Genomic DNA, 54,935 nt, shown 5'->3' on the forward strand with positions numbered 1-54,935 from the left:
TGGCCGAAGGCCATCGCGAAGCGACGCGACGAAGGAGCGCCCTTGACGGCCCGGCACGACACGGAAGGACAGTGGACTGACGGGACGCCCCCGGAACCTCCCTGATGCCGGGTGTGGGAATCCCGCCCCCCGAAGCCACCGCCCCGCCCCACCCCGCCCCCACCCCCTAGCCTGACGCCATGACCCGTGAGATCCGCAAGGCCGAGATGGACCAGATCGGCGAGTTCCAGGACGTCCTGCACTCGCTGCGCGTGTGGGACGGGCCGCTTCCCGGCTTTGACGTCGGTGCCGCGCCTGCCGAACCGCTGGCCCTGTTCCGGGAGTGGTTCCTGCATGCGGCCGCGGCCGGGCAGGCCGAGCCGCACACGATGAGCCTGGCGACGGTGGACGGCGCGGGGCGCCCCGACGTGCGCACCCTCATGCTGCACGACGCCGACGGGCACGGCTGGCACTTCGCCTCGCACTCCACCAGCGCCAAGGGGCGGCAGCTGGCCGGGCACCCCGAGGCCGCGCTGGGGTTCTACTGGCCGGCGGTCGCCCGGCAGATCCGGATCCGCGGGCGGGTCACCCCGTGCGGGCCGGAGGAGAGCCGGGCGGACCTGGCGGTCCGCTCGCGGGGTGCGCTCGCGGCGGCGCTGACCGGGCGGCAGAGCGAGGTGCTGGGCTCCGTGCAGGAGCTGGCGGAGGCTTCGGCGGCCGCGTGGGAGCGGGCCGGTGCCGAGCCGGACGCTCCCGCTCCGACCTGGACGCGGTACGTGCTCGCCGCCGAGGAGGCCGAGTTCTTCCAGGGCGATGCGGCGCGCCGGCACATCCGGCTGCGGTACCGCCGGACCGAGGACGGCACCGGCTGGACCCGGGAGCTGCTCTGGCCGTGACCGACACGGCCCACCACGGCCGGAAGCCCCCCACCTCGCCACGTCGGGAAGGCCCGGAAGGCCCCCCTCACGCCGGCCGGAACACCGCCGCCCACACCCCCTCGGCCGCCTCCCGGAAGGTCACCCGCAGGGGCATGTCGATGCGGAGGTCCGTGGCGGCGCAGTCCACCACCTCGGTCATCATCCGCGGGCCCTCCGCCAGATCGACGACGGCCGCCGTGTACGGGACGCGGCTGCCGAACGGCGGGAGGTCGTTGCGGTGGATCACCGACCAGGTGTAGAGGGTGGCGCGGCCGCTCGCCGGTTCCCAGGCGACGCGGTCCTCCGCCGCCCAGCAGAACGGGCAGAACTCGCGCGGGTAGTGGTGTGCCCGTCCGCACGCGCCGCAGCGGCGCAGCAGGAGCCGGCCCTCGGCTGCCGCGTCCCAGTAGGGGCGGGTGAACTCGTCGGTCTCCGGCAGGTCGTACCGCACCGCGCTCACAGGAAGAGTCCGATCGCCGCGTCGAGGGACCAGGTCTGCCAGCTCATGGCGAGGAGGGCGACGAGCGAGATCAGCGCCATCATCGCGTTCTGGCCCTGCTCCGCCCAGTCGTGGATCATCAGCACCAGGTACAGCAGGTTCAGCAGCAGCCCGCCCGCAAGGGCGATCGGGGTCAGGAAGCCGAGGACCAGGCCGAGGCCGAGGGCGAGTTCCGCGTAGACGACGATGTACGCCATCAGGCGGGGGCGCGGCTGGACGACCTTCTCGAAGCCGCTCTTCACGAACGGCCAGCGGTGTATGCCCGCGACGTCGGCGGCCCAGGCGATGCCGGTGCCGCGTTCGAACCAGCCCTTCTTGTCCTTGTGCCGCCAGCTCTCCAGCCACCACAGGCCGAGGCCTGTCCGGAGCACGGCGAGCCACTCGGCCCCACTGAGCCAGATGGTCCGCATCGGCCCTCCCCTCTTCGATCTGACGGTACGTCAGTTCAGCGGATCGGGGCGGATCCCGCAAGGGTCCCGACCGGCCGGGCCGACGCCCACCGCGCCCCCCGGCCGCCGCTCCCCGCTCCCCCGGCCCCACACCCGTCGTGATCGATCCGCAACCGATTCCCTCCTTGTCCGAGACCCATGAACGCTGTGTGTCGATACGCTCACACCTCATGCCCGGAGTCCCCACAGCCCCTGACATGACCACCCAGCCCCGCCCCGTGTACGTGATCGGCGCCGGGCCCGGCGGTCTTGCCGCGGCCGCCGCGCTGCGCGCCCGCGGGGTCCGCGCGGTGGTGGTGGAGAAGTCCGACGCGGTCGGCTCCTCCTGGCGCGGCCATTACGACCGGCTCCACCTGCACACCACCCGCCGGCTCTCCGCGCTCCCCGGCCTGGCGATACCGCGCCGGTTCGGCCGGTGGGTCTCGCGGGACGACGTGGTGCGGTACCTGGAGAAGTACGCCGAGTTCCACGAGCTGGAGCTGGTCACCGGCGTGGAGGTGACCCGGATCGAGCGGGCCGCCGACGGGGAGGGCTGGCTGCTGCACGCCACCGGAGGGCGGACCCTGGCCGCCCGGGCGGTCGTGGTCGCCACCGGGTTCAACCACACACCGGCGCTTCCCGACTGGCCGGGCCGGGACGCGTACGGCGGGGAGTTGCTGCACGCCCGCGAGTACCGCAACGCCCGGCCGTACGAGGGCCGGGACGTCCTGGTCGTCGGCAGCGGCAACACCGGCGCCGAGATAGCCGTCGACCTGGTCGAGGGCGGGGCCTCCCGGGTGCGGCTCGCCGTGCGCACCGTCCCCCACATCGTGCGCCGCTCCACCGCGGGCTGGCCGGCCCAGCGCACCGGGATCCTGGTGCGGCGGCTGCCCGTACGGCTCGTGGACCGGCTCGGCGCGCTCACCGCCAAGGCGTCCGTACCGGACCTGGCGGCGTACGGGCTGCCCCGCCCCGCCACGGGCCTGTACAGCAGGGTCAGGGAGGGGGCGATCCCGGTCCAGGACGTCGGCCTGATCGACGCCGTGCGCAACGGCCGGGTCGAGCCGGTCGCCGCCGTCGCCTCCTTCGAGGGCGCCGAGGTGGTGCTCGCCGACGGCTCGCGGATCACCCCGGACGCGGTGATCGCGGCCACCGGATACCGCCGCGCCCTGGAGGGGCTGGTCGGGGATCTGGACGTACTGGACGAGCGCGGCCGGCCCCGCACGCACGGCGCCCGCACCCTCGCGCACGCTCCCGGCCTGTACTTCACCGGTTTCAGCAACCCCATCAGCGGCATGTTCCGGGAGATGGCCCTGGATGCCGAGAAGATCGCCAGGGCGGTGGCCCGGGGGCTCGGCATCCCGGCCCGGCGGCGGCCGGCCCCCGAGCCCGGTACCGGCCTGCCCCCGGTGGACCCGCTGGCCTGAAAGGCGCCCCGTCCACCCCTGTCCGAACCTCGGCCGAATCCGGTCCTGGACCGGTCCCGAAGGGATCTGCCACCGTTCCACACATCACCTCCACCAGCTTTCCTACGCAGCACTGTTCCTGACGTCGTGTCAGTTCAGTAATCTGACTACGCGTCAGTTATTGAGGTTCATCGAGCAGGAGCGGGCGAAGCGATGCTTGGATCTACTCACGGCACCCTCACCACCGACTTCCGCGCACGTGTCGAGGCCTGCGGGGAGACCCCCAGGACGGCCGTCCACTCCACGACGGCGTCCTCCGCCCGGGAAGCGGGCGCGCTGGACGTCAGCGGGCGGCCGCTGCACGCCGATGTGCCCGACCTGGACCGGTTCTTCCGGCCGGAGTCCGTGGCCGTCATCGGCGCCTCCGACGTCGAGGGCAGACCGAACACCGGCATCACCCGCCAGCTCATCGCCTGGGCGGAGCGCGTCGGCGCCCGGATCCACCCGGTGCACCCCACCCGCCCCACCGTCTTCGGACTGCCCTGTCACGCGTCGGTGGCCGACCTGCCCGAGCAGGTGGACCTCGCGGTGCTGCTGGTCGGCGATCCGCTGCCGGTGATCGAGGAACTGGCCGAGGCCAAGGTGAAGTTCGCCGTGGCCTTCGCCTCCGGCTTCGCCGAGACCGGCGACGCGGGCGCGGCCGCCCAGGCCCGGCTGGCCGGCGCGGTCCGGCGCTCGGGCCTTCGCCTCCTCGGCCCCAACACCAACCTCAACGCCTTCGAGGAGTTCCGCGACGACCTCGAAGGACCGGCGATCGCCCTGATCACCCAGTCCGGTCACCAGGGCCGCCCCGTCTACACCCTCCAGGAACTGGGCATCCGCCTGTCCCACTGGGCCCCCACGGGCAACGAGGCGGACCTGGAGACCGCCGACTTCATCTCCTACTTCTCCGAGCAGCCCGAGGTCGGCGCCATCGCCTGCTACGTGGAGGGCCTCAAGGACGGCCGCTCCTTCCTGCTGGCCGCCGACCGGGCCGCGCGCAACGGCATCCCGGTCGTCGCGGTCAAGGTCGGCCGCACCGAGACCGGCGCCCGCATGGCCGCCTCCCACACCGGCAAGCTGACCGGGGCCGACACCGTCGTGGACGCGGCGATGCGGCAGTTCGGCGTCATCCGCGTGGACGGGCTCGACGAGCTCCAGGACACCGCGGCCCTGCTGGCCCGCGCCCGCAGGCCCCGGGCCGAGGGGGTCGTCGTCTACTCCATCTCCGGCGGCACGGGCGCTCATTTCTCCGACCTCGCGACCGAGGCGGGACTGACGCTCCCCACCCTCTCCCCGGCCAAGCAGGACGAACTGCACCAGTGGATCCCGCCATACCTGAACGTCGCCAATCCCGTCGACAACGGCGGCCACCCCGTCGGGGACTGGCGCGGCCGCAAGATCATCGACGCGATCCTCGCCGACCCTGCCGTCGGCGTGCTGATCTGCCCGATCACGGGGCCCTTCCGGCCCATGAGCGACAAGCTCGCCCAGGACCTGGTGGACGCGGCCGAGCAGACGGACAAGCTGATCTGCGTGGTCTGGGGCTCCCCCGTCGGCACGGAGGAGGCCTACCGCACCACCCTGCTCGGCTCCTCCCGGGTGGCCACCTTCCGCACCTTCGGCAACTGCATCACCGCCGTCCGCGCCTACCTCGGCCACCACCGCTTCACCGCCGCCTACCGCTCCCCCTTCGAGGACGCCCCCCGGACCCCCTCGCCCTCCTACCGCAAGGCGCAGGCGCTGATGCGCCCGGGCCAGCAGCTCAGCGAGCACGCGGCGAAGCAACTCCTGCGGGCCTACGGGATACGGGTGCCGCGCGAGCAGCTGGTGACCAGTGCGGCGGCGGCGGTGCGGGCGGCCGGACTCGTGGGCTACCCGGTGGTGATGAAGGCCTCGGGACCGCAGCTCGGGCACAAGACGGAGCTGGGCCTGGTGAAGATCGGCCTGACCTCGGCGAGCCAGATCCGCGATGCGTACCGGGAGCTGACGGACATCGCGCGCTACGAGAACGTCCCGCTGGACGGCATCCTGGTCTGCCAGATGGTGGAGCGGGGCGTCGAGATGGTCGTCGGCGTCACCCAGGACGACCTCTTCGGCCCGACCGTGACGGTGGGGCTGGGCGGGGTCCTGGTGGAGGTGCTGCACGACGCGGCCGTACGGGTGCCGCCGTTCGGCGAGGACCAGGCCCGCGCGATGCTGACCGAGCTGCGCGGGCACGCCCTGCTGGAGGGGGTCCGGGGGGCGCCCCCCGCTGATGTCGACGCGCTGGTCGAGGTCGTCCTGCGGGTCCAGCGGATGGCGCTGGAGCTGGGCGACTCCCTCTCGGAGCTGGACATCAACCCGCTGATGGTGCTGCCGCGCGGCCAGGGCGCGGTGGCGCTGGACGCCCTGGCCATCTGCCGATGACGCTGCGGCTGCGGCTGCCGCTGCCGCCGGCCGGGACGACCGCGTGCCCCGGCCCGGCAGCCGGCGGCGCGGGGCACCGGCCCGGCGGCCCCTGCCCGTCGCGCGGCCCCCTACGGCGCCACGCCCCGTCCTCGTCCCTGACTGGAGCAGTGCCCCCATGACCGACTCCCCCCGTGTCGAACCAGCCCCCGATCCCCTCGCTCCCTTGGTGCTGCACCGCACCGACAACGGCGTCTCGTGGATCACCCTCAACCGCCCCGAGGCCATGAACGCCGTGACCTGGGACCAGCGGGAGCGGATCATCGCCCTGCTCGGTGAGGCCTCCGCCGACCCGGCCGTGCGGGCCGTCGTCCTCACCGCCACCGGCAAGGGCTTCTGTGCGGGCGCCGACCTGCGCGGGGGCCCCGCAGCCGGGGACCGGGTGGCGGGCGACGTCGCCCGCATGATCCGCCTCGGCGCGCAGCGTCTGATCACCGCGGTGCTGGACTGCGAGAAGCCGGTGGTGGCGGCCGTCAACGGAACGGCCGCGGGCATCGGGGCCCATCTCGCGCTCGCCTGCGACCTCGTCATCGCGGCGGCATCGGCCCGCTTCATCGAGGTGTTCGTACGCCGGGGCCTGGTGCCCGACGGCGGGGGCGCCTATCTGCTGCCGCGGCTGGTGGGCCCGCAGAAGGCCAAGGAGTTGATGTTCTTCGGCGACGCCGTCCCCGCGGCCGAGGCCGAGCGGCTGGGCCTGGTCAACCGGGTGGTCGCGGACGCGGAGCTGGAGGCGACGGCCCGGGAGTGGGCGGAGCGGCTGGCGCAGGGCCCGACCCGTGCCCTCGCCCTGACGAAGCAGCTGGTCAACGCCTCCCTGGACGGTGGCCGGGCGGCCGCACTGGCCGCCGAAGCCACCGCTCAGGAGATCAACATGACCACGGCGGACGCGAACGAGGGCGTGGCGAGCTTCGTGGAGCGGCGCACGCCCAAGTACCTCGGCCGCTGAGCCCGGTCCGGTCCCGGTCTCTGTCCCGGTCCCGGTCCGGTCCCGGGCCTGTCCCGGTCCTACATCTGCGGATTCGGCTTCAGCAGCGCGAACTGCGCCCCGAAGGGGTCGGCCAGCCACGCGATCCGCCCGACGTCCGGCACGTCCGCAGCCGGCATGAGCACCGACCCGCCCTTCCCCTGTGCGGACCCGACGGTGGCGTCGACGTCGGTGACGTGGAAGTACGGCACCCAGCGCGGCTTCTCGACACCGCCGCCCGCGCCCTCGCCCAGCGGGGCGACCCCGCCGAAGGAGCCCTGCTGCTGGTCGCCGTCCTTGGTGCTGAGGACGCGGTACGTCATGCCGGGCGCCTCCATCTCCTGGCTCCGCCAGCCGAACAGCTTCGCGTAGAAGGAGATGGCCGCGGCGGGGTCGGGCACGTGCAGTTCCACCCAGAGCAGCGAGTTCTCGGCCGAGGCCAGCTCCAGCCCGGCGGTCTTCCCGGGCATCCACACGGCGAACTGGGCGCCCTGCGGATCGGTGGCCTGCGCGAGCCAGCCTTCGCCCATGACGTCCATGGGCTCCATCCGGATGCTGCCGCCGCCGTCCCTGACGGCCTGGACGGTGGCCTGGATGTCCGGGCTCATGAAGTGCACCATCCAGGCGGACTGCGCGCCTTCCTCGGTGAGCGGCCCGAGCCCGGCGACGGTCTTGCCGTCGCGCTGGAACATCCCGTACCCGCCGGCCTCGGGTCCGGCCGAGACGAAGTCCCAGCCGAAGACGGTGCCGTAGAAATCGGTGGCGGCCGCGGTGTCGGGGCTGCCGAGATCGAGCCAGTTGGGTGATCCGATACGGAAGTCGGTGCCGAGCATGGGGATCCTCCTGGTGGACGGGGCCGGCGGCCGCAGGCCACGATGCCGATCCCGTCCGGGGCGGGGCCGCCGTGCGGGTCGGTGCGCGGCGCGGGTCCACCCGTACGGCCCAAAGCGGCGCGGAGGCCGGACCGCCCGCCCGGGCTGCGGCGGAAGGGGCGCGGGGGCGGCCGCACCCCTTCCCATCTGACGATCCGTCAGCTCTAATCGGATGCGTGATGGGACACGCAGGGATGGCGGCCACCGTCGTCCGGTACCTCAGGTCAGTCGGCTCCCCCACCTCCGCCGCGCCGGAGCCGGAGCCGGTCGAAGTCCTGCCGCGGCCCGACCTGCGGGCCGTCGGCGAGGACGAGCGCGCTCCGGTGAGTCCCGTGGAGTTCCGGGCGGTGCTCGGGAACTTCGCCAGCGGCGTCACGATCGTCACCGCGCCGCCCGGCGCGGATGAGGACGGGCCGGCCGGCTTCGCCTGCCAGTCCTTCGCCTCGCTGTCCCTGGACCCGCCGCTGGTCACCTTCATGGTGGCCCGTACGTCGACCACCTGGCCCCGCATCGCCCGCGCCGGGGTGTTCTGCGTGAACATCCTGGGCGCCGGGCAGGGCGAGCTGTGCCGGGCCTTCGCGGTCAGCGGCGCCGACAAGTTCGCCGGGGTCGCCCACCGGCCCGCCCCCGTGACGGGGTCCCCGCAGCTCGACGCCGTGCCCGCCTGGATCGACTGCCGCATCCACGCCGTGCACACGGGCGGCGACCACCTGATCGTCGTGGGCCGGGTCGAGGCCATGGGCGCCGCCGACGAGGGCGAGCCGCTGCTCTTCCACAAGGGCCGCTTCGGCCGCTTCGCCCCCTGAGAACCCTCGGCCGGCACCGGTCGGCGCACGCATGAGGGGCCCCGGCCGGTGCCGGGGCCCCTCGTAGGCGCGGCCGGGCGGGTCAGAAGGAGAGCACGCCCCGGGCCACCCGGCCGTGCTGCGCGTCGTCCACCGCCTTCGCGAAGTCCTCGACCGGGTAGGTCTCCGTCACCAGCTCGTCCAGCAGCAGCGTGCCCTGTCGGTAGAGCTGCGCGTAGAGGGCGATGTCCCGCTGCGGGCGCGAGGAGCCGTACCGGCAGCCCATGATCGTCTTGTCCAGGTAGAGGGACGAGACCTGGAAGGACGCCTCCTGCGTGAAGCCCGGCACCCCGAGCAGGACCGCCTGCCCGTGCCGGTCCAGCAGATCGACGGCCTGGCGGATCAGTCCGACGTTGCCCACGCACTCGAAGGCGTGGTCGGCGCCCGTCGGGAGGATCTCGCGGACCGCCGCCGAGGAGTCCGACACGGCCGAGGCGTCGATGAAGTGCGTGGCGCCGAACTGCCGGGCCACCGCCTCCTTCGCCGGGTTCGCGTCCACCGCGACGATGGCCGACGCGCCGGCGATCCGGGCCCCCTGGATCACGTTCAGCCCGATCCCGCCCGTGCCGATGACGACCACCGACTCGCCGTGGCCGACCCGCGCCCGGTTCAGCACCGCTCCGACCCCGGTCAGGACCCCGCAGCCGATCAGCGCCGCCGAGGTCATCGGCAGCTCGTCCGGGATCTTCACCGCCTGGACCGCCTTGACGACCGTCCGCTCGGCGAAGGCCGAGTTCGAGGCGAACTGGAACAGCGGCTTCCCGCCACGTGAGAACGGCTGTCCCGGCATTCCGATCGCCTTGCGGCACATGGTCGGCCGCCCCCGGTCGCAGTCCGCGCACGCCCCGCAGTTGGCCAGGGTGGACAGGGACACGTGGTCACCGGGCGCCACGTGCGTCACACCCGGCCCGATCGCCTCGACGATGCCCGCGCCTTCGTGCCCCAGCACCACCGGCGACGGGAACGGAATCGTCCCGTCGATCACCGACAGGTCGCTGTGGCACAGCCCGGCCGCCCGGATCCCGACCAGCACCTCCCCCGGACCGGGCTCGCGGATCTCCAGATCGTCGACCACCCGGACCTGCTCGCCGTCGAACACGACGCCCCTCATGTGAACCTCACCTGGATTCCTTGGGCAGGCCGAGCACGCGCTCGGCGATGATGTTCCGCTGGATCTCGTCCGAGCCGCCGTAGATGGTGTCGGCGCGGGTGAACAGGAACAGGCGCTGTGCCTCGTCGAGTCCGTTCTCGTACGGGGTCCCGGGCGCCCAGTCGGCCGGCCCGGCCGAGGCCGCCGCGCCGCGGACGGCCACCGCCAGCTCACCGAGCCTGCGGTGCCATCCGCCCCACAGGAGCTTGGCCACGCTCGGCGCCCCCGGGTCCGGCGAAGCACCCAGCGTGCGCAGGGCGTTCCAGCGCATCGTGCGCAGCTGCGCCCATTGCTGCACGAGCCGGTCGCGCAGTACGGCGTCCTCCGCTCCCGGGGCCGTGTGCGAAGCCGCGTACGAGGCCAGTACGCGCTCCAGTTCCGCCGCGAAGCCGATCTGCTGGACCAGCGTCGAGACGCCCCGTTCGAGGGCGAGCAGGCCCATGGCCACGGTCCAGCCGTTGCCTTCCCCGCCGACGACCTCCTCGGCCACGGCCCCGTCGAAGAACACCTCGTTGAACTCGCTGGTCCCCGACATCTGCCGGATCGGGCGCACCTCCACCCGGCCCGGCTGGTCCATCCGTACGAGCAGGAAGGACAGCCCGCGGTGGCGCCGGGAGCCGGCTTCGGTGCGGGCCAGGACGAAGCACCAGTCGGCCTCCCGGGCCAGCGAGGTCCAGATCTTCTGCCCGGTGACGCGCAGCAGCCCGGCCGCGCCCCCTCGGGGCTCCCGTACCGCCGCCGTACGCACCCCCGCGAGGTCCGATCCGGCGCCCGGCTCGCTGTACCCCTGGCACCACAGCTCCTCGCCGCGCGCGATGGCGGGCAGGAAGCGGTCCCGCTGCTCCGGTGAACCGTAGGCGATCAGGGTCGGGGCGAGGAGGTTCTCGCCGATGTGGCCGACCCGGGCGGGGGCGCGCAGCGCCGCGTACTCCTCGGCCCACACCACCTGCCCGGTCAGGGAGAGCCGCCGGTTGCCGTAGCCCTCGGCCTCCCAGCCCTGTCCGATCCAGCCGCCGCGGCCGAGCTCGCGCTCCCAGGCGCGGCGCGGGGCGACCGCCTCGTGCTCGCTGCCGGGGCCGCCGAGGCCGCGGATGTCCGCGTACGGGCCCGCCAGGTGCTCGGTGAGCCAGGCGCGGGCGCGGCCGCGCAGCTCCTCGTCCTCGGGGCCGAAGCCGAAGTCCACGTCGCTGCTCCTCAGGCGTTGGGGCGGTCCTTGGCGGCCGCCGCCTTGGCCATGGCCTCCAGCTGCGCGAGCATCGGCATCGGATCGGTGCCCACCGTCCCGGGCAGGAAGTCGGCGATCTTCTCGGGGGTCCAGGAGCCTTCGGCGTAGCCCGCGCGCAGTTCGCGGGGCTGCGCCCAGACGGCGATCTTGGGGCCGGCGATCGTGTAGACCTGGCCGGTGATCCTCTCGCCGCCGACGGCGACGGCCCGGTCGGAGAGCAGGTAGGTGACGAGGGCGGCCACGTCCTCGGGCTCGCCGATCTCCTTGAGCTCCATGGGCACGTTCGCGGACATGCGGGTGCGGGCCACCGGGGCGACGGCGTTGGCGGTGACCCCGTACTTGGCCAGGCCGAGTGCGGCGGACCGGACGAGCGAGATGATCCCGCCCTTGGCGGCGCTGTAGTTGGCCTGCGCCACGGATCCCTGGTGGTTTCCGCTGGTGAAGCCGATGAGGGTGCCGGAGCCCTGGCGGCGCATGACGGCGGAGGCGGCGCGGAAGACGGTGAAGGTGCCCTTGAGGTGGGTGGCGAGGACCGGGTCCCACTCCTGTTCGGACATGTTGAACAGCATCCGCTCGCGCAGGATGCCGGCGACGCAGACGACCCCGTCGATGCGCCCGTAGCGGGCGAGCGCCGTGTCGACGATGCGCTGGCCGCCCGCCATGGTGGAGATGTCGTCGGCGACGGCGACGGCCTCGCCGCCCGCCGCGGTGATCTCCTTCACCACGGCCGCGGCGACCTCGCTGGTGGGTTCGCCGCCCTCGATGCCGACCCCGTAGTCGTTGACGACGACCTTGGCGCCCTCGGCGGCGGCGGCGAGGGCCACGGCGCGTCCGATGCCCCGGCCTGCGCCGGTGACGGCCACGACCTTGCCTGCCAAGAAGTTCCCCACGCCGACCCCTTCCCGCGGTTTCTGACGGACCGTTAGATTCTATGGGCAGTCGGATGCGGCTGCACAAGCCCTCGTGCGCATCTCCAGGAGCTGATGAGGTCATGGGCCTGCCCGCCGAGTTCCACGACATCGCCAAACGCGTCAACAACTGGGGCCGCTGGGGCGCCGACGACGAGGCCGGCACCCTGAACCTGATCACCGACGAGGTCGTCAGGGCCGCCGTCGCCGAGGTCCGCACGGGCCGGCGGATCCCGCTCGCGCTGCCGCTCAAGGAGGACGGGGTGCAGGCGGGCCTGATCCCCGGCCGGATCAACCCGCTGCACACGATGGTGCAGATCAACCAGGAGCTCTTCGGGCCGGGCACCGTGGCGTGCAGCGACGACGCGGTGACGATGGGGCTCCAGGCGGGGACCCACTGGGACGCGCTCACGCACGTCTCGCACTCGGGGAAGATCTACAACGGCCGCCCGGCCGCCACCGTGACGGCCCACGGGCGCGCGCAGTTCAGCGGGATCGACAAGGCCGCACCGATCCTCTCGCGGGGCGTCCTGCTGGACGTGGCCCGGGCGAAGGGCCTGGACCGGCTGCCCGGCGGGCACGCGGTCACCCCCGAGGACCTGGCGCAGGCCGAGGAGTTCGGCCGGGTGAGCGTACGGGCGGGCGACATCGTGCTGGTGCGGACCGGCCAGATCCAGGTCTACCTGGCCGGCGACAAACACGGCTACGGTTTCCCGTCACCCGGGCTCTCGGTCCGTACGCCCGAGTGGTTCCACGCGCGGGACGTGGCGGCCGTGGCCAACGACACCCTGACCTTCGAGATCTTCCCGCCGGAGATCGACGGTCTGTGGCTGCCGGTGCACGCGCTGGACCTGGTCGAGATGGGCATGCACCAGGGCCAGAACTGGAACCTCGAAAGCCTGTCCACAGCCTGTGCAGAAGCGGGGCGCTACGGCTTCCTGCTCTCCGCCATGCCGGAACCCTTCGTCGGCGGGACGGGCACCCCGGTGGCCCCGGTGGCCGTGCTCTGACCGCGCCCGGCCCTCGCCTCCGCCTCCGACCGCGTCTGGTGACCGCGCCGGGGCGGCCGCCCGCACGGCGGCCGCCCCGGGCGTCAGGTCAGTGGTAGCGGGCGGCGGCCGCCGCGAAGGCGGTCGCGGCGGCCGGAGTGGCGGCGAGCAAGGAGACCCAGGACAGGTCCGCGAACTCGATGTCCATCCGGCCCTTCTGGAGCAGGCCCGTCGGGTTCGCGCGCACCGCGACGACCGCCTGGCGCGGCGCCTCCCAGTACTGCTTCATCACCGGCGTCGACTGCCACAGCGGCGACACGTCCGTCAGGCCGAACCAGCGCCGGTCCGTCACCACGAGGACGTCCGTCACCGAGCCCCGCGCGTTGGCGCGGCTGATCAGGAACTCCCCGGCCGCGCTCTGCCAGCCGCCCTCCATGCTCTTGCCGTGCATCAGCCGGGTGCCGAGATCGTCCACCACGTCGGGGAGCCGGTCGGCCGCGTCCGCGGCGGCGGCCGGCCGGGACCGGCGCGAGTCGTGCGTACGGGCCTTGAACAGGCCCTGGAGGGAGCGCGGGAGCTTCTCCTCGATCTTCTGGCCGAGTCCCGACGGCTCCGGCGGCGCGAGCAGGGATTCCGGTGGGCTCGGCACCCCCGGCCCCGGTTCACAGGCGCATACGGCGATCAACTGCTCGCCGGAATGCAGGAAGCTCTCGGCCTGACGACGCCTGTCCTGGTCCAACGTGGTGCTCCTACTGCTGAGTAACCTGTGGTGCGTTCCCGATTGTTCCTGAGGCGGATTCCTTCGTGATCACCGGGGGGCACACCGGCCCCCGGGATGCATCCCGCAGGCCGATGCCGGTGTCCGGTACGGTCGTTAGGGTCGCGCCATGGACACCACATCACGGCGATCGGCCGACGGGCGGACCCCACTCCGGTGGCAGACCGTCGGGCTGTGGGCCGGTGCCGGACTCGTGACCCTCGCGCTCTCCAACCTGGCGCTCCGCGTGCCCCTCGGCTTCGGTGACCGCATCTTCGAGGTGGGACCGCTCCTCGCGGTCCTGGGGCTGGCCCTCGCCGCCGCGCTGGTGCGGCGGGCGCCGCTGCTCACGCTGGGCCTGATGCTGCTCGGCATCCACCTCTTGCTCTTCCTGGCGAACGCGCCCGCGCTCACGCCCGCCCTGGTGCTGCCCGCCGCGGTCGCGCTCGGCCTGCTCGCCGCCGACCGCCCGCGGCGGACGGCCCTGACCGCCGTGGCCCTCACCGTGCTCGCGCTGCTCGTCGCCCAGTTCGCCCGGCCCGGCCCGGACACGGTCCCGGTGCTGATGCAGGCCCAGTTGCCGATCGTCGTCCTCGGGTGGCTGATCGGCGACTCGGTGCGGCGCGGCCGCGAGAGCGCCGCACAGGCGCACGCCCGTGCCACCGAGCAGGCCCTGACGGAGGAACGGCTGCGGATCGCCCGCGAACTGCACGACATGGTCGCCCACAGCATCGGGATCATCGCCATCCAGGCGGGCGTCGGCAGCCGGGTCATCGACACCCGGCCCGCACAGGCCCGCGAAGCGCTGCAGGCCATCGAGGCCACCAGCCGCGAGACCCTGTCCGGCCTGCGCCGGACCCTGGTGGCGCTGCGCCGCAGCGAGCCGGCCCCGCTCGCCCCCGCGCCCGGCCTCGACGGCCTCGACCGGCTCGCGTCCACCACTTCGGCCGACGCCGGGGTACGGGTGGAGCTGGTGTGGTCGGGGGACCGGCGGCCGCTGCCGCCCGACATCGAGCTCGCCGCCTTCCGGATCGTGCAGGAGGCGCTGACCAACGTGGTGCGGCATGCGCGGGCCGCGCACTGCCGGGTGGCCGTCGCGTACGGTCCGCAGGAGCTGTCGCTGGAGGTCACCGACGACGGCCGCGGGACGTCCGGCGGCGGGGGCGGCTTCGGGATCACCGGCATGCGGGAGCGCACCGCCCTGCTGCACGGCAGCTTCGAGGCCGGACCCGGGCCCGGGGGCGGCTTCCGGGTGGCGGCCGTCCTTCCGCTGGAACCGGATCAAGAGCGAGGGCCCGTGCAGGCCGTGCAGGCCGTGCAGCCCGGGCAGCCCGTGGTGTCCCCACAGGAGGAGAAGTGATGGACGGCGGCATCCGCGTCCTGCTCGCCGACGACCAGCCGCTGGTGCGCTCGGGGCTGCGCGTCCTGATGGCCGACACCCCGGACCTGCGGGTGGTGGGCGAGGCCGCGAACGGTGCGGAGGCGGTCCGGCTCGCCGCCGAGCTCGCGCCCGACGTGGTCGTGATGGACATCCGGATGCCGGAGATGGACGGAGTCGAGGCCACCCGCCGGATCACCTCGGCCGGTCCCGGCGCGGCCCGGGTGCTGATGCTGACCACCTTCGACGAGGACGACCTCGTGTACGGGGCGCTGCGCGCCGGTGCCGGCGGTTTCGCCGTCAAGGACATGGCGCTGGACGACATCCTCGCGGCGGTGCGCGTGGTCGCCGCCGGTGACGCGCTGATCGCGCCGGGGGTGACCCGTCGTCTGATCGCGGACTTCGTCGGCGGTTCGGCTCCCGTCCCCGAGCGGACACCGGTGATCACGGCGCGGGAGGAGGAGGTGCTGACGCTGGTGGGGCGCGGCCGGTCCAACAGCGAGATAGCGCAGGACCTCTTCATCACGGTGGCGACGACGAAATCGCACGTGGCGCGGCTGCTGACGAAGCTGGACGCCCGGGACCGGGTCCATCTGGTGATCAAGGCGTACGAGCTGGGGCTGGTCGCGCCGCCCCGGTGACGCACGCCGCCACACGCGGTGGCGGCGGCGCGGTCCAGCGGGTGGCGGCGTACGGTCGTGCACGCCCCGAGCGCGGCACGGCAGCCGCCACCCCACGACCCGCACTCGTCAAGGCCTGCCCTTGGCGTCCCCTCGCGACGAATCGTTGAACACAAGAGTGATCAACCGTTGACGGTCCGTCAACACCTCGTTAGAGGTACACGCGCGGTTCCCGGATCGGTCCGAGGTTTTCGTCGGCCCTGACGTGACCCCGGGCGAGTCCTCCGCCGGGGCCGTCCGCGGCGGCCTTCTCCTCGCGGTCGATCTCGCACCAGATCCGTTTGCCCGCGCCCTCGCGCTGCCAGCCCCAGCGGTCGGCCAGCCCGTCCACCAGCTCCAGCCCGCGCCCGCCGGTGTCGTCCCCGGCGGCCTGCCGCCGGGCCGGCGCCCGGTCGCTGGCGTCGGCGACCTCGACGCGCACGCCGGGACCGCCGAACAGCATCCGCAGCACGGCCGGAGCACCCGTGTGGACGACGGCGTTGGTGACCAGCTCGGAGATCAGCAGGATCAGCGTCTCGGCGAGCGGTTCGTCGTCCCCTATACCGGACCCGGCAAGCCGGGAACGCGCCCACCGGCGGGCCCGGCCGACCTCGGCGGGGTCCGGTCCTACCTCCAGCTGTACCTGAAGCACCTGCACCGCTCACACCATCCGAACCGGCGGACACTTCGCCTCGCGACAGGATGGGATCACCGACCGTGACCCCCTTGCGGAGCAGCATGGTTGACATACAGTCACCACAACAAGCGCTTCGGGCATATTCCAGCGCGAAGGAGTAGGCGTGGTGCATACTGTGCGACGCTCGCGCCGCTCAACCGCTCGCATTCCCGGGAGCGTACCGGAGCAGTCCCCCGAGTACGGGCCGCAATGAGCCGGGGCAAGGACACAAACCGATATCAACTCTCTGTAATCGGACATGCGTCCCGCGTCGTTCCTCCCGTGCCCCGTTCGGTGACAGCCCGCTACTCCGGATCCGCGGGCGCAGCCGCCGCCAGCAGCTCCCCCGCGAGCCGTTCCTCCGCCTCCGCCGCCCCCAGCCACTGCCGGGCCCGCAGCCAGGCCCGCTTGAGGTGCAGGTGCACATCCGCCTCCCACGTGAATCCCATTCCCCCGTACACCTGGAGGCAGTCCCGCGCATTGCGCACGGCCGCCTCGTCGGCCAGCAGCTTGGCTCCCGCGATCTCCCCCGCGTCGGCCGTGACGGCCGCCGCGTAGACCGCCGTACGGGCCACCTCCGCCCGGACCAGCATCTGCGCGCACAGGTGCTTGACCGCCTGGAAGGCGCCGATCGGCTGCCCGAACTGCTCGCGCTCCTTCGCGTAGCGCACCGCCAGCTCCACCGTCCGCAGCGCGCTGCCGAGCTGGAGCGCGGCCGTCAGCAGCGCCCCCTCGTCACGGTGGGCGCCCGTGTGCCCCGGGGCCGGGGCCGCCACCCGGTACAGCGGGGTCAGCGGATCCACCGAAGGCGCCGGCTCCCCGGCCGGGAGCTCCGCGGCTCCCCCGGCGCCCAGGACGGCGTCCGCCTCGGCCAGGTGGGCCACCAGCGGCCCGTCCAGGTCGAAGGCGGTGACCACGGCGGTGCCCTCGGCCGCCCCCGGGACGGTCCCGGCCGCCAGGTGGGTGGCGACCAGCGGGCCCGGCAGCAGGGCCCGGCCCGCCTCCTCGAAGACGAGCACCGCCTCGGGGAGCCCGAGCCCGACGCCGGGCCCGCGCTCCCCCTCGGGGAGCCGCAGGGCGAAGAACCCGGCCTCGCCGAGCTCCCGCCACAGCTTCCGGTCGAGGCCGCCCCCGCCGTCCACCGCGGCCCGCAGGGCCTCGCGCCCGTACCGCCCCGCCAGCAGCTCCCGTACGCCGGCGCGCAGGTCCCGCTGCTCCTCGGTCGGCTGGAAGTCCATGTCCTCACCGGCCCTTCGGCAGGCCGAGGATCCGCTCGGCGACGATGTTGCGCTGGATCTGGGAGGTGCCCGCCGCGATGGTGTACGAGAGGGACGAGAGCCGGTCGAGCACCCACGGCCCGTCCAGCGCGAGGGCGTCCGCGCCGAGCACCTCGGCGGCGGTGTCGTACAGCTCCTGCCGGGCGTGCGAATAGGCGAGCTTAAAGACGGAGCCGCCGGTGCCGGGGACCCCGCCGGAGCGCTGGGCCTCGCTCACGTTCCACTGGGTGAGCCGCCACAGGGCGCCGAACTCCGCGTACAGCCGCCCGAGCCGGCGCCGCAGGACCGGATCGTCCCAGCGGCCGTTGGCCCGGGCGGTCCGGGCGAGTTCGGCCAGGGTGCGGCGGCAGGCCACCACCTCGCCCACGAAGGCGGTGCCCCGCTCGAAGGACAGGGTCACCATGGTGACGCGCCAGCCGTCGTTCTCCGCCCCCACCCGGTTGCCGACGGGGACGCGCACCTCGTCCAGGAACATCTCCGCGAACTCGGTGGATCCGGCGAGGGTGCGCAGCGGCCTGACGGTGATGCCCGGCGCGTCCATCGGCATCGCCAGCCAGGAGATCCCCCGGTGCCGGGGCGCGGCGGGGTCGGTGCGGACGAGCAGTTCGCACCAGTCGGCGACCTCCGCGTGCGAGGTCCAGATCTTCGAACCGGTGACCACGTAGTCGTCGCCGTCGCGGATCGCCCGGGTGCGCAGGGACGCCAGGTCGGAGCCCGCGCCGGGTTCGCTGAAGCCCTGGCACCACACCTCGTCGCCGCGCAGTACGGGCGGCAGCCAGCGCGCCCGCTGCTCGGCCGTCCCCTCGGCGGCGACGGTGGGTCCGGCGTGCAGCAGCCCGACGAAGTTGGCGCCGACGTAGGGGGCGCCGGCGCGCTCGGTCTCCTCCAGGAAGATCAGGTGCTGGGTCGGGGTGGCTCCGTGGCCGCCGGCGTCGACGGGCCAGTGCAGGCCCGCGTATCCGGCGTCGTACAGCCTGCGCTGCCAGCCGAGGTCGTAGGCGCGGCGGCCGGGCCAGTCGTCGGGGGACGGCCTGGGGGGCAGGTCGGGCAGCACCCGGGCGAGCCAGGCGCGCAGCCGGGCCCGGAATTCCTGTTCCCCGGGGGTGTAGGTGAGGTCCACTAGGCGGCCCGGCCCCGGTCCAGGCCGCGGTCCAGGTCGAGGTCGAGGCCGAGCATGCGGATGGCGTTGCCGCGCATCAGCTTGTAGACGGTCTCCTCGTCGAGGCCCTTGACGTGGTCGAGGGCGACCTCCTTGGTGTGCGGGAAGGTCGAGTCGACGTGCGGGTAGTCGGTCTCGAAGGTGGCGTTGTCCCGTCCGACGACGTCCAGCGAGGCGATGCCGTGCTTGTCGCGGAAGAAGCAGCAGAACATCTGCCGGTAGTAGTAGGTGGACGGCGGTTCGGGGATCAGGTCGCGGACCCCGCCCCAGGCCCGGTGCTCCTGCCACACGTCGTCGGCGCGTTCGAGGGCGTACGGGATCCAGCCCATCTGGCCCTCGCTGTAGGCGAGCTTCAGCGTCGGGAACTTCACCAGCACCCCGCTGAAGAGGAAGTCCATCATCGAGGCCATGGCGTTGTTGAAGCTGAGCGAGGCCTGGACGGCGGGCGGCGCGTCGGGGGAGGCGGCGGGCATCTGCGAGGAGGAGCCGATGTGCATGTTGACGACGGTGCCGGTCTCCTGGCAGACGGCGAAGAAGGGGTCCCAGTACCCGGAGTGGATGGAGGGCAGGCCAAGGTAGGTGGGGATCTCGGAGAAGGTGACGGCGCGCACCCCGCGGGCGGCGTTGCGCCGGATCTCGGCGACCGCGAGGCCGATGTCCCAGAGGGGGATGATGCACAGCGGGATCAGCCGGCCGCCGCTGTCGCCGCACCATTCCTCGACCATCCAGTCGTTGTAGGCGCGCACGCAGGCGAGGGCCACTTCCTTGTCCCGCGCCTCGGCGAAGGTCTGGCCGCAGAACCGGGGAAAGGTCGGGAAGCACAGGGAGGCCTCGACGTGGTTGAGGTCCATGTCGGCGAGGCGCGCCTTGGGGTCCCAGCAGCCGCGGCGCATCTCCTCGCGGGTGATGCCCTCCAGCGTCATGTCGTCGCGGTCGAAGCCGACGGCGGCGATGTTGCGCTTGTACGGGAACTTCAGGTCCTCGTAGATCCACCAGTCGGTCGGCGGGCCGTCGGGGTCCATGGTGATCACGTACTTGCCGCCGGTGTACTGGAGCTCGCCGATGCCCGCGGTGAGCGGCTTGGGGCCGCGGTCGCGGTACTTGGCCGGCAGCCAGACGTCGAAGAGGTGCGCGGGCTCGATCACGTGGTCGTCCACGCTGATGATCCGAGGCAGTTCCATGGTGTCCCCTCGCGGCAGGCCCAACTATCTGATGGATCGTCAGAAACAAGCTAGCCCCGCCACCCCTGGACCGACAAGCGCCCGAGCCCTACGCTCTGCCCTTGATCTGACTCACCGTCAGCTAGCGGGAGGTCTGCGATGCCGTACGCGGCGGACACCACGGTCACGGCGAGGGAACTGGGCGCGTCCCCCACCCTCTGGGAGCTGGTCGCCCGGCGCGCCGCGCTCACCCCCGACACCCCCGTCCTCGTCCAGGCGGCGGCGGACCCGGCCGAGGACCGCGTCCTGACCTTCGGGGAACTGCACGGGCGCGCCGAGCGGGTGGCGGCGGGCCTGTACGCCATGGGCGTACGCCCGGGCACGGTCGTCGCCTGGCAGCTGCCGACCCGGATCGAGACGGTCCTGCTCTCCGTCGCCCTGGCCCGGATCGGAGCCGTCCAGACCCCGGTGATCCCCTTCTACCGGGACCGCGAGGTGGGCTTCGCGCTGCGCGAGTCCAAGGCCGCGTTCTTCGCCGTCCCGGGCGTCTGGCGCGGCTTCGACCACACGGCGATGGCCGGGCGGCTCGGCGCGCGCGGCGTCTTCGAGGTGTACGCGGACCTCCCGGACGGCGATCCGGCCGTGCTGCCCGCGCCGCCGGACGAGGGGACCTCCGTACGGTGGATCTACTGGACCTCCGGGACCACCTCGGACCCCAAGGGAGTCCTGCACACCGACCGCTCGCTGATCGCCGGCGGCTCCTGCCTGGCCCACGCCCTGCACCTGGGGCCCGCCGACGTCGGCTCCGTGGCGTTCCCGTACGCGCACATAGGCGGCCCCGACTACCTGGTGATGCTCCTGCTCTACGGCTTCCCCGCGGTGCTGTTCGAGAAGTTCGCGCTGCCGGACGCCCTGGACGGCTACCGCCGCCACGGGGTCACGGTCGCGGGCGGCTCCACCGCCTTCTACTCCCTCTTCCTGGCCGAACAGCGCAAGTCACCGGGGAGCAGGCTCATCCCCACCCTCCGCCTCCTCGCGGGCGGCGGCGCGCCGAAGCCCCCGGAGATCTACCACGCGGTCGTCCGCGAACTGGGCTGCGAGCTGACCCACGGGTACGGCATGACCGAGGTCCCGATGATCACCATGGGCTCCCCGGACGACACCGCGGAGCACCTGGCCACCACCGAGGGCCGCCCGCCCGCGGGCATGTCGATCCGCATCACCACCCCGGACGGCACCCCGCTCCCCCCGGGCACGGACGGCGAGGTCCGGCTGCGCGGGGAGGCGGTCTGCCGGGGCTACCTGAACGGGGACCGGTCGGCGGAGGTCTTCGACGCCGACGGCTACCTGGTCACCGGCGACCTCGGCCACCTGACGCCCGACGGCTACCTGGTCCTCACCGGCCGCAGCAAGGACGTCATCATCCGCAAGGGCGAGAACATCTCGGCGAAGGAGATCGAGGACCTCCTCCACCAGCTCCCGCAGGTCGGCGACGTGGCGGTCATCGGCCTCCCGGACGCGGACCGCGGCGAACGCGTCTGCGCCGTGGTGGAACAACCCCCGGGCGCCGCCCCGCTGACCCTCCCCGCGCTCACGGCCCACCTCCGCGCCCAGGGCCTGTCCCCGCACAAGCTCCCGGAACAACTGGAACTGGTCGACGCCCTCCCCCGCAACGAGACCCTGCGCAAGGTCCTGAAGTACAAACTGCGCGAGCGCTTCGCCCACTGACCGCCCGGCGGCCGTGACCGGTGGCAGCTGCCGCGGACCGCCGTGCGGCGCACCGGCCGCACGGGGGATCCGCGAAGCCGGCCTTACGCGTCCGGGGCCTCCACGCCGCAGTAGGCGGCGAAGGCCGTCAGGAACTCGTCCTCCGAGATGCGGCCGTCGCCGTCCGTGTCGAGGGCCGCCGCGACCCGGGCCGCCAGGTCCGCGGGGGTGCCGAGGACGCCCAGCACGCGGGCCGCCGCCGTCGGGGACGTGCCCGCGGAATCGCCGGACGCCACGGCGATCACCGCGCGCAGGAACGGACGGGCGATCTCCGCGAACCGCTCCGGGTTGTCCCGCAGGCGCTTGGCCGCCCCCGTGATGAACTCCTCGCGGGTCACCCGCTGGTCGCCGTCGACGTCCGCGATGCCGGCCATGCCCTGCCAGAACGCCTCCGCGCCGGCGAAGACGGCCTGGCCCTTGTCGGAGCGGGCCGTGGTGCCGAATTCGGCCAGCACCGCCTTCGCGGCCGCGCTGAAGTCCTCGCGGTCGATATAGCCGTTGCCGTCCTGGTCGAAGGTGGCGAATCGGGCGGCGATCTTGCGCTCGTATTCTGCGCTGTCCATATTCGTGGTTCCGCCTTCACATGTGCGGTGGGGTGCAGTTCAAGACAAGCCAGGAGCGTAAGGCCTACGTGGCCTGCGCGTTAAGCGAAGCCGACAAGCCGGTGGCCGCATCGAACCCGCGCACGGGGAGCGCGGCGGGGCGCGTACACCCGTGCCCATGTGCCGCCGCCCGCCGCACGGTTCACGCCCCGCCACCGCCGTATCACGCAGGGCACTCTTCCAGGGGGAGCTTCACCCAAAACGGGCGCGGACCCGCCCCTGCCCATTACATTCGATGCGTCGACACACGGCTGGGGGCACTTATGCCGAAGGACGTACCACCGCGCTGGGACCGGCGCATGCAGCAGCGCCTCGCCCGCGGTGAGGCAGCCGCGCTCGGGGAGTTGTACGACCGCTTCGCCTCGCTCGTGCACAGCCTCGCGCACCGGGTACTGGGCGACGAGAAGGCCGCGGACCGGATCACCCGCGAGGTGTTCGGCTACATCTGGGAGAACCCGGACGCCTACGACCCCAAGCAGGGCTCCATGCGGTCCTGGGTCGCCCGGATCACCCAGGGCCAGGCCGTCGCCCGCCTGCGCCAGGCCGAACTGGGGCGCGGCTCGCGCGAGGAGCTGGAACAGAAGGTGCGCAGCGCCAATGCCGCGGCCCGCGCCGACTACATCGTCACGTCGATGCCCGCGCCGCTGCGCGCCGCCCTGGAACTCGCGTACTTCAAGCGCCGCGACTACCGGCAGGCGGCCGCCGACCTGCAGATCAGCGAGGACGAGGCCCGGCGCCGGCTGAGGCTCGGGCTCCAGCTGCTGTCGACCGCCAACGCCCTCCCCCGGGAGGACGCCGCCCCGCCCGGATATGGAACACCCCGATGAACGGCCCCGCCGAGCCATCCGACGACGGATTCGAGGAGCAGCGGCCCGGAGGTGCCGGCGCCCGGATACCGGGCCCGCGCGGACCGGCCGACGACCTCGACCCGCGGTACGCGCCGATGCCGGTGGCGGAACCGGCGCCGGAGGCCGGGCCGCAGGAACCGCCGCCCTCGCACGCCGTGCTGAAGTCGCTGCTCGGTGCCTGGGCGCTGTCCGCGTGCTCCGCCGAGGAGACGCAGGCGGTGGAGGACCACCTCACCGAGTGCGCGCCCTGCGCGGAGGAGGCGCTGCGGCTGCGCGACGCGGTGGGCCTGCTGCACCCGGAGGAGAGCCTCGACCTCAAGCCGCTGCTGCGGTCGCGGGTGCTGGAGGACTGCCTGGGCAAGCGGCCGGCCCGGATCCCGGTGCCGGTGTGGGCGAGCCCGTACGACACCGAGACCGCGCGGCTCGACGCGCTGCTGCGGGACTTCGGCGACTCGGAGTGGCACACCCCGGTCCGGCTGAAGTGGTTCGAGGAGGAGCGGCGCCAGTCGCGCCGGACCACGGTGGCGGGGGTGATCGGCCATCTGCTGACGGTGGACGGGCTGATCGCGACGGCGCTCGGACTGGACGATCCGCTGGGCCCCGACGCACCGCAGAAGGGCGGCACGACGGCCCGTACGGAGTTCTACTGGGACTCCGCCGCGCACCCGGTCACCCGCCAGGTCCGCGAGCCGTGGCGGGAGCAGGGCCACACCCTGGTGCGGACGGTCTCGTTCGCCGGGCGGGGCGTGGCGGAACTGTCGGTGGACTACGGGGCGTTCGCGCTGCCGCTCGGGGACGCCTTCCTGGAGCGGGCCTTCGAGTGCTGGGTGCACGCGTGGGACATCGCGGAGGCGGTGGACTACCCGTACGACCCGCCGTCCGGGCCCCATCTGAACCGGATGATCGACCTGGCGGCCCGGCTCCTGCCGAGCGCCCTGGCCCACCGGCGGCGGGCGGGCCTGGCCGCTCCGGCGCGGAGCCTGGTCGCGGCCGGGGCGCCGGGGCGGACCCTGCACCTGGAGATCGAGGGCGCGGGCGGAGGCAGCTGGGACATCGCCCTGGACTCCCCCGCGGCGAAGCCCTCACCGGACCACACGGTGGCCCGGATCGCCCTGGACGGGGCGGAGTTCTGCCAGCTGGCCGCCGGGCACATCTCCCCGGAGGACGCGGCGGTGGGCCAGCACGGCGACCGCGAGGCGATCCGCGACGTGCTGTTCGCCGCGGCCTCGCTCAGCCGCCTGTAGGCGGGAGCCGGACAGGGCGCAGCCGTGGCCCCGGACAGGACAAGGCCCGGGGCCACGGCTGCGACTGCGACTGCGGCTACGGCTACGGCTGCGGCTACGGCTACGCGAAGACCACCGTGCGGCTGCCGTTGAGGAGGACGCGGTGTTCGCTGTGCCACTTCACGGCACGCGCCAGCGCCTGGCACTCCACGTCGCGCCCGATCGCGACCAGCTGGTCCGGGGTGACCTCGTGGCCCACCCGCTCCACCTCCTGCTCGATGATCGGGCCCTCGTCCAGGTCGGCCGTCACGTAGTGGGCGGTCGCACCGATCAGCTTCACGCCCCGCGCGTGCGCCTGGTGGTAGGGCTTGGCGCCCTTGAAGCTCGGCAGGAACGAGTGGTGGATGTTGATGATCCGCCCGCTCAGCTCCTTGCACAGGGTGTCCGACAGCACCTGCATGTACCGGGCCAGCACGACGAGCTCCACGTTCTCGGCGCGCACCAGCTCCAGCAGCTGGGCCTCGGCCTGTGCCTTCGTGTCCTTCGTCACCGGGATGTGGTGGAAGGGGATGTCGTAGGAGCGGACCAGCTCGGCGAAGTCGGTGTGGTTGGAGACCACCCCGGCGATCTCCACCGGCAGCGCGCCGATCCGCGTACGGAAGAGCAGGTCGTTCAGGCAGTGCCCGAACTTCGAGACCATCAGCACGATCCGCATGCGCTCGTCGGAGCGGTGGATCTGCCAGTCCATCCGGAACGAGTCCCCGATCGCGGCGAAGCTGGCCCGCAGCTTCTCCACCGTCACCGGCGGCTCGGCCGAGAAGTGGACCCGCATGAAGAAGAGGCCGGTGTCGTGGTCGCCGAACTGCCGGCTGTCCTCGATGTTGCATCCGGTCATGAACAGATAACTGGACACGGCATGCACGATGCCCTGCTTGTCGGGACAGGACAGCGTCAGGACGTACTGCTGGGGGGCCTGGGTGTGCGGGTCGTCGCTCATGACCCCACAGCCTTTCACACTCCGCGTTTTACCCCGCGCGGGTGAGGATCCTCAGGAGTTCCAGCGACCGAGGGGCCTCGTCCGGGTCGTCCCCGTCCGCGGTGGACAGCCGTACGTGGGCCTCGCGGGCCGCCCGTACCGCCTCGGGCCAGGCGTGGTGCTCCAGGTAGGCGGAGACGGGGGCGTCGGGGCCGACCTGGTGCAGGATGCGCAGCACGCGCAGCACCGCGAGGTCCACGAGGGTGGCCTCCTGGGAGTCCCGGAAGATCGTGCCGACGTACTTCTCGGCGGACCAGCTGTCGAGCCAGGTGTCCTCGACGAGGCGGTAGACGGCATCGGTGACGTCCCCGTATCCCTCGACCCCGGCCAGCCAGGTCTCCTCGTGGAACGCCGGATCGGAAAGCATGTGAAGCGCCGAGCGCACGTTGCTGCGCCAGCGCCACCACGGCATGTCGTTGAGGGGCATGCCGCCCATGGTGGAGGAGCGGCCGCCGCGTCGGGAAGAGTTCTTCGAAGCTTGGGCGAATGTCACGCATTCGATCGTACGTTCCGCCTCAGCGTGATCTTGAGGCGCCCGTCCGTGACGCTGGGTGAGCGTGCACGTGGAATTCACCTGGATGTCACCCGGAGTTGCAGGTCCCTCACCATCCGGTTACCCCCGGAGGGGAATGGTGCATGGACATGACCGATTGGCGACGCACCGCATTCCTCTCCCGCACCTTCACGGCCACGGCAATGGGTGCGTGTCTCGTCGTCGGATGCGGGGTGGTCCCCGGGGGCTCGGGGGGCTCCGGGGACACCATCACGGTCATGACCTTCGCCCCCCAGGACACCAGAGCCACCAACATGCCCGGAATGCCGGGGATGGCAAAGGCGTACGAGGCCTGGGTCAACGCCAAGGGCGGGATCAACGGCCACAAACTCCGCGTCCTGACCTGCAACGAGAAGAACACGGCGAACGGCGCCGCCGACTGCGCCCGCAAGGCCATCGCGGAGAAGGCCGTCGCGGTCGTCGGCTCCTACAGCCAGCACGGACGCGCCTTCATGGCCCCCCTGGAGGGCGAGGGCATCCCCTTCATCGGCGGGTACGGGGTCTCCTCGGAGGAGTTCCAGAGCACCCTGTCCTACCCCGTCAACGGCGGCCAGCCCGTGCTCCTCGCCGGAGCCGGACACCAGTTGGGGCGGGCCTGCAGCCAGGTCGCGCTGGTCCGCCCGGACACCCTCGCCGGCGACTCCATGCCGGTACTGCTCAACGCGGGCCTGAAGGCCAACAAGATGCCCGAGGCCAGCGACATCCGGGCCGCCGAGGACTCGGGTGACTACCTCCCGCAGGCCCGCGAGGCACTGGCCGACTCCTCCGGCGGCAAGGAGAAGGAGAAGGGCTGCGTGACGGCCGTGCTCGGCGAGCGCACCGAGACCTTCTTCGACGCCTTCCGCCGGGCCGACGACAAGCACAGGAACCCGCAGATCTCCTCGGTGCTGGGCAGTGTCAGCCAGGCCCTGGTCGACCGCACCGGCGGCAAGGAGAGCCCGTTCGAGGGCGCGTACCTCACCAGCTGGTACCCGGTGTCGGGCGATCCGCTGTGGCAGCCGATGCGGAAGGTGATCTCCGAGTACGCCTTCGGCAACGACGCCGTGGACCCCGACGACAGCGGTACGCAGACCACGTGGATCGCGTACACCGTGCTGAGCGAGACCCTGAAGCGGTTCAAGTCCGGCGAGGACGTCACGGCGCGCAAGGTGGCGCGCATGCTGAACCAGTCGGAGCCCGTCCCGACCGGCGGCCTGACCCCGGACCTCAGCTGGCGCTACAAGGACATGCGCGCCGTCGCCGGTTTCCCGCGGATCGTGAACGGGCGGGTCACCTTCCAGATCGTCCAGGCCGGCCGGCTGGTCGCCCAGCAGGGCGAGCAGTCGATGGACATGACGCAGACGCTGGAGCAGGCCCCGCGCACGGCGTGAGCCGGCGGGCGCGTCCCCGCGCTACAGCTGGGACTTGTCCCGCTTGGTGAGGCCGTACTTGGCCGCGATCGCGTTCCACAGGGTCGCGGCCGACTCCTTGGCCTTCGTCGCCTCCCCGCTCGACTTGTTGCCCTGCGCGGCGTTGCCGGTCGACTTGGCCTGCCCGTCCTTGCAGCCCTTCTTGTCGCCGGAGACGTCGTCCGCCCAGGCGGCGTAGCTGTTGTCGGCGTCCGCCGACGACTGCCAGGCCTTGGTGAGGGAGCCGGCCAGCTTCGCGTTGTCCGGGAGCTGGTCGATCTTCAGGTCCTGGAGGCGGGTGACGAGCTGCTCGCGCTGGCGGGCGGCGTCCCTCAGGTCGTTCGCCGCCTGGCCGAGGTTGCGGCAGCTCTTGATGTCGTCGACGGCCCGGATGACGGCGGCGCGGCTGTCGTTGCTGTCCGCGAGGAGCTTGTCCAGCTGGACGGCCTGGGAGCGGGCCGGGTCGACGGGGGCCTCGCCGCCACTGGCCGCCGTCGAGCCGCCGGCGCTGGGGGCGGCGCCGACCGCGCCGGGGTCGTTGTTGCGCGCCTTGCCATCGCTGAGCAGCGCGCCGACGCCGAGCCCGACGACGGCCAGGCCGATGACGACCGCGCCGACGACCACGGGCGAGACCCTGCGGGCCGCCTCAGGCGGGGGCGGCGGCGCGGGCGGGGCGTACTGCGGGTGCGGCTGGAACTGCTGGGGCTGGGCCTGGGGCGGTACGGGGCGCTGCCCGCGCGGCGGGTACGCCCGCGGGGGCTGCTGCCGCAGCACCGGCTCCTGGACCGGCGGCAGGTGCTGGGTGTGCCCCTGGGCGGCCGCTCCGTCGCCGGCGTCGCGGAAGAGGCCGTCGAAGGCGTCGGGTCCGGCCGGGACGGGCGGGATGTACTGCGTCGCCGCCTCGTCGTGCCCGGGCGACGCCGGGACCGGCGGGATGTACTGCGTCGCCGCCTCGTCGTGCCCGGGCGACGCCGGGACGGGCGGGATGTACTGCGTCGCCGCCTCCCCGTGCCCGGGCGACGCCGGGACCGGCGGGATGTACTGCGTCGCCGCCTCACCCTGCGCAGGAGACGCCGGGACCGGCGGGATGTACTGCGTCGCCGCCTCACCCTGCGCAGGAGACGCCGGGACCGGCGGGATGTACTGGGTCACGGCTTCCGGGAGCGGCGGGTAGCCGTATCCGTGGGGCTCGCCCGGGCCCTCGTACCCCGGCCCGACCACGTGCCCGTAGGCCGGCTCCGCCGGGTCGGGACCCCACGGCGCGCCGGCCTGCGGGGCGGCGTGCTCGCCGCTCCCCTGTCCGCTCTCCGTCACCGGGACTCCTCCACCGACTACTCCGACCTCCGGAACGTCGCCTCACGCTACCCGGTCACCCACTCCGCCGTCAGACCCCCACGGTCTCCGGGGCCCCTCGGCCCCCACGGCTCCGGGCTCCGCCCGCCGTCCCCGCGCCTCAGGCCGCCGCGGTCTCCAGGCGGGCGCTGAACTCCCGGACCGCCGCCTCCTCCCGGTACGGGTCCAGCCGGCGCCGGAAGTCGTCCAGGTACTCGCCGCCGCGGTTGGAGCGCAGCCCGGACAGCAGTTCCGCCGCCTGCGCGGCGGTCTGGCACGCCTGCTCCACCTCCCGCTGCTGCACCTGCGCGGCGGCCAGCAGCAGCAGCCCGATCGACCGGCGCCGCGCCTTGCCCGCCGGAAGGTCCCGCAGGGCCAGCTCCGCCTGCTGGGCCGCCGCGTCCGCCTGGCCCAGGTCCCGGTGGCAGTGGGCCAGTTCGTCGGCGAGGTACGCCTGGTCGAAATGCCGGATCCACACCGGATCGTCACCCGATTCAGGATCCGCCCGCTCCAGCGCGCCGACCGCCCGCGAGGTCAGGACGGCCGTGGCCCGCGCATCGCCCAGCAGCGCGTGCCCGCGCGCCTCCGCGGCGTAGAACATCGCCTCCACCCGCGGGGGGACCTGCCCGCGGGTGCCCTCCTGGGCGGCCCGCGCGAGCTGCGCGATCTCCCGGGGGTTGCCGAGCTCGGCGGCCAGGTGGCTCATGGACGCGGCGAGCACGTACCCCCCGTACGCCCGGTCCCCGGCCGCCTGCGCCAGCCGCAGCGCCTGGATGTAGTAGCGCTGGGCGAGGCCGGGCTGCCCGGTGTCCACCGCCATGTACCCGGCCAGTTCGGTCAGCCGGGCCACCGCCGCGAACAGCGCCCGCCCCACCGGTTCTCTGTACGAGCCGCCGATCAGCCCGGACACCACGGAGTTGAGGTAGTGGACGACGACGGGCCGGACGTGGCCGCTGCCGAAGCGGTGGTCGAGGTCCTTGAGGGCCTCGGTGGTGGCCCGTACGGCCTCCACGTCCGGCATCCCGACGCGCGCGCCCCCGTTGCGGGCGACCTGCGCGTCGGCCCCGGTGATCAGCCAGTCGCGGCTCGGCTCGACGAGCGCGGACGCGGCGACGCTCGACCCGGACAGGAAGTCGCGGCGCCCGACGTCGCTCCGCCACAGCTCGCTGACCTGCTCGATGGCGCCGCCCACGGTCGGGGAGAACTGCAGGCCGATGCCGGAGGCCAGGTTCTTGCCGTTGGCCATGCCGATCTCGTCGATGGTGACGGTCCGGCCGAGTTTGCGCCCGAGCGCCTCCGCGATGATGCCCGGTGCCCGGCCGCGCGGCTGCTGGCCGCGCAGCCAGCGGGCGACGGAGGTCTTGTCGTAGCGGAGATCGAGGCCGTGTTCGGCCCCGCACATGTTGACGCGCCGGGCAAGCCCGGCATTGGAGCACCCGGCTTCCTGGATGAGCGCCTGTAGCCGTTCATTCGGCTGGCGCGCGACGAGAGGCCTGGCTGCCATGAAAACCCCCAGTGGCCGCGGGTGATCGTTGGAATGATCACTTCCCGCCTGAGTTGCGGAGAATCATCCGCTCTGCGTCGTGTCGCTACCCAACTCCGGCGCCCCGGCCTCCCGCGCGCCCCCGCGCGTGCACCAGTGCGCCCCGCATGCAGGATCGATGCTCCGCCCACCGCACGGTTTACGCCCGTAACCCGGGATGACCCGAAGAGTTGTGATGGGCGTGGAAGAGACCATCGGAGTCACGCAGACCGCACCCATCCCCAAGCAGCGCGGCGAGCAGCTGCTGGACCATGCCGTGCGGTACGTGGAAGAGCGGCACTGGGACGTCTTCGCCGGCGCCTGGCTGGAGCCCGGCGACGGGCGCGAGCTGTGCTCCTGCGGGGCGGAGGACTGCGTGGTGCCGGGCGCGCACGCCATGGTGAAGGACTGGGCGGCGCAGGCCACCGGCAGCGCGGTTCAGGTCCGCCGGCTGTGGGGCCGCCAGCCGGAGGCGTCGATCCTGCTGCCCACGGGCCGGACCTTCGACGCGCTGGACGTACCGGACGCCGCCGGATTCCTGGCGCTGGCACGGCTGGAGCGGATGCAGCGCACGCTCGGCCCGGTCGCCCTCACCCCCGACCACCGGATGCTGTTCTTCGTCCTGCCGGGCGCCGGGGCGAAGGTTCCGGACCTGGTGCGCAAGCTCGGGTGGTCCCCGGCCACGATCGACCTGGTCGCGCGCGGCGAGGGCGAGTACGTGGCCGCCCCGCCCACCCGGTTCGGCGGCCGGGGCGCGGTGCAGTGGGCCCGGCGGCCCACCCCGGCGAACCGCTGGCTGCCGGACGCGGAGGAGCTGATCGACGCGCTGGCCTACGCGTGCGGGCGTGAGGCCGCGTCGGAGCGGTCCCGGCGCACCTCCTGACCGCGGCCCGGGCCGTGGCGGTCCGCGCCGGAGGTCATGGCGCCCGAAGTCATGACATACGTAACTGCCCCTCCTCTTCCCCGACTCCTATCGTGAGGACCGCAGGACCACGGGGAACGGAACGAGAGGCAGGCGCATGCCGCACCAGGGTGATGCGACGGGCGGGACGGACGGACCGGGCGGTGCGCGACCCGCGCCGTCCGCCGTGCCGGCGGCGGTACGGGTCGAAGGGCTGTGGAAGCGCTTCGGCCAGCAGGTGGCGGTGGCCGGCATCGACCTGGAGCTGCCCGCCGGCAGGTTCATAGGTCTGGTCGGCCCGAACGGGGCGGGCAAGACGACCACGCTGTCGATGGTGACGGGACTGCTGCGCCCGGACATGGGGCGGGTCGTCGTCGCCGGACACGACGTGTGGGCCGATCCGGCCGAGGTGAAGTCGCGGATCGGCGTGCTGCCCGAGGGGCTGCGCATGTTCGAGCGGCTGTCGGGGCGCGAACTGCTCGGCTACATGGGCCGCTTGCGGGGGCTGCCGGGCGAGGAGACCGACAAGCGGGCGACGCAGCTGCTGGAGGTCCTCGACCTCGCGGGCTCGCAGCACAAGCTGGTCGTGGACTACTCGACGGGCATGCGGAAGAAGATCGGGCTGGCCGCGGCACTGCTGCACAATCCCGAAGTGCTCTTCCTGGACGAGCCGTTCGAGGGCGTGGACCCGGTGTCGGCGCAGACCATCCGCGGGGTGCTGGAACGTTACACCTCCTCCGGTGCCACGGTCGTCTTCTCCTCCCACGTGATGGAGCTGGTGGAGTCGCTGTGCGACTGGGTCGCCGTCATGGCCGCCGGCCGGATCCGTGCCGCGGGCCCGCTGGCCGCCGTACGGGGCGACGCGCCCTCGCTGCAGGCCGCCTTCCTGGAACTGGTCGGTGCGGGCGGGCGTGACGCGGGCGGCTCCCTCGACTGGCTCGGCGGCGGGCAGGCCGCCCGATGAGCGCCTCCGTCCCGGCCGCGACCGGGCTCCCGGAGGCGGCGGCTGCGGCGGCCGCGGATCCGGCGGTGAACCTGACCGGAATCTTCGTCCGGCTCAAGCTGTCGCTGCTGCGCAACGGCCTCAAGGGCTCGTCCAAGCGCAAGGCCGCCTACTTCTCCACGCTGGCGTTCGCCCTGGTGGTGGGCTTCTTCATCACCCTCGGCCTGGCACTGCTGCACGGCAGCGCCCACGCCGGGACGGTCGTGGTCCTGCTGGCGGCGATCCTCGCCCTCGGCTGGTCGGTGATGCCGCTGTTCTTCCCCTCCGGTGACGAGACGCTCGACCCGAGCCGGCTGGTCATGCTGCCGCTGCGGCCGCGGCCGCTCGTCCGGGCCCTGCTGGCCTCCTCGCTGGTCGGCATCGGCCCGCTGTTCACGGTGTGCCTGGCCGTGGGCTCGGCGGTGGCCGTCGCCCGCGGAGCCGCCGGTGCGGTGGCCGCCGTGGTGGCCGTGCCGCTGCTCCTGCTGGGCTGTGTCGCCCTGGCCCGCGCCGTGGCCACGGCGAACGTACGGCTGCTGACCAGCCGCAAGGGGCGCGACCTCGCACTGCTCAGCGGGCTGGTGATCGGCGTGGGCGCGCAGGTGGCCAACTTCGCAGGGCAGCGCCTGTTCGAGACGGGCGGTCTGGAACGGCTGGAGCCGGCCGAGGCGGTGCTGCGGTGGCTGCCGCCGGCGACGGCCGTCGGCATGGTCGACTCGGCGAGCAAGGGCTCGTACGGGGTGGCGGCGGCCCAACTGGCCCTGACCCTCCTCGCCGTGGTGCTGCTCCTGTTCGCCTGGGAGCGGAGCCTGACGAAGCTGATGGTCACCCCCGACGGGTCGACGATCGCGGCGGCGCAGCCCAAGGAGCGCAGGTCGGCGGCCGGCGGACCGGCCCGCTCCCTGCTGCCCGGCGGACGCACCGGCGCGATCATGCAGCGCACCCTGCGCTATGTGGTCCGCGACCCGAAGACGAAGGCGGCATGGGTGACGGCCCTGGTGGTCGGCCTGATCGTCCCCGTCTTCAACGCCCTGCAGGGCACGGGCTCGCTCTACCTGGCCTGTTTCGGCGCGGGCATGCTCGGGGTGCAGATGTACAACCAGTTCGGGCAGGACACCTCGGCGTTCTGGATGGTTGCTCAGACCATCTCGACCCCGCGCGACGCCTTCACGGAGCTGCGCGGCCGCGCCTTCGCCCTGGCCCTGGTCACCGTCCCCTACACGGTGCTGGTGACGGCGGTGACGGCGGCGCTGCTGCACGACTGGCGGGGTTTCCCGGCCGCTCTGGGGGTGGCCCTGGCCCTGCTCGGGTCGATGCTGTGCTCGGGTGCGCTGGCCTCGGCCCGCTTCCCGTACTCCGTTCCGACGGACGGCGCCTTCAAGAACGTCGCCCCGGGGCAGGGCGGTCTGGCCTGGGCGGGCATCTTCGGCGGTCTGCTGGTCTCGGCGGTGATCTCCTCCCCGGTGATCGCCTTGGCGATCTGGTGCAAGGTGGCGGACGAGCAGTCCCTTTCCTGGGTGCTGCTGCCCCTGGGTGCGCTGTGGGGGGCCCTGGCCACCTGGGCGGGGCTGCGCCTGGCCGCGCCGGTGGTGGCGCGCCGGCTCCCGGAGATCCTGCTGGCGGTCAGCAAGGGCTGAGCGCGAGGGCATACGGGAGGGGGTGACGGGCCGGGCAGGCCGGTCACCCCTTCCGACGCTCACGCCGGCTGGCCGGCCCGGACCCGGCGGGCGTTCTCCAGCGTGGCCAGCGGGTTCAGCAGGTCCGGGTCGAACGGCGTGAGCGGCACTCCGCCGGCCAGTCTGCGCGGCAGGTCGGGGTCGGCCAGTGCCGCCGCGCCCAGGGCGAGCAGCTCCGCGTGCCCCTCCTCCAGCACCCGCCGGGCCACGGCGGGATCGCGCAGCCCGCCGTTGGCGATGACCGGCAGGCCGGTCGTGGCCCGGGCCAGCGCGGGCAGGGTGAGGCCGTTCCCGCCGTCGAGGGCCGCCTCCGCGTACCAGTCGCGCCCGCTGCCCGCGATGTGCAGGTAGTCGGCGCCGGCGTCCGCCGCGGTGGTGAAGACGACGGCGGCCTCGCGCGGCCCGTTCGTCCAGCGGTGTCCCGGGTCGTTGACCTTGCTCTGGGAGAAGCGGACCCCGACCGTGAACCCGGGCCCGGTCGCCTCCCGTACGGCGGCGACGACCTCGCGTACGAGCCGTACGCGCTGCTCGACGCCGCCGCCGTAGCCGTCCAGACGCAGGTTGGTGTGCGCCATGAGGAACTGGTCGAGCAGGTAGCCGTTGGCGGCGTGGACCTCCACTCCGTCGAAGCCCGCCTCGCGGGCGCGCCCGGCGGCTGCGGCGAAACCGTCCACCGCCTCGGCGATCTGCCGTCTGGTCATCTCGGCGGGCACCGGCCAGGGCCCGGCGCCGCGGAACCTGGCCAGTTGGGTGCCGAACGGTCTGACCGCGGAGGGGCCCGCGGTGCCCTCCCGGTAGCGGTTGCCCTGGGCCAGGGCTCCCGCGTGCATCAGCTGGAGCACGATCCGGCCCCCGGCCGCGTGCACCCGGGTGGTGACCTGCCGCCAGGCCGCCCGGTGCGCGGGGCCGGCGATGCCCGGCTGGTTGGTGTAGCCCTGGCTGAAGGCGGTGTCGGTGTAGGTGCCCTCGGTGATGACGAGCCCGAAACCGCCCTGGGCGTAGCCCTCGTAGTACGCGGCCATGTCCGCGGTGGCCAGGCCGTCGGGGGTCGCCGACACCCGGGTCATCGGGGCGACCGCGAGCCGGTTGGGCAGGTCGAGGTGCGCGAACCGGATCGCGGCGAGGGCCGGGTGTGCCACGGTCATGTCAGCACCCGTCGATGCCGCAGGCGGCGCCCTGGGCCACGGCTTGTCCGGCCTGGGCGTCGAGCACGGCCTTGCGCAGCTGTGCGACGGCGGGGACGCCCTCGATCCGGTGGCCGTCCCCGATGATGATCGTGGGGGCGACGGTGATCCGGTACGCCTGGGCGGTGCGCAGGGCCTCCTGGTGGGCGGCGGTGTAGGTGCCGTCCTCCAGCGCCCGGGTGAACGCGGCGGCGTCCAGGCCCAGTTCGGCGGCGATGTCGGCGAGGACGTCCGGTCGGCCGATGTCCCGGTTCTCCTGGAAGAAGGCCCGGAGCATGCGCGGGGTGTACTCCGCGGCCTTGCCGTGCTCGGCGGCGTACTGGTAGCCCTCGAAGGCGAGCCGGGTGTAGGGCTGCGGCGAGACGGTGGGCAGGGTGATGTCCACGCCCATCCGGCGGGCCATGGGGTAGACGGCCCGCTCCCAGATGGCCGGGAGGTACTCGTCCTCCGGGCGCAGGGTGGGCGTCGGGTGGGGGCGCAGCTCGAACGGCATCCACTCGATGTCGACGTCGAGGTCGCGGGTGGCCTCGTGCAGCGGGCCTTCGGCCAGCATGCAGAACGGACAGACGTAGTCCGACCAGACCTTGATGCCGACCCTGCCGGTGGCCGTGGCGGCCACTCCGGCGGTACCGGTCGCTTCGGTCATGCGTGCCTCCGGTCCATGGTGAGGAACTCCTCGAACGGCCTGGTCGCCTCGGGGACGGGGAGGGAGGTGACCTTGATCGGCCAGTTCTCCGGGTCCTCGGCGAAGATCGAGTACGAGCCCGCGTAGTCGAAGCCGTACCGGGCGGCCTGCCTGCGGTCGACTGCGTGGACGATGTGGGTGACGTTGAAGTACAGCGAGGCCATGTAGCACAGGGCGCAGGGCTCGCCGGAGGCGATCAGGGTGGCCCCGGCGGTGGCGCGCAGCCCGTGCCGGGCGGCGGCCTCGCGCAGGGCGACGACCTCGGCGTGCGCGGTGGGGTCGTTGTCCTCGCGCACCCGGTTGAAACCGGTGCCGAGGATCCGGCCGTTGTTGACGACCAGGCCGGAGAAGGGGATGCCGCCGGCTGCGACGTGCTCGCGGCTGATCCGCACCGCTTCCAGGACGTAGCCGGTCAGCTCGCTCTGGGGAATCTCGGTGATGTGCATGCGGGCTCCCAGGCTCAGACCGCGGTCAGACGCAGCAGGATGGCGCCGCCGATGATCGACGCGAAGGAGATCAGCCGGGCGAGCGTGATCTTCTCCTTGAAGAGGATCGAGCCGAGGACGACGGTGCCGACGCCGCCGATGCCGGTCCAGATGGTGTAGCCGACGCTGACGTCCAGCTCGCGCAGGGCCAGCGACAGGGTGTAGATGCCGCCCGCGGCGGCGAGCAGGGTGAGCACGGAGGGCCACAGGCGGGTGAAGCCCTTGGTGGCGTTGGTGCCGAGCGCGAAGGCGATCTCGAAGAGGATGGCGACGCCGAGGAAGACCCAGGTCATGACAGCGACCTTTCTGTTCTGTGACGGGGTGGAAGGGATGGTGCGGGGAGGGGCGGCCGGCAGGGCCGGGGCCCGGTCGGGAACCGGTCGGCCGATGCCCGGTCAGGCGGCGGGCGCGGGGGCGGGCCCGGTCGGACGGGGTGCCCGGTCAGGCGACGGGCGCGGGAGCGCGCTCGGTCTGGGCTGCGGAGACGGCGGCCGCCTTCTTGGCCGCGATGTTGTCGCTGATCCGCAGGCCCAGGGCGCCGCCGATGATGAGGAAGAAGGCGAGGACCTTCCAGACGGTCATGGCCTCGCCGTAGATGAGGGTGCCGAAGACGACCGTGCCGACGCCGCCGATGCCCGACCAGACGGTGTAGCCGACGCCGACGTCGATCGTCTTGAGGGCCTGGGACAGCGTGTAGATGCCGCAGGAGGCGGCGGCGGCCGTCAGCAGCGAGGGCCACAGCTTGGTGAAGCCGTCGGTGGCGTTGGTGCTGAGCGCGAAGGTGATCTCGAAGAGCGAGGAGAAGAGCAGCCAGGCCCATCCCTTGGAGGAGCCGGCGGGCGCCGTGTTCGCGGACATGAAACCTCCATGTAGTTGCTTGTACGTGCATGTAACCGTCGCCCCAGAAGTCCCCAGGCAGGGCTGAGCGACAGATCAAAAGCTTGCACGGTCATGTATCTTGTTGTCAAACGTTGATTCCGGAGGAGGCTCACCGATGACCACCCGCCCCTTTGCGCCGCCCGCCTCCTCCGACCAGGCCATGTGGAGCCGGGTCCTGACCCTGCACACGCAGGTCGAACGCGCGCTGGCGCAGGCCCTCCAGCGCCGGCACGGCATCGGACTCTCCGAGTACCGGGCCCTGGAGGACCTCTCCCAGGCCGGCGACGGCGAGCTGCGGATGCAGGAGCTCGCGGACCGGATCGGGCTCGGCCAGAGCTCGGTGACCCGCCTCGTCGGGCGCCTCGATGCGGCCGGTTTCGCCTACAAGGACCTCTGTCCGGCCGACAAGCGCGGGGTCTACGCCGTCATCACCGAAGAGGGCCGCGAGCGCTACAACGCCGCCCGCACCACCTACGCCGAGGTGCTCAGCTCCGCGCTCAACACCATGGGCGCCGACCCGAGGCTCGCCGGTACGGTGCAGGCCCTGCGCAGCGCCTACTGAGCAGATCGGTCACCTCCGGACCGCAGAGAGCCGCCCGCCGTACGGGCGGCTTTGCTTGTTTCCGTCCCCATGCAAACACCTCCGGATGAACGCGGCGCTGCCCCCGCCGCACCGGGACGTAACCCGCGGCTCACCTCCGTGACAGCACCGTTGCCGGTACTTGAACATGCAAGCCCAAGTGACCTAGCTCACCCGCACTTCGCTTGATACATGCTTGACTGTGCATGCACCTCGTTGGGTACCTTCAGACTGCAACGATCACGGGGGAACGTGAGCCGGGGCCGGGCTGCTGCCGCAGCGCCGTGGCCGGGGCCCGTTCGCAGACGCCATGTGCACCCCGTGATCCGGATCGGCGACCACTTCGCATCGACGGATGAACGACCGGGGGAACCGTGCCTTCATTACGACTGCTCGACACGCTGGCCGACCACGTGCTGCACCGGCCGCAGAGCGTGGCACTCGTCCAGGCCGGGCGCGGCGTCACGTACCGCAGGCTGGGCGAGTTAACCGAGCACCTGACCGACGCCCTGACCGACCTGGCCCTGCCGCACGACCAGCCGCTGTGCATCCCGGCGCACAAGACACCCGAGACGATCGCCCTGCTCATCGGGGCCTTCCGGTCCGGCCACAGCGTCCTCGCCCCGTCGCCCGAGCTGGGCGCGGAGGCCCTCGACACCCTCTGTGCCCAAGCACGTTGCTCCCGGATCCTGACCGTCGACGAAAACGGTCTGCGGGCCGGCGCCGTCGCACCCGACGCGTCCGCCGCCGAGGGCTTCGCCCGGGTGGATCCCGCCGAGGCCCGCCTGCTGCTCACCACGTCCGGCTCCACCGGGACACCGAAGATCGTGCCCGTCACCGCCGCGGCCTTCGACAACTTCGCTCAGTGGGCGGCGGATTGCTTCCACCTGACCGCCGCGGACACCGCGCTCAGCTACGCACCGCTGAACTTCGACCTGTCGCTGCTGGACGTGTGGACCTTCCTCGGGCTCGGCGCCCGGGTCGTGCTCGTCGAGCGCTCGCGCAGCACCGACGCCCGCCACCTGCGCGAACTCGTCGAGGAGCACGAGGTCACCTTCGTCCAGGGGGTGCCGCTGCTCTACCGCCTGCTCACCGGGGCCGAGGCCGGCGCCGGCAGCGACACCGGCGCCGGCACCGCAGGAGCGCCCGGCACCGTGTACGGCCAGGCCAGGACCGTGGTCTTCACGGGCGAGGCCATGCCGCCGGAGCTGCTGCGGCAGACGGGCAAGGCCTTCCCCTCCGCCCGCTTCCACAACGTCTTCGGCTGCACCGAGACCAACGACAGCTTCCTCCACGAGCTCGACCCCGCCACGGCCGGAGCGGGCGTCCCGATCGGCCGGCCCCTCCCCGGCGTACGGGCGCTCCTGCTCGACGACGAGGGCCGGGTGATCGAGGGCCCGGGCACCGGCGAACTGCTGGTCACCACCCCGTTCCAGACCACCGGCTACCTCGAACGCGCCCGCAGCCAGGGGGTGTTCGTCCCCGCGCCGGACGGTGGCAACGAGGTCTTCTACCGCACCGGTGACGTCGTCACCCGGGACGCCGACGGCCTGCACCGGCTGGAGGGCCGCACCGACTTCCAGGTCAAGATCCGAGGCGTGCGGACCAACGTCCAGGAAGTCGAGAACGTCCTGGCCGCCCACCCCGACGTCGCCGAGGCGGCCGTGGTGGCCCTGCCCGACCCGGAGGCCGGCTACCGGCTGCACGCCCAGGTGACCCGTCGGCCCGGCAGCGGGCTCGGCTCGCTGCCGCTGCGCTCCTACAGCGCCAAGAACCTTCCGCGCCATGCCATTCCGTCCTCGGTGGCGGTCGGCGACACCCCACTGCCGCGCACTTCCACCGGAAAACCCGACCGCAATCTCATCAAGCAGAACCGACTGAAGGGAAAGGCCGCATGACCGCCCTTGCGGACGACATCCGGACCTATGTCGTCACCGAATTCCTGGACGGCGAGGACTCCGCCGACCTGACCCCCGAATACGACCTGATCGAGAGCGGAGTCGTCGACAGCCTCGGACTGGTGCGGGTGATCTCCCACATATCCCGAGCCTACGCGATACCCGTCGACGACATCCCCATCGTGCCGGAGAACTTCCGCAGCATTGCAGCCATGTGCGCCTTCATCGACGGCGCCACCGCCGGCACCGCTGCCTGATCACCAGCCCGTTCCTCCGGATACCCCGGCCCTTCTCGGCCATTCCGACTTTCTTTCCCGAGCTTCTTTCCACTCCGTCACCAGAGGAGAATTCCCGATGATCGTTCGCAGCACTGACGAGCTCGCCCCCGTCGAGTGGGGCAACGGCACCAGCCACAGACTGCTCACCGAGGCCGACGGCATGGGCTTCACGGTCTGCGAGACGCTGGTCCGCCGGGGCAGCACCAGCCCGCTGCAGTACCTGCGCCACCTGGAGGCCTGCTACTGCACCGGCGGCTCCGGTGAGGTCGTCACCACGGACGGCACCCGATACAAGATCACCGAGGGCACCATCTACGCCCTCAACGAGCACGACGCCCACTACCTCGTCGCCTCCGACGACGAGGACCTCAAGCTGATCTCCGTGTTCAGCCCGGCCCTGCGCGGCGACGAGAAGCACACGCTCTCCCCCGACGGCTTCTCCCAGTACTGAGCCGAGTGAATCCGGGGGGCCGCCCCCTCGGCGGCCCCCCGGCACCTGTCCAGCGACGTACCGGAAGGTTGAGTTACCCGTGACACCCGCACCCGCACCCGCACACCCCGACATACGCGTCCCCGAACTCTCCGTTTCGCCCTACGAGATCTCCGCGCCCTGGGCCGAGGAACTCAACCGCGACATCGCGGCAGCAGACGCCGACGGCGCATTCCCCTGGGACAAGTGGAAGACGATCCGGCGCTCCGGAATCCTCGGCGTGCCCTTCGAGGAGCAGTACGGCGGTCTGGGCCGCACGCTCACCGGCACGATGCAGGCGCTGGAAGGGCTGGGCCACACCTGCCGCGACGCGGGGCTCAGCTTCTCCACCTCCACCCAGATCGTCAGCGTCGGCATCCCCCTGCAGGCCTTCGCGAGCCAGGAACTCAAGGACCGCTTCCTGCCGCGCATCATCTCCGGCGAGCTGATCACCGCGCACGCCATCACCGAGCCCGACAACGGCTCGGACGCCCTGCACATCGCCACCACCGCGACACGGGACGGCGACGACTACGTGATCGACGGCGGCAAGATGTTCATCACGAACGCGCCGATCGCCGACCTCTTCCTGCTCTACGTGCGCACCGGTGCACCGGGCCCCTTCGGGCTGAGCGTGTTCCTCGTGGACCGCGACACCCCCGGCCTGTCCGTGGGCGAACCCCTCGACAAGATGGGCCTGCGCACCTCCCCGCTCGGCACGGTCTCCTTCGACGGCCTGCGCGTACCCGCCTCCCGCCGCATCGGCCAGGAGGGCGCCGGCTTCCTGATCCTCGACCACGTGATGAAGCGGGAGATCCTGTTCTCCTTCTCCATCACCCTCGGCGAGATGACCCACCGCCTGGAGAAGGTCCTCGGGTACGCCAAGTCGCGCCGCCAGTTCGACCAGCCCATCGGCAAGTTCCAGGCCGTCTCTCACAAGATCGCCGACATGAAGATCGCCGTGGAGACGGCCCGCAAGTGGCTCGCCGACACCGGCGCCAAGGTCGAGGCCGGCCAGGACGCCGCTCTCGACATCGCCGCCACCAAGACCGTGGTGAGCGAGGCCAACACGCGCACCGCCCTCGACGCCGTGCAGATCTTCGGCGGCCAGGGCTACCTGACCCGTACCGGCATCGAGCAGGACCTGCGCAACGCGGTCGCCGGAACCATCTACTCCGGCACCAGCGAGATCCAGCGCAACCGCATCGCCTCACTCCTCGGACTGTGAGCCCGCGCGCCGACGAAAGGCCCTCACGACGATGACCGCCATCACCCTCAGCGAATTCGACCGGCTCACCGCCCCCACCGACTTCCTCGACTACGAGAGCGACGCCGTCCAGACGTTCGTCGACGACGCCGTCAAGGACCGCGCCGCCGACAAGCGCCACCTCGCCACCGAGCTGTACTACGCCGTCCGCGACGACGTGTTCTACGAGGTGTACGGGGCCGACCTGTCCCCCGAGGGCCTCAGAGCCAGCCATACCGCCACCGTCAAATCGGGTTTCTGCCTGCACAAATCGGTGCTGTACGCGGCCGCCTGCCGCGCGGTCGGCGTTCCCGCGCGGCTCCACTACGGGGACGTGCGCAACCACCTCGCCTCCGACCGGCTGCGCCGCCACATCGGCGGGGACGTCTTCTTCCACGGCCTGAACTCGGTCCACCTCGACGGCCGCTGGGTCAAGGCCACGCCGGTCTTCAACAAGATCCTCTGCAAGCTGTACGGGATGCAGCCGCTCGAATTCGACGGCACCGCCGACAGCCTGCACCACCCCTTCGACGACCAGGGCCGCAAGAGCATGGAGTTCCTGGTCGACCACGGCGGCTTCGACGACGTCCCCTACGAGTTCCTGATGGCGAACATGCGCCGCAAGCACCCCGGCTTCCTCGACAGCAGCGGCACCGGCACCGTGCGCGGCGGCTCCCTGGCCGCAGAGGCAGGCACCTGACCCCGCCCGCCGTTCCACCCCTCCACCCTTCCCCCACCCCCGAAAGGAGTCGGCCATGGGCAACGCGCAGGCAGAGCAGGACGGCTGGGAGGCCCGCGCCCGCGTCGGCGTGGTCGTGCCGCACGCGGACGTCGGCCCCGAGTCCGAGCTGCAGGCCATCGCACCCCACGACGTGTTCATCCACGGCTCGCGCGTCCACTTCGGCGCCATGCGGGCCGGCGGCGAGATGGACCCGAAGATCCCCCACGACCCGGTCCAGGCCTTCGTCGAACCGCCGCACATCGACGACGCGGTCGAGCTGCTCGCCGCGTCCCCGCTCGACGTCATCGCGCTCGGCTTCACCAGCTCCGCGTACGTCCTGGGCGCGGCCGGCGAGAAGGAGCTGTTCGGGCGGCTGTCCCAGTACACCCGCGGCATACCGGTCACCGGCACCACCAAGGCGGCCGTCGCGGGCTTCACGGCCCTGGGCGCCGAGCGGGTGGCCGTCGTCAACCCGCCGTGGTTCGACGACAAGCTCTCCGGCCTGGGCCGCGACTACTTCACCGAGCAGGGCTTCACCGTCGCCCACCACGGGCCCTGCGGGCTGCCCAGCAACCAGAAGCTGATCACCCCCGAGGCCCTGTCGGAGTGGATCCGCACCACCGTGGCCGGCCACCACCCGGACGCGGTCCTGGTCGCGGGCAACGGCATCCGCGCCGTGGGCGTCATCAACGCCCTGGAGAAGGAGCTCGGCTTCGCCGTCCTGACCGCGAACCAGGTCCTGTTCTGGCACGCCCTGCACCTGGCCGGCGCCGGCGGGGCCGCCCGCGAGATCAAGGACTACGGCCGGCTGTTCTCCCTCGCCCCCGCGGACGGCGGGGCATGAGCCTGCTGCCGCCGGACGGGCACGTCGCGCTGTTCGCGACCGCCGAGGGAGACACCTACCGCACCCCGCTGGTGTGCTGGCGCGACGACGGCAGCACCGTCTACGGCATGGTCCTGTACCGCGGCTCGCTGCGCCGCGCCGAGCAGGTGCCGGGCTTCCGCCGCTACACCCACGAACGCGAGCACCGGCCGCAGCCCCCGATCGCGGAGCGGCCCAGGCAGTACGCGGACTCGCTGAACTGATCGCCGATCCACCCGCCGCCCGGGCTCGCACGGCCCCCTCCGGACGAGCCCGGGTCCGGTACGGCCGCCCCACGGCCGTGACACCCCACAGATCCGAATGGTGAACCACATGTCTCGACACACCGGCTTACAGGCCCACTTCACCCCCCTGGAGGCCGTACCCCGGCCCGCCCCGGGCCGCCACGTCCTCGCCACCGTCGCCTTCGGCGAGGACAGCGGCCTGTCCCTCACCCCGCAGGGGCACCCCGAGCTCGCCATCCCCATGTCCTCGCCGGGCTTCGACTCCTTCCGCGAGGTGTGGACCACCTCCGCCGAGCCCGCCACCGGCACCCGCGGCGACCTGGCCTTCGCCCACGACGGCGAATACCTCTTCGTCTCCGGCACCATCGACCCGCTCCCGGTGTACGGGCCGAAGGTGCGCGAGGTGTACGAGGCGGCCTTCGCACTCGTCGAGGAACTCGGCTACCCCCGCATCTTCCGGATGTGGAACTTCGTCGGCGACATCATCGGCTCCAACGCCGAAGGCATGGAGATCTACCAGGACTTCGTCGCCGGCCGCGCCGAGGCCTTCGCCTCGTACGGCGACGGCACCGGCCACATGCCGGCCGCCACCGGCATCGGCACCCGGGGCGAGGGCATCTCCTTCACCCTGCTCGCCTGCCGCGAGGGCAGCCCCCGGCACGTGGAGAACCAGCGGCAGACACCCGCCTACCACTACCCCGAGCAGTACGGCCCCAAGCCGCCCAGCTTCGCCCGCGCCACCCTGCTCCACCCGGCCGGCGCCGGGCAGGCCGACGGCGCGCTGTTCGTCTCGGGCACCGCCAGCATCCTCGGCCACGAGACCGTCCACCGCGGCGACGTCGCCCGGCAGACCGAGGTCGTGCTGGAGAACATCGCCGAGCTGATCGGCGGCCCCAACCTGGCCGCGGCCGGACTCGACGGCGGCCACGAGCTCAAGGACCTCCGCCTCGTCAAGGTCTACGTCCGCCACGAGGCCGACCTCCCGGTGGTGCGCGCCCTGTGCCAGGACGCGCTCGGGCCCGACGCCGAGACCGTGTACCTGAACGTGGCCGTGTGCCGCGACGACCTGCTCGTCGAGATCGAAGGCCTCGTACCCGGCGCGGAGTGGTCCCGGTGACCGGTCCCGAACCGCTCACCGTGCCGGGCACCCGGGCCCCCGCGCCCGCGGTCTGGGACCTGCTCCCCGCCGAACAGCAGCCCCAGTGGGGCGCCCACCCCGCGCTGACCGAGGTGCGCCGCACCCTGTACGAGGCCCCCGCGCTCACCACGGCGGCCGATGTCAGGGCGCTGCGCCGGCAGCTCGCCGAGGTGGCGCTCGGCCGGGCCCGGCTGCTGCAGACCGGGGATTGCGCCGAGGACCCGGACGAGTGCGGCCCCGACCACACGCGGGCCAAGGCCGCGCTGCTGGACGAGCTCGCCGACCGGCTGGAGCGGCACACCGGGCAGCCCGTGGTGCGCATCGGCCGCATGGGCGGCCAGTTCGCCAAGCCCCGCAGCCGCCCCACCGAGACCTACGACGGGATCGACCTGCCGGTCTTCCGCGGCCACCTCGTCAACTCCCCGGAGCCGACGCCCGCCGCGCGCCGGCACGACCCGACCCGGATGCTCCGGGCTTACGAGGCCGGCGCGAGCGTGCTGCGCACCCTCGACGGGCAGCGCACCGACCCGTACGGGCCGTGGGCGAGCCACGAGGCGCTCGTCATGGACTACGAGAGCCCGCTGGTGCGCCGGGATCCGGACACCGGTCTGCCCTACCTGGCCTCGACGCACTTCCCGTGGATCGGTGAGCGCACCCGGCAGCCGGGCCTGGCCCACGTGGAGTTCCTGGCCTCGGTCGCCAACCCGGTCGGCTGCAAGATCGGGCCGTCGGCGACGCCCGAGGAGGTGGTGCGGCTCTGCCGCATCCTCGACCCGCACCGGCTGCCCGGGCGGCTCACGCTGATCCTGCGGATGGGGGTGCAGTCCGCGGAGCGGGCCATCGGACCGATCGCGGACGCGGTGTCCCGCGAGGGCCACCCCGTCGTCTGGCTGTGCGATCCGATGCACGGCAACACCGTGCAGACCGCCTCCGGCATCAAGACCCGCCACCTCGCCGACGCCATCGGTGAGGCCGCCGCCTTCCGGCAGGTGCTGGAGGAGCACGGACTGCACGCCGGGGGCGTCCACCTGGAGACCGCCACGGCCGAGGTCACCGAATGCCTGGGCGGCCCGGTCAGCCGCGAGCAGATGCTGACCGAGCGCTACGAGACGCTCTGCGACCCGCGGCTCAACCCGCGCCAGGCCCGCGAGCTGATCGACGCCGTCTTCTCCTGAGCAGTACCCCTGGCGGACAACGCCTCCTGAGCAACGCCTTCCGAGCAGCACCCCCGCCTTCCAGTGAACTTCCCCGAGAGAGGAATCCCGTGCCCCAGACGCCGACCGATCTCCGTATCGGTGTCGTCCTCCCCGGACGCGAATCCGTCGTCGAGCAGAACCACTACCCCCGCCATCTGGGTGAACTCGGCCAACTGATCGAACAGTTGGGTTACGACTCCATCTGGGCCGGGGAATCCCCGCTGGCCCGGTCCCGGATGAACCCGCTGCTCGCCCTCACGGCGGCCGCCACCACCACCGAACGCGTCCAGCTCGGCACCGCCGTGCTGCTGCCGCTGCGCCCGCCGGTCCACCTGGCCCACGAACTGGCCTGCCTGGACCGGATCTCCGGCGGCCGTCTGATCACCGGCCTCGGCTCCGGTTTCTCCTCGCCCGCCACCCAGGCCGAGTTCGCGGCGTACGGCGTCCCCTTCAAGGAGCGGGTCGGCCGGATGCGGGAGACCTTGGAGATCTGCCGGGCGCTGTGGGCCGCCGCCGGCGAGCCGGTCTCGTACGACGGCAGCCACTACCGGCTCACCGATGTGGCGCTGCTGCCCGTCCCCGACCAGCCGGCCGGCCCCCCGCTGTGGATGGCGCACTCCGGCGAGAAGATGCTGGAGCGCACCGGTCAGATCTACGACGGGTGGATGCCGACCAGCACCACCGCGGCCCACTACGAGAAGGGCTGGCTGCGGGTGCAGGAGGCCCGGGAGGCGGCGGGGCGCGCGGAGTCCGAGGTCACCGGCGCGGTCTACCTGTCCGTCGCCGTGGACGAGAGCGCCGAGAAGGCCGAGGAGACGCTGAAGGCGTACTTCGGCGCGTACTACCGGCTGGACCTGCCCACCATGCGCACCACCCAGGGCATCTTCGGCGGGACCGCCGAGCAGGTCGCCGAGTGGCTCGGCGGCTACATCGAGGCGGGCGCCCGCCACATCGTGCTGCGGCTGCCCACCGCCGACCTCCACGAGCCGAGCTACCGGGCGGCCCTGGAGCGGACCTCCGAGGAACTGCTGCCGCTGCTGCGCGGCGCGGTGCGATGACGGCCGTTCAGCTGGGCGCCCCGGCGGGGCCGTCAGCGGCCAGGCGGCGGGCCGTGTGGCTCGCCGCCTGGCCGCTGACGGCCGTGTTCATGCTGTCGAACGTGCCGACCCCGCTGTTCGTCCTGTGGCAGCACCGGATCGGCTTCGCGACCGGCACCCTGACCGTCGTCTTCGCCACCTACATCGGGGGCCTGCTGCTGGCCCTGCCCGTCGCGGGCGTCCTGTCGGACCGCTACGGCAGGCGGACCGTCCTGTTCCCCGCCGTGCTCGCCGGGCTGGTGGCGTGCCTGCTGTACGCGACCGCCGGGGGCGTCGCCGCGCTGCTGGTGGCGCGACTGCTGACCGGGCTCGCGGTGGGCGCCGCGGTGCCGGCCGGCATGGCGGCGGTGGCGGACGTCGCCGGGCCGGAGCGGCGCCGGCTCGCCTCGCTGGCCGGGTCCGTGGCCATCGGCAGCGGCCTGGCGGCGGGCCCCCTGCTGGCGGGCTGTGCGGCGCAGCTGCTTCCGGCGCCGACGGTGACGGCGTTCGCGGTGGAGGCGGCGCTGCTGCTGTCGGCGCTGCTGGTGGTACGCGGTCTGCCGCAGGTGCGGCACGAGGGGGGAGCGGGACCGTGGCTGCGGCTGCCGTCCGTTCCCCGCCCCAACCGGCGGGACCTGCTGGCGAGTCTGGCCGCCTACATGCCGGGCATGACGGGGACCTCGTTCCTGCTCGCCTTCGGCCCCTCCATGCTGGCGAACCTCCTCGGCACCTCCAACCGGATCGTCGCGGGCGGCTCCGCGTTCGTGATGTTCGGGGCGTCGACCGGGGTGCAGTTCGCGGTGAGCCGGTGGCGCACGCACCGGCTGCTCGCCACGGCGGCGGTCGCGACCGCGGCGGGCATGGTGGCGGTGGTGCTGGCCGTGCGCGCCGGGTCGATCGCCCTGCTGCTCGCCGCGGCCGTACTGGCGGGCGCCGGCCAGGGCATGAGCCAGCTCGGCGGGTTCTCCCTGCTGAACGCGCGGGTCCCGACGGGGCGGCTGGCCGAGTCGAATGCCGCGCTGAGCGCCTGGGGTTACCTCTTCGCCGGGATCCTGCCCGTGGCAGCGGGCTACCTGAGCGACGCGCGGGGCATCGCCTTCAGCGCCACCGTGCTGGGCCTGACGGTGGCGGGCACGGCGGCGATCGGGATGCTGTTCGTGCTGCGGCTCGGCAGAGCGGAGTAGCCGGGGCGGCTTCGTCAGTCGCCGAAGGGTGGTCAGGGGGCGGTGGCTCTGATCCGGTCCAGGAAGGGTTCGAGGGCCGCGCGCCAGGCGGCCGGCTGGTCGTAGTGGAGGTAGTGGCCCGCGTCGGGGATCTCGGCGTACTGGCCGGCCGGGAGGACGCGGACCATTTCCTGGGCCTCGGCGCGGCCCAGCTCGCCGTCGAGTCCCCGTACGACCAGGGTCGGGCAGCGGACCTGCGCCAACTCCTCCCAGTGCGCGTCGTGGACCCAGGTCTCCCGGGCCGTCAGCATCTGGCGGCGGGAGAAGAGGGGGCGCCAGCCGTCCGCGGCCTCGTGCATCACCTCGGCGAAGAAGGCTCCGCGGCCGGGGTCGGGGCGCTCGACGCGGGGGTCGTCCTCGCCGAACCAGCGGCGGGCGGCGTCCTGGGTGGGGAAGGGCAGGGGCCAGCGGCGGAACCATTCTTCCCAGGCGTGCTGGGAGGCTTCGCCGAGGGCGGAGGCCCGCATGTCACAGATCACCAGGGCCTCGACCAAGTCGGGGCGGCGGGCGGCGAGCTGCCAGCCGGTGAGGGCGCCCATGGAGTGGCCGATCACGGTCACCGGGGCCAGGCCGAGCTGTTCGATGGCCGCCTCCGCATCGGCCACGAAGGCCTCGCGACCGAGGGGGTAGGGGCTGCCGGGGCGGACCGGCGGGCGCTCGCTCTGGCCGTGGCCGCGCTGGTCGAGGGCCACGACGCGGCGGTCCCGGGCGAGCCAGCGGGCGGTACCGGCCCAGTGGAAGGCGCGGCCCATCAGACCGTGGAGTAACAGCACCCGCGGGCTGCCGGGGTCCGCGGGCTCGTCCTCGGTTTCCCGGAACTCCCAGGCGGCCAGGCGTACGCCGTCGGACCCCGTCACATCGATGCGCTGTACCACCGCAGATGCACCCCCTTCGCTCCCGGCCAGACTATCGAACCCGCATTCGAAAACGGGGTTCTCGCCCCCAACACCCCTCTTTCGAGTGACCTTGCTCAAGGATTGACCACCGCTGCCGATGGAGATCCTTTCCACAGGGAGGACGGGCCGCTCGGGGAAGACGGTCCGAGGGGATGACCCTGAGAGCTCGGGGCTCCGGGTCAGCAAGGGGAGGACCGGTCCCGGCGCCGCAAGGCGCCGGGACCACCCACATCACCACACCCTGGCACCGCATCCCCACCTCCCCCGCCACACATCCCCAGGACGAGTGACCGGGACGCGCGACGGTGACGCGACGGGGCGGCCCCGGCGCCTGCCGCCTCGGCGCAGGCCGGGATGAGGACCTCAGCGCTTGGCGACGAAGACGTGCGAGGCGATGTCCGCCTCCAGCTCGGCCGCCTCGCCGCCGCTGCCGACCAGCACCCCGCCCGGCGACTCCGTCACGCTCACCACCGAGCCCGGCTGCACACCGGCCCGCCGCAGCGTGTACATCAGCTGGGCATCCGTCTGGATCGGCTCGCCGATCCGGCGCACGACCACGGTCTTGCCCTCGGTCCCCGGGTCCAGCTCCGACAGGCTGACCATCCCGTCCTCCAGGAACGGGTCCGCCTCGGCCTTCTCACCGAGCTCCTCCAGCCCCGGGATCGGGTTCCCGTACGGCGACTCGGTCGGGTGGCGCAGCAGCTCCAGCACCCGCCGCTCCACCGCCTCGCTCATCACGTGCTCCCAGCGGCAGGCCTCGGCGTGCACCTGCTCCCACTCCAGACCGATGACGTCGACGAGCAGGCACTCGGCGAGCCGGTGCTTGCGCATCACGCGCGTGGCCAGCCGCCGGCCCTCGTCGGTCAGCTCCAGGTGCCGGTCGGTCGCGACGGCCACCAGGCCGTCCCGCTCCATCCGCGCCACCGTCTGGCTCACCGTCGGGCCGCTCTGATCGAGCCGCTCGGCGATACGGGCGCGCATGGGGACCACACCTTCCTCTTCCAGCTCCAGGATGGTGCGGAGATACATCTCCGTGGTGTCGATCAGTCCGGACATTCGTGCCCCTCGGATATCGTGCGCTGGCCCTGCCCCCAATTCTGACGCATCGGGCCGACAACCGTCCCGTGCCGGGCGCGGGACGGGGATTGACGTCCGTATTGACACGCCCTTGGTACAGACCGCACGGTGAGCGGCGGACACGGACGCACCCCACCTTCGGAAGGGCCTTCGGCGCATGAGCGAGAGCAAGCTGGCCGGTCAGTTCCTCGACGCCGCCATCGGCCTGCTGGAGCGGGTGCGGGAGGAGGAGGGCGGGCGCATCGCCGAGGCCGGGGCCGTCATGGCCGACGCGGTGGCGGCCGGGAACCGGCTGTTCGCCTTCGGTGCCGGGCACTCCTCGCTGCCGGCCCAGGACGTGGTCTACCGGGCCGGCGGACTGGCGCTCATGAACTTCCTCGCGGTGCCGGGCACGGTCGGCGTCGACGTCATGCCCGCCACGCTCGGCAGCGCCCTGGAGCGGGTCGACGGCCTCGCCGGGGCCGTCCTCGACAGCAGCCCGGCCACCGCCGGGGACGTCCTGGTGATCATCTCCCTCTCGGGGCGCAACGCCCTGCCGGTCGAGATGGCCATGAACGCCCGCGCCCTCGGCCTCAAGGTCATCGGCGTGACCTCGGTGGCCTACGCGACGCAGACCAGGTCGCGGCACGTCTCGGGCACCTTCCTCAAGGACCACTGCGACGTCGTGCTCGACAGCAAGATCGCGGTCGGTGACGCCGAGCTGACCCTCGACGGCATCGACGCCCCCTTCGCCCCCGCCTCCACCGTCGTGACCAGCGCGATCATGCAGGCCGTGATGGCGGCCGCGGCCGGCGAACTCGCCGCCCGCGGGGTGGAGCCCCCGCTGCTGCGCTCGGGCAACGTGGACGGCGGCCACGAGTGGAACGGCCGGGTCCTCCAGGAGTACGGCGACCGCATCTTCTTCCGCCACTAGTCCGCCCCCGGGAGGGGGAGGGCCGGGGCCTACGGCGCTTCCTTCGGGGCGCGGGCCAGGTCCAGGTCGGCGGCGACGCGGGCCGCGACCTCCTCCGCGTAGGCCGCGTCCGCCTGGTCGAAGGCGGCCCTCGACGGTCCTCGTACGAAGGTCAGCACGCCCAGGCTCCGCCCGCGGCTGCGCAGAACGGTGCACAGCGCGTGCGCCGAGTCCGGCGGCCAGTGGCGGGCCTGCGCCCAGCCCGCGGCGGCGTCCCCGCGCGGCGCGCTGCTGCGCACCGACCCGATCCGGTCGAGGGCCTGGAGCGCCGGGTGCCCGGGCTCGTACCGCACGGGGAGCGCCCCGGAGCCCGGCAGCAGCGGCGGCGAGGCGGCGGAGCGTACGAGCCGCTGCCGCTCGGGATCGGCCGGCTGGTCCAGGACGTCGAGCAGGGCGTGCTCCGCGAAGCCGGCCAGGGCGAAGTCCAGGCGTACGACCGCGGCCTCCGCCGGGTCCTCGCACTCGGCGGCGGCCCGCCCCGCCCGGTGGAGCTGGCTGGAGCGGAACCGCAGCTGGGCCGTGTCCAGCGCGGCCTGGCGGCCCTCGGTGATGTCCTGGAACAGCCAGCCGACGCCGAGCGGCACCGGCTCCTCCGCCAGGGGCGAGCCGAGCCGCAGGAACCCGCACCGCCAGCACCGCCGCCGCACCCCCTCCGGGGTGGGCACGGACACCCACAGCTCGACGGGCTCGGGCGAGGATCCCTCGGCCAGCACGTGCTGGAGGGCGCCCTCCAGCTCCTCGACGCCCTGGCTGAGCAGGTCCCCGAGGGGCCGGCCGAGCAGCGCGGTGCGTCCGGAGCCGAAGGCGCGGGCGGCGTGGGCGTTGACGACGGCCGGGCGCAGGTCCACGTCGACGAGGACGACGCCCCAGGAGGCGTCCTCCATCAGGGCCTCGCTGAGGGCGATGGACCGCTCCAGGTCGATCTGCGTGTGCACCTCGGTGAAGGCGCAGTACACCCCGGCGGGTTTCCCGTCGGCGCCGGGCACCCCGGCGGACTGGGTCCGTACGAGGACGCGGCCGCCCTCCTTGGTCACGAGCGCGAACTCGTTCACCTGCCGGCCGGGCACCTCCAGGGCGGCCATGAGCCGGTTCTCGACGTCCTGCGCGTCGGCCGGCCGGGCGGCCCACCCGGCGAAGCCCTTGCGTCCCACGGCCTCGGCGGCGCTCCAGCCGAGGATCCGCTCGGCCTCGCGGTTCCAGTGGGTGATCACGCCGTCGGCGTCGAACGCGCAGAGCGCCGCGTCCATCCCGTCCAGCAGCGCTGCGAGCAGATCGTCGGCGGTCTCACTCCGTCCGGAAGCACTCACCTGGCACCCCCTGCAGGTGTTCGCGTGTGCGGCACGTCAGATCATTGAACTGGAACGTGACGCAGCCCACACCGCATTCCCCGAATTGGGCATGAAATCCGCTCAGGAGGGCGGGGCGGTCCGGCCGCGGACGACGGCCGCGGGCCTCCGGGCCTCCGGGCCTCCCACCGCGTCAGCAAAAAATAAATGGTTGTCGCGCGCGGGTCGGGTGCCTAGGCTCTGCCGTACACGAGAAGGGAGGTGGTTCCGGAAATGTACGGTAACCGGACGCGTGAGGTGGCTGCGGGCTAAGGGCCCGTCGTCGCACGCACCCAGTGCGGTGCCCGGCGGAATCGCCCGGCGCCAATCCCAAGCAGTCACCCGACCCGCGGGCTCGCCGGTACGTCCGGCCGGCTTCTCTTACTGCAGAAGAGAAACCCGAGCCCGCGGGTCGTCTGCGTTCCCGGGCGGTGCGCTCCGGGGCCGGGCGCGGCCCGCCCGCCCCCCTTCCGTCAGCGCCGCCGCCACGGGCAGGGCCGCCCCTACGGGCAGAGCCGCTCGATGCGCCACTTCCCGCCCTCGCGGACGTAGCGCAGGCGGTCGTGGAGGCGGTTCTCGTGACCCTGCCAGAACTCCACCTCCTGGGGGACGATCCGGATGCCGCCCCACTCGGGCGGGACCGGTACCTGCTCCCCCTCGGGGTAGCGCTCCTCCAGCTCTGCGTAGCGGCGGTCGAGCTCCGCGCGGGAGGCGATCACCGCCGACTGGTCGCTGGCCCAGGCGCCCAGCTGGGAACCGTGGGGGCGGGAGCGGAAGTACGCGGCGGTCTCGTCCCGGCCGGTGCGGGAGGCCGTGCCGGCGACGATGACCTGGCGGGCGATGGGGTGCCAGGGGAACAGCAGGGCGATGTGCGGGTTGGCGTCGAGTTCGCGGCCCTTGCGGGAGGCGTAGTTCGTGTAGAAGACGAAGCCCCGCTCGTCGAACTGCTTCAGCAGGACCGTGCGGGAGCTGGGGCGGCCGTCGGGCGTCGCCGTCGAGACGACCATCGCGTTCGGCTCGAAGAGGTGCGAGTCGGCGGCCTGCTGGAACCACACGGCGAACTGCCGCATGGGGTCCTCGGCGAGGCTCGCCTCGTGGACGATCTCCGAGCGGTACTGCTTGCGCATGGTGGCGGGGTCAATGTCCTGGTCGGTCACGCGGCCATCCTGCCGCAGGAGGACGCGCGGCAGTGTGCCGTATGTCACGCTTCCGCAGGCCAGCGGGAACCGCCAAAATCTTGGGGCCGGTCCGCGGGTCCCACAACGGGTGACCAGCGGCCGTGCCGGGCATCAACGGGGATGACCGCGCCGGACTGCGAGTCACGCCGGGAGCCGCGCGTGTTCGCACTATCTGAGGAGCCGCCTGATGTCCGACTTCGTACCCGGGCTCGAAGGGGTCGTCGCGTTCGAAACCGAGATCGCAGAACCGGACAAGGAAGGCGGATCGCTGCGGTATCGCGGCGTCGACATCGAGGACCTGGTCGGCCACGTCTCCTTCGGGAACGTGTGGGGTCTGCTCGTCGACGGGGCGTTCAACCCCGGCCTGCCGCCCGCCGAGCCGTTCCCGATCCCGGTGCACTCCGGTGACATCCGCGTCGACGTGCAGTCCGCCCTGGCGATGCTCGCCCCCGTGTGGGGCCTGAAACCGCTGCTCGACATCGACGAGCGGACCGCCCGCAACGACCTGGCGCGGGCCGCCGTGATGGCGCTGTCGTACGTCGCCCAGTCCGCCCGCGGGCAGGGCCTGCCGATGGTCCCGCAGAGCGAGATCGACAAGGCCGAGTCCGTGGTCGAGCGGTTCATGATCCGCTGGCGGGGCGAGCCGGACCCCAAGCACGTGAAGGCCGTGGACGCGTACTGGACCTCCGCCGCCGAGCACGGGATGAACGCCTCGACGTTCACCGCGCGGGTGATCGCCTCCACCGGCGCCGATGTGGCGGCCGCCCTGTCGGGTGCCGTGGGAGCGATGTCCGGGCCGCTGCACGGAGGTGCGCCGTCCCGCGTGCTCGGCATGATCGAGGAGATCGAGCGCACCGGCGACGCCGTGGCGTACGTGAAGAAGGCCCTGGACAAGGGCGAGCGGCTGATGGGCTTCGGACACCGGGTGTACCGGGCCGAGGACCCGCGCGCCCGTGTGCTGCGGCGTACCGCGAAGGAGCTGGACGCCCCGCGCTACGAGGTGGCCGCCGCGCTGGAGAAGGCCGCCCTGGAGGAGCTCCACGCCCGCCGCCCCGACCGGGTGCTCGCCACCAACGTGGAGTTCTGGGCCGCGATCATGCTGGACTTCGCCGAGGTCCCGGCGCACATGTTCACCTCGATGTTCACCTGCGCCCGTACCGCCGGCTGGTCGGCGCACATCCTGGAGCAGAAGCGCACGGGCCGCCTGGTGCGGCCCTCGGCCCGCTACATCGGCCCGGGCCGGCGCGACCCGCGCGAGATCGAGGGCTTCGCGGACATCGCCAAGACGGCCTGACCCGTCCCGTCCGCCGCAGGGCGCCGCACCCCGACGGGGGCGCGGCGCCCTGCGCCGTGTGCGCCTCGGCGCGCCGCGTACGGCTCAGCCGAGGACCGTGTCCAGGATCCGGGTCCACTGGGTGACGACGCGGGCGCGGCGGGGGCCGTCGTCGGTCAGGACGTTGGCGAGGCCGAGGCCCCGGGCCATGTCGAGGAAGCCCTGCACGGTCTCCCGTACGCCCGGGACGGATTCGTCGGCGCCCAGCAGTTCGACGGCGATGCGGTGGGTCTCGCGGCCCACGCGCGCCTCCAGTTCGACGACCTGGGGCCGCAGCTGTTCCTCGTTGGAGGCGGCGACCCACAGCTGGAGGGCGGCCCGGAACAGGGCGCCGGTGTAGAGGTCGACGAGGGCTCCGACCACGGCGGGGCGGGCCGCGGGACCGGCGTGGAAGAGCTCGCGCAGGGCGGTGGAGCGTTCCTCGGCGACGTAGGCGACGGCCGC

At 72.8% G+C, this 54,935-nt stretch carries 55 protein-coding genes (1 of these 55 running past the window's edge); 29 read left to right on the top strand and 26 right to left on the bottom strand.

The window, feature by feature from the left end:
* The first annotated feature begins 206 nt into the window (after positions 1-206).
* Positions 207-875: a pyridoxal 5'-phosphate synthase gene (locus ABZ128_RS22925; RefSeq protein WP_356850722.1), complete on the top strand. Its 669-nt coding sequence runs from the start codon at positions 207-209 to the stop codon at positions 873-875.
* 67 nt (positions 876-942) lie between these two features.
* On the opposite strand, the gene ABZ128_RS22930 is transcribed toward ABZ128_RS22925, so the two are convergent.
* Both ABZ128_RS22930 and ABZ128_RS22935 read right to left on the bottom strand, forming a co-directional pair.
* On the bottom strand, positions 943-1,356 hold the full coding sequence (locus ABZ128_RS22930; RefSeq protein WP_356850642.1) for a Zn-ribbon domain-containing OB-fold protein: 414 nt from the start codon (positions 1,354-1,356) through the stop codon (positions 943-945).
* Positions 1,353-1,805 carry a DoxX family membrane protein gene (locus ABZ128_RS22935; RefSeq protein ID WP_356850643.1) on the bottom strand — a complete coding sequence of 151 codons (453 nt, stop codon included), beginning with the start codon at positions 1,803-1,805 and terminating at the stop codon, positions 1,353-1,355. The genes ABZ128_RS22930 and ABZ128_RS22935 overlap by 4 nt, the downstream gene beginning before the upstream one ends.
* 236 nt (positions 1,806-2,041) lie before the next feature.
* Here ABZ128_RS22935 and ABZ128_RS22940 point away from each other — a divergent pair, with 236 nt between their 5' ends.
* From ABZ128_RS22940 to ABZ128_RS22950, 3 genes are all read left to right on the top strand, one after another.
* Positions 2,042-3,250 carry an NAD(P)/FAD-dependent oxidoreductase gene (locus ABZ128_RS22940; protein ID WP_356850644.1) on the top strand — a complete coding sequence of 403 codons (1,209 nt, stop codon included), beginning with the start codon at positions 2,042-2,044 and terminating at the stop codon, positions 3,248-3,250.
* A 192-nt stretch (positions 3,251-3,442) separates the two neighbouring features.
* The gene (locus tag ABZ128_RS22945) at positions 3,443-5,677 is read left to right on the top strand and encodes an acetate--CoA ligase family protein (RefSeq protein WP_356850645.1); all 2,235 of its coding nucleotides are present in this window, start codon (positions 3,443-3,445) and stop codon (positions 5,675-5,677) included.
* Positions 5,678-5,834: 157 nt separating this feature from the next.
* Entirely contained in the window at positions 5,835-6,662 is an 828-nt protein-coding gene (locus ABZ128_RS22950; protein ID WP_356850646.1) for an enoyl-CoA hydratase-related protein, read from the top strand.
* 59 nt (positions 6,663-6,721) lie between these two features.
* Here the strand turns inward: ABZ128_RS22950 and ABZ128_RS22955 are convergent, their stop codons facing one another.
* Entirely contained in the window at positions 6,722-7,513 is a 792-nt protein-coding gene (locus tag ABZ128_RS22955) for a VOC family protein (protein WP_356850647.1), read from the bottom strand.
* Positions 7,514-7,746: 233 nt separating this feature from the next.
* On the opposite strand from ABZ128_RS22955, the gene ABZ128_RS22960 reads away from it, so the two are divergent.
* Positions 7,747-8,358 (top strand): flavin reductase family protein, encoded by a 612-nt coding sequence (locus ABZ128_RS22960; protein WP_356850723.1) that lies wholly within the window; start codon positions 7,747-7,749, stop codon positions 8,356-8,358.
* An 82-nt stretch (positions 8,359-8,440) separates the two neighbouring features.
* Here the strand turns inward: ABZ128_RS22960 and ABZ128_RS22965 are convergent, their stop codons facing one another.
* The 3 genes from ABZ128_RS22965 to ABZ128_RS22975 are packed head-to-tail and all read right to left on the bottom strand — an operon-like array spanning position 8,441 to position 11,662.
* A complete protein-coding gene (locus ABZ128_RS22965) occupies positions 8,441-9,508 on the bottom strand; it encodes a Zn-dependent alcohol dehydrogenase (RefSeq protein WP_356850648.1) in 1,068 nt (355 codons plus the stop codon).
* Between the two features lie 7 nt (positions 9,509-9,515).
* Positions 9,516-10,730: an acyl-CoA dehydrogenase family protein gene (locus tag ABZ128_RS22970; RefSeq protein ID WP_356850649.1), complete on the bottom strand. Its 1,215-nt coding sequence runs from the start codon at positions 10,728-10,730 to the stop codon at positions 9,516-9,518.
* 11 nt (positions 10,731-10,741) lie between these two features.
* A complete protein-coding gene (locus ABZ128_RS22975; RefSeq protein WP_356850650.1) occupies positions 10,742-11,662 on the bottom strand; it encodes an SDR family NAD(P)-dependent oxidoreductase in 921 nt (306 codons plus the stop codon).
* A 101-nt stretch (positions 11,663-11,763) separates the two neighbouring features.
* Between ABZ128_RS22975 and ABZ128_RS22980 the strand changes: the two genes are divergently transcribed.
* Positions 11,764-12,690 (top strand): cyclase family protein, encoded by a 927-nt coding sequence (locus ABZ128_RS22980; protein WP_356850651.1) that lies wholly within the window; start codon positions 11,764-11,766, stop codon positions 12,688-12,690.
* Between the two features lie 88 nt (positions 12,691-12,778).
* On the opposite strand, the gene ABZ128_RS22985 is transcribed toward ABZ128_RS22980, so the two are convergent.
* Entirely contained in the window at positions 12,779-13,408 is a 630-nt protein-coding gene (locus tag ABZ128_RS22985) for a hypothetical protein (protein ID WP_356850652.1), read from the bottom strand.
* A 148-nt stretch (positions 13,409-13,556) separates the two neighbouring features.
* On the opposite strand from ABZ128_RS22985, the gene ABZ128_RS22990 reads away from it, so the two are divergent.
* Entirely contained in the window at positions 13,557-14,786 is a 1,230-nt protein-coding gene (locus ABZ128_RS22990) for a sensor histidine kinase (RefSeq protein ID WP_356850653.1), read from the top strand.
* Entirely contained in the window at positions 14,786-15,445 is a 660-nt protein-coding gene (locus ABZ128_RS22995; RefSeq protein WP_356850654.1) for a response regulator transcription factor, read from the top strand. Before ABZ128_RS22990 ends, ABZ128_RS22995 begins: the two co-directional genes overlap by 1 nt.
* 190 nt (positions 15,446-15,635) lie before the next feature.
* Here the strand turns inward: ABZ128_RS22995 and ABZ128_RS23000 are convergent, their stop codons facing one another.
* The 4 genes from ABZ128_RS23000 to ABZ128_RS23015 all read right to left on the bottom strand — a co-directional run bounded on the left by ABZ128_RS23000 (position 15,636) and on the right by ABZ128_RS23015 (position 19,756).
* Positions 15,636-16,121: an ATP-binding protein gene (locus ABZ128_RS23000; RefSeq protein WP_356850655.1), complete on the bottom strand. Its 486-nt coding sequence runs from the start codon at positions 16,119-16,121 to the stop codon at positions 15,636-15,638.
* A gap of 323 nt (positions 16,122-16,444) precedes the next feature.
* Entirely contained in the window at positions 16,445-17,377 is a 933-nt protein-coding gene (locus tag ABZ128_RS23005; RefSeq protein ID WP_356850656.1) for an acyl-CoA dehydrogenase family protein, read from the bottom strand.
* A 4-nt stretch (positions 17,378-17,381) separates the two neighbouring features.
* On the bottom strand, positions 17,382-18,536 hold the full coding sequence (locus ABZ128_RS23010) for an acyl-CoA dehydrogenase (protein WP_356850657.1): 1,155 nt from the start codon (positions 18,534-18,536) through the stop codon (positions 17,382-17,384).
* Complete coding sequence (locus ABZ128_RS23015) at positions 18,536-19,756, bottom strand: amidohydrolase family protein (protein ID WP_356850658.1); 1,221 nt, start codon at positions 19,754-19,756, stop codon at positions 18,536-18,538. Before ABZ128_RS23015 ends, ABZ128_RS23010 begins: the two co-directional genes overlap by 1 nt.
* Before the next feature lie 138 nt (positions 19,757-19,894).
* Between ABZ128_RS23015 and ABZ128_RS23020 the strand changes: the two genes are divergently transcribed.
* A complete protein-coding gene (locus tag ABZ128_RS23020) occupies positions 19,895-21,463 on the top strand; it encodes an AMP-binding protein (protein WP_356850659.1) in 1,569 nt (522 codons plus the stop codon).
* An 83-nt stretch (positions 21,464-21,546) separates the two neighbouring features.
* On the opposite strand, the gene ABZ128_RS23025 is transcribed toward ABZ128_RS23020, so the two are convergent.
* Positions 21,547-22,065, bottom strand: a complete 519-nt coding sequence (locus ABZ128_RS23025) for an EF-hand domain-containing protein (RefSeq protein WP_356850660.1) — start codon at positions 22,063-22,065, stop codon at positions 21,547-21,549.
* A gap of 302 nt (positions 22,066-22,367) precedes the next feature.
* Between ABZ128_RS23025 and ABZ128_RS23030 the strand changes: the two genes are divergently transcribed.
* Complete coding sequence (locus ABZ128_RS23030; RefSeq protein WP_356850661.1) at positions 22,368-22,931, top strand: sigma-70 family RNA polymerase sigma factor; 564 nt, start codon at positions 22,368-22,370, stop codon at positions 22,929-22,931.
* On the top strand, positions 22,928-24,196 hold the full coding sequence (locus tag ABZ128_RS23035) for a zf-HC2 domain-containing protein (RefSeq protein WP_356850662.1): 1,269 nt from the start codon (positions 22,928-22,930) through the stop codon (positions 24,194-24,196). Before ABZ128_RS23030 ends, ABZ128_RS23035 begins: the two co-directional genes overlap by 4 nt.
* 100 nt (positions 24,197-24,296) lie before the next feature.
* On the opposite strand, the gene purU is transcribed toward ABZ128_RS23035, so the two are convergent.
* Complete coding sequence (purU, locus tag ABZ128_RS23040) at positions 24,297-25,172, bottom strand: formyltetrahydrofolate deformylase (RefSeq protein WP_356850663.1); 876 nt, start codon at positions 25,170-25,172, stop codon at positions 24,297-24,299.
* A 28-nt stretch (positions 25,173-25,200) separates the two neighbouring features.
* Positions 25,201-25,647, bottom strand: coding sequence for a hypothetical protein (locus ABZ128_RS23045; protein ID WP_356850724.1), 447 nt, complete (start codon positions 25,645-25,647; stop codon positions 25,201-25,203).
* 206 nt (positions 25,648-25,853) lie between these two features.
* Between ABZ128_RS23045 and ABZ128_RS23050 the strand changes: the two genes are divergently transcribed.
* Positions 25,854-27,134 carry an ABC transporter substrate-binding protein gene (locus ABZ128_RS23050; protein ID WP_356850664.1) on the top strand — a complete coding sequence of 427 codons (1,281 nt, stop codon included), beginning with the start codon at positions 25,854-25,856 and terminating at the stop codon, positions 27,132-27,134.
* A 21-nt stretch (positions 27,135-27,155) separates the two neighbouring features.
* Here the strand turns inward: ABZ128_RS23050 and ABZ128_RS23055 are convergent, their stop codons facing one another.
* Positions 27,156-28,466 (bottom strand): hypothetical protein, encoded by a 1,311-nt coding sequence (locus tag ABZ128_RS23055; RefSeq protein ID WP_356850665.1) that lies wholly within the window; start codon positions 28,464-28,466, stop codon positions 27,156-27,158.
* Positions 28,467-28,605: 139 nt separating this feature from the next.
* Positions 28,606-29,988, bottom strand: coding sequence for a transcriptional regulator (locus ABZ128_RS23060; protein ID WP_356850666.1), 1,383 nt, complete (start codon positions 29,986-29,988; stop codon positions 28,606-28,608).
* A 214-nt stretch (positions 29,989-30,202) separates the two neighbouring features.
* Here ABZ128_RS23060 and ABZ128_RS23065 point away from each other — a divergent pair, with 214 nt between their 5' ends.
* From ABZ128_RS23065 to ABZ128_RS23075, 3 genes are all read left to right on the top strand, one after another.
* On the top strand, positions 30,203-30,889 hold the full coding sequence (locus tag ABZ128_RS23065) for a bifunctional DNA primase/polymerase (protein ID WP_356850667.1): 687 nt from the start codon (positions 30,203-30,205) through the stop codon (positions 30,887-30,889).
* Positions 30,890-31,025: 136 nt separating this feature from the next.
* Positions 31,026-31,871 (top strand): ABC transporter ATP-binding protein, encoded by an 846-nt coding sequence (locus tag ABZ128_RS23070; RefSeq protein WP_356850668.1) that lies wholly within the window; start codon positions 31,026-31,028, stop codon positions 31,869-31,871.
* Positions 31,868-33,526 carry a transporter gene (locus tag ABZ128_RS23075; RefSeq protein WP_356850669.1) on the top strand — a complete coding sequence of 553 codons (1,659 nt, stop codon included), beginning with the start codon at positions 31,868-31,870 and terminating at the stop codon, positions 33,524-33,526. The genes ABZ128_RS23070 and ABZ128_RS23075 overlap by 4 nt, the downstream gene beginning before the upstream one ends.
* A gap of 59 nt (positions 33,527-33,585) precedes the next feature.
* Here the strand turns inward: ABZ128_RS23075 and ABZ128_RS23080 are convergent, their stop codons facing one another.
* From ABZ128_RS23080 to ABZ128_RS23100, 5 genes are all read right to left on the bottom strand, one after another.
* A complete protein-coding gene (locus ABZ128_RS23080) occupies positions 33,586-34,710 on the bottom strand; it encodes an NADH:flavin oxidoreductase (protein WP_356850670.1) in 1,125 nt (374 codons plus the stop codon).
* 1 nt (position 34,711) lies between these two features.
* Positions 34,712-35,395, bottom strand: coding sequence for a DsbA family oxidoreductase (locus ABZ128_RS23085; protein WP_356850671.1), 684 nt, complete (start codon positions 35,393-35,395; stop codon positions 34,712-34,714).
* Entirely contained in the window at positions 35,392-35,880 is a 489-nt protein-coding gene (locus ABZ128_RS23090) for a nucleoside deaminase (RefSeq protein WP_356850672.1), read from the bottom strand. The genes ABZ128_RS23085 and ABZ128_RS23090 overlap by 4 nt, the downstream gene beginning before the upstream one ends.
* A gap of 14 nt (positions 35,881-35,894) precedes the next feature.
* Positions 35,895-36,212: a multidrug efflux SMR transporter gene (locus ABZ128_RS23095; RefSeq protein WP_356850673.1), complete on the bottom strand. Its 318-nt coding sequence runs from the start codon at positions 36,210-36,212 to the stop codon at positions 35,895-35,897.
* 148 nt (positions 36,213-36,360) lie between these two features.
* Positions 36,361-36,777 (bottom strand): multidrug efflux SMR transporter, encoded by a 417-nt coding sequence (locus ABZ128_RS23100; protein WP_356850674.1) that lies wholly within the window; start codon positions 36,775-36,777, stop codon positions 36,361-36,363.
* A 136-nt stretch (positions 36,778-36,913) separates the two neighbouring features.
* Here ABZ128_RS23100 and ABZ128_RS23105 point away from each other — a divergent pair, with 136 nt between their 5' ends.
* The 12 genes from ABZ128_RS23105 to ABZ128_RS23160 all read left to right on the top strand — a co-directional run bounded on the left by ABZ128_RS23105 (position 36,914) and on the right by ABZ128_RS23160 (position 47,691).
* Positions 36,914-37,360: a MarR family transcriptional regulator gene (locus tag ABZ128_RS23105; protein ID WP_356850675.1), complete on the top strand. Its 447-nt coding sequence runs from the start codon at positions 36,914-36,916 to the stop codon at positions 37,358-37,360.
* A gap of 392 nt (positions 37,361-37,752) precedes the next feature.
* The gene (locus tag ABZ128_RS23110) at positions 37,753-39,276 is read left to right on the top strand and encodes an AMP-binding protein (RefSeq protein ID WP_356850676.1); all 1,524 of its coding nucleotides are present in this window, start codon (positions 37,753-37,755) and stop codon (positions 39,274-39,276) included.
* On the top strand, positions 39,273-39,533 hold the full coding sequence (locus ABZ128_RS23115; protein WP_356850677.1) for a phosphopantetheine-binding protein: 261 nt from the start codon (positions 39,273-39,275) through the stop codon (positions 39,531-39,533). Before ABZ128_RS23110 ends, ABZ128_RS23115 begins: the two co-directional genes overlap by 4 nt.
* A gap of 97 nt (positions 39,534-39,630) precedes the next feature.
* A complete protein-coding gene (locus tag ABZ128_RS23120; protein ID WP_356850678.1) occupies positions 39,631-40,005 on the top strand; it encodes an ectoine synthase in 375 nt (124 codons plus the stop codon).
* A gap of 79 nt (positions 40,006-40,084) precedes the next feature.
* The gene (locus ABZ128_RS23125; protein ID WP_356850679.1) at positions 40,085-41,251 is read left to right on the top strand and encodes an acyl-CoA dehydrogenase family protein; all 1,167 of its coding nucleotides are present in this window, start codon (positions 40,085-40,087) and stop codon (positions 41,249-41,251) included.
* A 31-nt stretch (positions 41,252-41,282) separates the two neighbouring features.
* Entirely contained in the window at positions 41,283-41,969 is a 687-nt protein-coding gene (locus tag ABZ128_RS23130; protein ID WP_356850680.1) for a transglutaminase-like domain-containing protein, read from the top strand.
* A gap of 55 nt (positions 41,970-42,024) precedes the next feature.
* Positions 42,025-42,834: a maleate cis-trans isomerase gene (locus tag ABZ128_RS23135; RefSeq protein WP_356850681.1), complete on the top strand. Its 810-nt coding sequence runs from the start codon at positions 42,025-42,027 to the stop codon at positions 42,832-42,834.
* The gene (locus ABZ128_RS23140; RefSeq protein WP_356850682.1) at positions 42,831-43,076 is read left to right on the top strand and encodes a DUF6253 family protein; all 246 of its coding nucleotides are present in this window, start codon (positions 42,831-42,833) and stop codon (positions 43,074-43,076) included. The genes ABZ128_RS23135 and ABZ128_RS23140 overlap by 4 nt, the downstream gene beginning before the upstream one ends.
* Positions 43,077-43,185: 109 nt before the next feature.
* Positions 43,186-44,214: an FkbO/Hyg5 family chorismatase gene (locus tag ABZ128_RS23145; RefSeq protein WP_356850683.1), complete on the top strand. Its 1,029-nt coding sequence runs from the start codon at positions 43,186-43,188 to the stop codon at positions 44,212-44,214.
* The gene (locus ABZ128_RS23150; RefSeq protein WP_356850684.1) at positions 44,211-45,410 is read left to right on the top strand and encodes a 3-deoxy-7-phosphoheptulonate synthase; all 1,200 of its coding nucleotides are present in this window, start codon (positions 44,211-44,213) and stop codon (positions 45,408-45,410) included. Before ABZ128_RS23145 ends, ABZ128_RS23150 begins: the two co-directional genes overlap by 4 nt.
* Positions 45,411-45,499: 89 nt before the next feature.
* Entirely contained in the window at positions 45,500-46,489 is a 990-nt protein-coding gene (locus ABZ128_RS23155) for an LLM class flavin-dependent oxidoreductase (protein ID WP_356850685.1), read from the top strand.
* Positions 46,486-47,691, top strand: coding sequence for an MFS transporter (locus ABZ128_RS23160; RefSeq protein WP_356850686.1), 1,206 nt, complete (start codon positions 46,486-46,488; stop codon positions 47,689-47,691). The genes ABZ128_RS23155 and ABZ128_RS23160 overlap by 4 nt, the downstream gene beginning before the upstream one ends.
* A 32-nt stretch (positions 47,692-47,723) precedes the next feature.
* Here ABZ128_RS23160 and ABZ128_RS23165 read toward each other — a convergent pair whose 3' ends face one another.
* On the bottom strand, positions 47,724-48,605 hold the full coding sequence (locus ABZ128_RS23165; protein WP_356850687.1) for an alpha/beta hydrolase: 882 nt from the start codon (positions 48,603-48,605) through the stop codon (positions 47,724-47,726).
* Between the two features lie 384 nt (positions 48,606-48,989).
* A complete protein-coding gene (locus ABZ128_RS23170) occupies positions 48,990-49,682 on the bottom strand; it encodes a metal-dependent transcriptional regulator (protein WP_356850688.1) in 693 nt (230 codons plus the stop codon).
* 178 nt (positions 49,683-49,860) lie between these two features.
* Between ABZ128_RS23170 and ABZ128_RS23175 the strand changes: the two genes are divergently transcribed.
* Complete coding sequence (locus ABZ128_RS23175; protein WP_356850689.1) at positions 49,861-50,616, top strand: SIS domain-containing protein; 756 nt, start codon at positions 49,861-49,863, stop codon at positions 50,614-50,616.
* 29 nt (positions 50,617-50,645) lie between these two features.
* On the opposite strand, the gene ABZ128_RS23180 is transcribed toward ABZ128_RS23175, so the two are convergent.
* Together ABZ128_RS23180 and pdxH are read right to left on the bottom strand one after the other, a co-directional pair.
* Complete coding sequence (locus tag ABZ128_RS23180) at positions 50,646-51,962, bottom strand: PAS domain-containing protein (protein WP_356850690.1); 1,317 nt, start codon at positions 51,960-51,962, stop codon at positions 50,646-50,648.
* Positions 51,963-52,483: 521 nt separating this feature from the next.
* Complete coding sequence (gene pdxH / locus ABZ128_RS23185) at positions 52,484-53,107, bottom strand: pyridoxamine 5'-phosphate oxidase (protein ID WP_356850725.1); 624 nt, start codon at positions 53,105-53,107, stop codon at positions 52,484-52,486.
* Between the two features lie 238 nt (positions 53,108-53,345).
* Here pdxH and ABZ128_RS23190 point away from each other — a divergent pair, with 238 nt between their 5' ends.
* A complete protein-coding gene (locus tag ABZ128_RS23190) occupies positions 53,346-54,452 on the top strand; it encodes a citrate synthase 2 (protein WP_356850691.1) in 1,107 nt (368 codons plus the stop codon).
* Positions 54,453-54,536: 84 nt separating this feature from the next.
* On the opposite strand, the gene ABZ128_RS23195 is transcribed toward ABZ128_RS23190, so the two are convergent.
* Positions 54,537-54,935: the 3' portion of a TetR/AcrR family transcriptional regulator gene (locus ABZ128_RS23195; RefSeq protein ID WP_356850692.1), read on the bottom strand. The gene runs 207 nt beyond the window's last position; only the last 399 of its 606 coding nucleotides appear in the window; its start codon lies beyond the right edge, outside the window — the gene reads right to left on this strand; it ends in the stop codon at positions 54,537-54,539.

It is taken from the genome of Streptomyces sp. NPDC006326, assembly GCF_040612915.1.
Taxonomy (GTDB): Bacteria; Actinomycetota; Actinomycetes; order Streptomycetales; family Streptomycetaceae; genus Streptomyces.

What these genes read in the sequence shown, in the direction of transcription:
- ABZ128_RS22925 (WP_356850722.1), top strand. Translation starts at nt 207, where the DNA reads ATGGACCAGATCGGCGAGTTCCAGGACGTCCTGCACTCGCTGCGCGTG.
- ABZ128_RS22935 (WP_356850643.1), bottom strand. Translation starts at nt 1,805, where the DNA reads ATGCGGACCATCTGGCTCAGTGGGGCCGAGTGGCTCGCCGTGCTCCGG.
- ABZ128_RS22940 (WP_356850644.1), top strand. Translation starts at nt 2,042, where the DNA reads ATGACCACCCAGCCCCGCCCCGTGTACGTGATCGGCGCCGGGCCCGGC.
- ABZ128_RS22945 (WP_356850645.1), top strand. Translation starts at nt 3,443, where the DNA reads ATGCTTGGATCTACTCACGGCACCCTCACCACCGACTTCCGCGCACGT.
- ABZ128_RS22950 (WP_356850646.1), top strand. Translation starts at nt 5,835, where the DNA reads ATGACCGACTCCCCCCGTGTCGAACCAGCCCCCGATCCCCTCGCTCCC.
- ABZ128_RS22955 (WP_356850647.1), bottom strand. Translation starts at nt 7,513, where the DNA reads ATGCTCGGCACCGACTTCCGTATCGGATCACCCAACTGGCTCGATCTC.
- ABZ128_RS22960 (WP_356850723.1), top strand. Translation starts at nt 7,747, where the DNA reads ATGGCGGCCACCGTCGTCCGGTACCTCAGGTCAGTCGGCTCCCCCACC.
- ABZ128_RS22965 (WP_356850648.1), bottom strand. Translation starts at nt 9,508, where the DNA reads ATGAGGGGCGTCGTGTTCGACGGCGAGCAGGTCCGGGTGGTCGACGAT.
- ABZ128_RS22980 (WP_356850651.1), top strand. Translation starts at nt 11,764, where the DNA reads ATGGGCCTGCCCGCCGAGTTCCACGACATCGCCAAACGCGTCAACAAC.
- ABZ128_RS22990 (WP_356850653.1), top strand. Translation starts at nt 13,557, where the DNA reads ATGGACACCACATCACGGCGATCGGCCGACGGGCGGACCCCACTCCGG.
- ABZ128_RS22995 (WP_356850654.1), top strand. Translation starts at nt 14,786, where the DNA reads ATGGACGGCGGCATCCGCGTCCTGCTCGCCGACGACCAGCCGCTGGTG.
- ABZ128_RS23005 (WP_356850656.1), bottom strand. Translation starts at nt 17,377, where the DNA reads ATGGACTTCCAGCCGACCGAGGAGCAGCGGGACCTGCGCGCCGGCGTA.
- ABZ128_RS23015 (WP_356850658.1), bottom strand. Translation starts at nt 19,756, where the DNA reads ATGGAACTGCCTCGGATCATCAGCGTGGACGACCACGTGATCGAGCCC.
- ABZ128_RS23020 (WP_356850659.1), top strand. Translation starts at nt 19,895, where the DNA reads ATGCCGTACGCGGCGGACACCACGGTCACGGCGAGGGAACTGGGCGCG.
- ABZ128_RS23025 (WP_356850660.1), bottom strand. Translation starts at nt 22,065, where the DNA reads ATGGACAGCGCAGAATACGAGCGCAAGATCGCCGCCCGATTCGCCACC.
- ABZ128_RS23030 (WP_356850661.1), top strand. Translation starts at nt 22,368, where the DNA reads ATGCCGAAGGACGTACCACCGCGCTGGGACCGGCGCATGCAGCAGCGC.
- ABZ128_RS23035 (WP_356850662.1), top strand. Translation starts at nt 22,928, where the DNA reads ATGAACGGCCCCGCCGAGCCATCCGACGACGGATTCGAGGAGCAGCGG.
- purU (WP_356850663.1), bottom strand. Translation starts at nt 25,172, where the DNA reads ATGAGCGACGACCCGCACACCCAGGCCCCCCAGCAGTACGTCCTGACG.
- ABZ128_RS23045 (WP_356850724.1), bottom strand. Translation starts at nt 25,647, where the DNA reads ATGGGCGGCATGCCCCTCAACGACATGCCGTGGTGGCGCTGGCGCAGC.
- ABZ128_RS23050 (WP_356850664.1), top strand. Translation starts at nt 25,854, where the DNA reads ATGACCGATTGGCGACGCACCGCATTCCTCTCCCGCACCTTCACGGCC.
- ABZ128_RS23060 (WP_356850666.1), bottom strand. Translation starts at nt 29,988, where the DNA reads ATGGCAGCCAGGCCTCTCGTCGCGCGCCAGCCGAATGAACGGCTACAG.
- ABZ128_RS23065 (WP_356850667.1), top strand. Translation starts at nt 30,203, where the DNA reads ATGGGCGTGGAAGAGACCATCGGAGTCACGCAGACCGCACCCATCCCC.
- ABZ128_RS23070 (WP_356850668.1), top strand. Translation starts at nt 31,026, where the DNA reads ATGCCGCACCAGGGTGATGCGACGGGCGGGACGGACGGACCGGGCGGT.
- ABZ128_RS23075 (WP_356850669.1), top strand. Translation starts at nt 31,868, where the DNA reads ATGAGCGCCTCCGTCCCGGCCGCGACCGGGCTCCCGGAGGCGGCGGCT.
- ABZ128_RS23080 (WP_356850670.1), bottom strand. Translation starts at nt 34,710, where the DNA reads ATGACCGTGGCACACCCGGCCCTCGCCGCGATCCGGTTCGCGCACCTC.
- ABZ128_RS23085 (WP_356850671.1), bottom strand. Translation starts at nt 35,395, where the DNA reads ATGACCGAAGCGACCGGTACCGCCGGAGTGGCCGCCACGGCCACCGGC.
- ABZ128_RS23090 (WP_356850672.1), bottom strand. Translation starts at nt 35,880, where the DNA reads ATGCACATCACCGAGATTCCCCAGAGCGAGCTGACCGGCTACGTCCTG.
- ABZ128_RS23095 (WP_356850673.1), bottom strand. Translation starts at nt 36,212, where the DNA reads ATGACCTGGGTCTTCCTCGGCGTCGCCATCCTCTTCGAGATCGCCTTC.
- ABZ128_RS23100 (WP_356850674.1), bottom strand. Translation starts at nt 36,777, where the DNA reads ATGTCCGCGAACACGGCGCCCGCCGGCTCCTCCAAGGGATGGGCCTGG.
- ABZ128_RS23105 (WP_356850675.1), top strand. Translation starts at nt 36,914, where the DNA reads ATGACCACCCGCCCCTTTGCGCCGCCCGCCTCCTCCGACCAGGCCATG.
- ABZ128_RS23115 (WP_356850677.1), top strand. Translation starts at nt 39,273, where the DNA reads ATGACCGCCCTTGCGGACGACATCCGGACCTATGTCGTCACCGAATTC.
- ABZ128_RS23120 (WP_356850678.1), top strand. Translation starts at nt 39,631, where the DNA reads ATGATCGTTCGCAGCACTGACGAGCTCGCCCCCGTCGAGTGGGGCAAC.
- ABZ128_RS23130 (WP_356850680.1), top strand. Translation starts at nt 41,283, where the DNA reads ATGACCGCCATCACCCTCAGCGAATTCGACCGGCTCACCGCCCCCACC.
- ABZ128_RS23135 (WP_356850681.1), top strand. Translation starts at nt 42,025, where the DNA reads ATGGGCAACGCGCAGGCAGAGCAGGACGGCTGGGAGGCCCGCGCCCGC.
- ABZ128_RS23140 (WP_356850682.1), top strand. Translation starts at nt 42,831, where the DNA reads ATGAGCCTGCTGCCGCCGGACGGGCACGTCGCGCTGTTCGCGACCGCC.
- ABZ128_RS23145 (WP_356850683.1), top strand. Translation starts at nt 43,186, where the DNA reads ATGTCTCGACACACCGGCTTACAGGCCCACTTCACCCCCCTGGAGGCC.
- ABZ128_RS23160 (WP_356850686.1), top strand. Translation starts at nt 46,486, where the DNA reads ATGACGGCCGTTCAGCTGGGCGCCCCGGCGGGGCCGTCAGCGGCCAGG.
- ABZ128_RS23170 (WP_356850688.1), bottom strand. Translation starts at nt 49,682, where the DNA reads ATGTCCGGACTGATCGACACCACGGAGATGTATCTCCGCACCATCCTG.
- ABZ128_RS23175 (WP_356850689.1), top strand. Translation starts at nt 49,861, where the DNA reads ATGAGCGAGAGCAAGCTGGCCGGTCAGTTCCTCGACGCCGCCATCGGC.
- pdxH (WP_356850725.1), bottom strand. Translation starts at nt 53,107, where the DNA reads ATGCGCAAGCAGTACCGCTCGGAGATCGTCCACGAGGCGAGCCTCGCC.
- ABZ128_RS23190 (WP_356850691.1), top strand. Translation starts at nt 53,346, where the DNA reads ATGTCCGACTTCGTACCCGGGCTCGAAGGGGTCGTCGCGTTCGAAACC.